A 44,681-nucleotide genomic window follows, 5' to 3' on the forward strand; every position below is an offset into this window, starting at 1 on the left:
TTGAGCCATATTGGAAAAATGCCATCTACCAAGCCCAAATTTTTAATGGTGTTGTAAGCTGAAACAACCCCACTCATAATGCCTGATAATAATAACGGCATTAACCAATGGATGCTGCTTGCAGGTAATTTTGGCAATAAGCCAAAAAAGAAATGCGTATGTTTCTTCATAGTAAATATGAGTTAAAAATTAATTAAACGGATAATGCGTAGGCCGACTATGCCTATGAACGATCATAGGATAATGACAAATTTTTAGTTGTCGCACACCGCTCTATACTAGGTATTTTAATCCTTGTTAGTGAGAATTTCAGTTATTTATTAGACTTGACTAATGTTGATAGGCTTACATTGCTAAACTATAGGGAATTTAAACAGTGAATCACAGGGGTAGCATGACTAAAAGCTTAGTAAGACCAATGTTGATAGCTTTATTCTTAGCTGCGATGGCTTATTCTTTTTCGCAAAGTGAGCCATGGTTAGTATTGAGCTATGGCTTAGCCCTGTTTATTTTTGGCTTGCAATGCATCAAAGAGGGTTTACAAAATAGTGTGGGTGGCGCTTTTGAACGGTTTTTGGTCTATAGTACAGCGACTAAATTAAAAGGCTTTGCTTTCGGCGTTGTATCCACTTTTTTCTTGCAATCCAGTACGCTCGTCTCCTTGCTGACCATGGCATTTTTAAGTACCGGCATGATTGGCTTGGTGAGTGGTATTGCTATTAACTTAGGGACTAATATCGGGGCCACGAGTGGAATTTGGTTGTTGGCCTTGATTGGCCACAATGTGAGTCTAGGTGCCGTGGCGGTGCCCATGCTTGTGTTTGGGGTTTTCTTTAGTTTGCTTGAGGGTAAGTATAAGTTTTTCGGTCGTGTTTTAGTTGGTATTGCCCTGATTTTTTTTGGGATTGATGCCATCAAGTTGAGTTTTGATAATATCGACAATCAGTTGTTAATGCAATCGATTACGGTGAGCGGTATTGCGCAAATTATGTTGTTTAGTGGGGTGGGTTTGCTTGTCACGATGGCTTTGCAATCCTCTCATGCGACCTTAATTTTAACCTTGGCCTTATTAGGCAGTGAGCAAATTGCTTTGATGCAAGCCTTTGCGATTGCCCTTGGCTCCAACTTAGGGAGTAGTGTGACAACCAGCTTGGTTGGCATGTTGGGTAACGATCGCAAGGGGCGGCGGCTAGCCCTGGCACATTTGATTTTTAATATCGTCACGGTGATGCTAGGACTGTTATTATGGGTGCCGATAGTTAGTGTAGTAAGCTATATCAGCGAGAAAACGGGGATGAATCATTTGCTGCAATTGGCGTTTTTTCATACCTTAGTTAACTTTGTAGGGCTATTAGTGTTTTGGCCGTGGCAGGATCATTTTGCGCATTTTCTCTACCGACTGTTACCGGATAAGACTGAGCCGATTTTAGCTGACAATGAATTTAAAACGGTGGGCGCAATTTACCTTCAAGCGAATATGTTACGTTCAGGTGAGACGGCTTATCGTGCTGTGTTCCAAGAGCTACAACATTTTAGCTCCTTATGCTTAGAGGTGATTTGTCATGTGTTATTTATTCCGCCAGCCGATCTGCGCCGTAACGCTGGCAAGGGTGCGGTATGTGCTCATACGGTGAGTGAGCCAGTCGGTCCATTTAAGTTAAATGCCCGAGCACTCTATGAAGCTCAAATCAAGCCTATTTATAGTGATTTGCTGGACTTTATGAGCAAAATGGATATTGATAGTGAGCTTCATCAAGAGCGATTAAAAGAAGCTAACATCGTGATGTTGCGCATGGTCGATATCATCAAAGATGCAAAGCATCTACAAAAAAACATGCAAATCTATTTACAAAACCACGACGCTGCTCCCCATCATGAGTACCTCAAATTAAGACAATACCTGTTCAAGGTTTTATGCTTAGCTCAGCACATGATTATGACTAAAGCAGATACAGAGGCCTGGCCTAATATGATGAATGAGTTACAGCGGCAGATTCAAAAACTTGACGAATTTCGCGCACGTGCCATGCAAAAATTGCGTCACAATGAATTAGATGGTTGGCAAACTTCTTCCTTGATGAATGATAGTCGCTATGCCAGAGACATTGGCAATGGTTTGATGGAAATTCTGCAAATGCCCTTAAATGCACCACCAGCTGTCGCTGAGGAGGAAATGACACTTAACGCGCGCAAGGAGCAGGGCAGGAAAGCCGAGCTGATGAATAGCGTTAATCACGATGATTAAAAAATAGGGTGAGCTTATCTACGAGGGACTGATAGTGTGGTAGGTGGGTGATAGCGTGTATATGCTTGCCTAGTCAGTCAAAGTGGCTGCTAGCTATGTTAAGCTTAGTTTGTATTGTTTTACTCAGCCATAAGTTAAATTCCTTATGAAAAAAATCCTTAGTCTTTTCTTTGCTATGATTGCACTCATTAGTCTGACGGCTTGTACGAGTAATTCGGGCAAGCCTAGGGTGTCTGCGGGGGCGAGCCATTCAGTGCCGTTTACTGTGGGTTCTGATACGCCCGCTTGGATCACTAACGCAATCAGGTTTTATCCATGGTCTAGCGGGCGTAAGATCCGAGTGTCAACAGGTGTGTCTGTCAAACCCACGAAAAATACCAATGCGGGTGTGGGCATTGATTGGTAGTTTCCGCGTGTGCAGGAATGAAGTCAGCTTGACAGTAAAAAAATAGCGTGTTAAATTACTTATAACTACATTAGCTATTACTAATGTTATTCACTTTAACTGAGTTATTCTAGTTTGATTTTACTAACAATGCTTCAAGGAGTGCAGTATGAGTTATAAGGAATTAACCCAGGTCGTTTCTGGTAATTTACGCGATTTAAAGCAGGGCAATCCTGAGCTTATGAAAGGCTTTGCTGCCCTATCATCTGCCGCGACCAAAGCAGGTGCACTAGATGAGAAAACCAAGGAGTTATTAGCCTTAGCCATTGCTATTGCGATTCGTTGCGATGACTGTATCGCTTTCCATACGCAAGCTTGTATTCGCTTAGGTATGAGTAAAGAAGAGTTAGAGGAGTTGGTTGGGGTAGCTGTCATGATGGGTGGTGGCCCATCGCTCATGTACGGCAGCCATGCAATTGCTGCTTTTAAGGAGTTCTCCGCAGCGTAATCAGCAATGAGTTGTTACGGGCTTTGTACCTACCACAGACACTAAAAAGGGTGAGGTTTAGACCTCACCCGATTCAAAACACTTCCTAGCACCAGAAACTACTGGGCACCGAGTAACTCAGGTAAACCGAGTGAAACGATCGGCACATAGGTAATGACCATTAGGAATGTCAATAAAATCAGCAACCATGGCATGGCAGCCTTGATTGTTTTAGTTACTGGCATACCGGTGACGGCAGAGCTGACAAATAAGTTCAGACCGACCGGTGGGGTAATGAGACCGATTTCCATATTGACGACCATGATGATACCGAAGTGAATCGGATCAATGCCTAGTTCCACTGCAATAGGGAAGAAAATCGGCGCCATAATTAAAATAATCGCTGATGGCTCCATAAAGTTACCAGCAACCAAGAGCACCAAGTTCACGACAATCAAGAACATCCAGGGCTCTAAGCCAAGTCCTAATACCCATTGCGAGATGAGTTGAGGGATTTGCTCAGTGGTCAGTACATGGGCAAAAAGCATGGCGTTAGCGATGATGAACATCAGCATCACGGTCATTTTGCCTGAGTCTAGCATCACGCGTGGTAAGTCTTTAAAGCCCATATCCTTGTACACAAAGAGAGCAATAAAGGCTGAATAAACTGCCGCCACAGCTGCTGCCTCAGTCGGGGTATACATACCGGAGTAAATACCGCCCAGAATAATCACAATCAGCAACAAGCCCCACAGGGATTTTCTTAAGGCCACGAGCCATTCGCGGAGGCTGGCACGAGGTTGTGCTGGGAGGTTTTTAACGCGCGCTACGATATAAATGGCTACCATCAGTGCAGCCCCCAGTAACAGTCCTGGTACCACACCCGCAATAAACATTTTACCCACGGATTGCTCAGTAGCAGCCGCATAGACCACCATCACGATGGAGGGTGGAATCAAAATACCTAGTGTACCGGCGTTACAAATAATCCCTGCACCGAACTCAATTGGATAGCCGGAGCGTACCATACCGGCGATCGCAATAGAACCCACGGCAGCTACCGTGGCTGGGCTGGAGCCTGATAGCGCAGCAAAAAGCATACATGCGAGCACCGAACCGATGGCTAAACCACCGCGCACATGACCTACACATGCATTAGCAAAGTCAATTAAGCGTCGAGCCACCCCACCGGTCGTCATAAAGGCGCCCGCAATTAAAAAGAAGGGAATCGCCAGTAGGGTATAGTGTTCAGAGGTTTCAAACATCTTGATCACTAATCCACGCACGGTGTCAGGACTAAAGAACATGATGGTAATGGCACTAGACAGACCTAGTGAAATAGCAATGGGCACACCGATTAGCATCAAGCCGAAAAGCAAAGCGAATAAAACTAGTACTGTCATTACTTCTTCTCCATGACGACATCCGTGTTGTTCGCGTGACGCTGTGTGGAGAGTTCCTCGACCGCGTCTCTAGCTTCATCCGCCAGCCCCAGATCATCTTGCTGACCGGTAATTAAGCGGTAGCCGATTTCTAAATAGCGGATAATAAATAGTAAAAAACCAATCGGCACAATGATCGTGACATGCCAACGAGCGACGCCGAAGCGGTCAAGACCATTGGTTAGGGTGCCATATTTATAAAAGGTATAAACCCACTCTAAGCTGGCTTCAAACATGATGCCGCCATAGAGTAAGCAGGCGCTTAAGCCAATAAAGGCCAGAATACGTCGTGTGCGTGTATCGAATAATTTAATCAGTGCATCTACGCCCAAGTGACCACCGACGCGAACGCCATAGGACATGCAGAAAAAGATGAGCCAGGCAAAGCAGATGGCAGTGAACTCATTGGCCCAGTTAAAAAATGTGGCGGTATCCATAATGAAGTCGCCAATCGTATCAAAAAAATCACCTGCAGCCGTGTCTACAAACCAACCGCCTAGCCCATACAAAGGTACGTAGAGGTTATTAAACATGGTGTAGAAAAAAGTCACAAGTGTCATCGCAGAAAGAATAAATACGATCAGAAATTTTTCAGTTTTCTGCCATAATAAATCCATTTTGCGGTAGGTATGACTAAACATAAAGTTTTCCTTTACCTAATAGCTAGAAATTTGTGATGCTGCTGTTGCAGCGATTGATATGCGTTATGAGTTGTATAAAAAATGCCCCCTGAGTTGTTTGATAGCTTAGGGGGCATTCATTCACCACGTGATCGAGTGCTTATTTTTTGTTAGCGTCTACGGCTGCTTGAATTAAATCAGCGCCGATTTCACCCTCGAACTTCTTCCATACCGGTTGTACAGCTTCACGCCATTGCTCACGCTCTTCAGGCGTTAGCGTGATGATTTCGGTTGTGCCTGCATTAAGGATATTTTGCTTATCACCGTCGTTTAGCTCTTTAGCCATTTTGTTAACCTCAACAGTGACTTCCTTTAATACATCTTCAAGGGCAGTACGAACATCGCTGTCTAAGCCGTTCCAGAACTTAGTATTGGTGATAACCATATAGTCAATCAAACCGTGATTTGACTCAGTAATGTACTTCTGCACCTCATGCATTTTTTGAGAATAGATATTGGAATAGGGATTCTCAGCGCCGTTAACTACACCTGTTTGTAGTGATTGATAAACCTCAGCGAAAGCGATTTTACGAGGGTTAGCGCGCAATGCTTTAAACTGCTCTTCAAGGACATTAGAAGCCTGTACACGGAAGCGTAGACCACGCGCATCACGCGGTACACGTAGCGGCTGGTTAGCAGATAACTGCTTCATACCATTGTGCCAGTAGGTTAAACCGGTGATGTTCTTATCTTCCATGCTTTTTAAGAGGCTTTGACCAGCTTCACTTTGTTGGAAACGGTCAAGGGCATCAATATCTTCAAATAAGAAGGGTAAATCGAAAATCTGGATTTTCTTCTGGAAATGCTCAAACTTAGCTAAAGAAGGTGCTAATAACTGTACGTCACCAGAGAGTAGGGCATCCATCTCCTGACCGTCACCATATAAGGAAGAGTTAGAGTAAACCTCCACTTTGACCTTATCGCCTAGGCGCTCCTCTGCTTTTTGCTTAAATAATAAGGCGCCTTTACCCTTAGGGGTTGAGTCGGCTACAACGTGAGCGAATTTAATCACAACGGGTGATTGTGCTTGTGCTGTCCCCATAAAGCCTGCCATTGATAATGCAACAGGCAACACGAGCGCTTTAAAAATTTTTTTCATGTGTTTAATACTCCATCCTTAGTGTAAATAAAAGTCGCAAACTCAATGCAACATTGCAAGATGTACATTTGATTACGACTTGAAACCTTAATCATAACTGATTCTAGCTGTAGTTTTCAAAATTTTCTTAATCTGCTGATCTTGCTCAAGGATTCAGGGCAAATCAAGAATATACACGCTAAAATTTTCCCTGAGTTTTGTATTATCAAAGTCGGTCTTGCAGTTTTTTGTAGTAATATCCAATAAAGTGTGTGTTTTATAGCTAAGAAATTCTTAATTGTTAAATTAGTCTGATTGAGGCTTGACATCTTGTTTTATTGATAATATAATCTTTTTCTTAGGTTGTTAGAGGCTCTTTAGCTCAGTTGGTTAGAGCGACGGAATCATAATCCGCAGGTCCCCCGTTCGAGTCGGGGAAGAGCCACCAAACACCTCATATGCGCCCGTAGCTCAGTTGGATTAGAGTGCTTGGCTACGAACCAAGAGGTCGTGGGTTCAATTCCTGCCGGGCGCGCCAGATTATAAGCCCTCATAGCATTTGTTATGAGGGTTTTTTCATTATGTTTTAGGATAATAAGCGCTTATCCGCTTTTAGAAACGATTAACGATTAACGGTCCCAGTATTTACTCAGGACCGTTACTCTTTGTGCTATCTTAATCTAGTTTGATGGCTGCAGATTTAATCATTTCTTGGTATTTTGCTAATTCCTCTTTAGCATAATTAGTGAAATCTTGGGCGCTACCAGGTTCTAAATCAGAGGCCATATTGCGCATCTGCTGTTGTACACGCTCATCTTTCATACCTTCTGCGTAGGCTTGGTTGAGTTTTTCGATAATAGCTTCCGGTGTGCCGGCCGGCGCAACCACACCAAACCAGGTGGAGATATCGAAATTCGCAATGCCACTTTCTTCAAGTGTCGGTACCTCACTTAAAAAACTACTGCGTTCGGTGGTCGTAACGGCCAAGGCGACGACTTCATCTGCTTTAATTTGTGGGAGTGACGATGCTAGATTATCAAACATGAGTTGCGTTTGATTAGCTAATAGCGCCATTTTGGCGGGGTTTGCACCTTGGTAGGGGATATGCAGCATATCCACCGCCGCACGCTGTTTAAATAATTCGCCAGCCAAATGACCAGCACTGCCATTACCACCCGAAGCGTAGTTAACTTTATCACCATGTTGTTTTAGATAATCAACTAAGGTCTGGACATCGTTGATGCCATTTTCAGTAGCAAACTTTTTATTTAGAATGAGCACATTTGGCACATTGGATAAAAGTATCACCGGCGCAAAGTCTTTGCTCGGGTCAAAGGGCATTTTTTGATAGAGCCAAGGATTAATCGCCATGGTTGCAACCGCTCCCATGCCTAGGGTATAGCCATCGGCTTTGGCTTGAGGAACACTTGCTAAACCCACATTGCCACCGGCGCCGGCTTTATTTTCAACGATCACATTTTGGCCAAGCGTTTCTTGGACTCGCTCACCTAATTGACGGGCGGCTGCATCCAATGGGCCACCCGCTGCGTAGGGCACCACAAAATGAATGACTTTATTAGGATAATTGCTAGCTTCATCGGCTAGGGCAGGGGCATTTGTTAGGCATAAACCTACGCCAAGCGCTGTGAGTGTTAAGCGTTTTAAGAAATTACGTTTGTGATTGTTCATATCGAGTTTCCTAGATTCTGTCTGATTAGTTTTTACCGGTGCTACCAAAGCCGCCGCTGCCGCGATCGCTTTGATTGAATTCATCGACCACACGGAATTGTACTTGATGCACTGGCACCACCACCAATTGTGCTAAACGTTCCATCGGTTCAAGCCTAAAGCTTTGCTGACTGCGATTCCACACGGAGACCATCAGCTCACCCTGGTAGTCAGAGTCGATTAAACCGACCAAATTACCTAAAACAATCCCATGCTTATGACCTAAACCGGAGCGCGGTAAAATCATGGCTGCATAGCCAGGATTATCCAAATGGATGGCTAAGCCAGTGGGGATAAGCTCGGTTTGGCCTGGTGCTAGGACTATGGCTTCATCAATACAAGCTCGTAAATCGAGACCGGCAGAGCCAGCGGTGGCATATTGAGGCAGTTGCTGCTCCATGCGTTTATCGAGAATCTTCAGATTGACTAACATGCTTTAATACCTATGTTAAGTTTAACGAATTGCTTTATATTTAAAAAATCGCTATACCTGGCAGCATATACAGTGGCGGCCAAATCACAGCAGAGCAAAAATTAGCGAGTTGAAATTTGTAAAATGGTACCCGTAATACGCCCGCTACTGTGGGTACACTTGAACGTAAGGGACCTAAAAAGCGTCCAAAAAAAACCGCATAAATACCGAATTTACGAAATAGTAGATGAGAACGTAAAATCACATTGCGGTAACGTTGATAAATCCGGGCATGAAGCAGCCCAGGACGCACTTTACGACCAATGGTGTAGGAGATGTTATCACCCAAAAAGCAGCCGATGGAGGCAGCCACACTAATTGGCCAAAAGGGTAGCGCATCCGCCCCGATGAGGGCACCGGTCGCTACGAGGATGACCGTTGCAGGCATCAGCAGACCAATCACAAAAATGGATTCTAGCAAAGCCACCATGCCAATAAGGGGTGGTGCCCAGGCCTTATTTTGAGCAATAAAATTCAAGAATAAATCAACATATGCTTGCATTAGTTACCTTGAGCGATAGCGCCGGGCGATTTCTGCAACCAAGGCAGCGGCAGCAGCTGGTTTTGACGCTGGCTGCATCTCGCTGACGCCACTATCAGCAAACAGCACAAAGCGAGTGCTATCCCTATCCATGACGTCTTGCGCTAGATTACCGACCACCAGAGGTAGCTTTTTACGTTGACGCTTGGCTTCGGCGTATTCGTATAAATTATCCGTTTCGGCAGCAAAGCCGATGGGCCATGGGCCGTTTTCCATCGTGGCAACGCTAGCGATAATGTCTGGATTAGGGGCAAACTCCAGTGCTGGAAAACCACCATCTGCTGTTTTTTTAATTTTGCTAGTGGTGCTATTTTTAATATACCAATCAGCCACGGCGGCGACGGAGATAAAAATATCGTGTGCCGCTGCCACTGTCATCACGGCTTCATACATCTCACGCGCCGAGCGCACACTTATAAAATCAACACCATAAGGACGGGGCAGGGCTGTGGGACCAGAAATTAAGGTGACCTTGGCGCCTGCGCGACGTGCTGCCGTGGCAATGGCATAACCCGTTTTACCGGAGGAGCGGTTGGTGATAACTCGCACTGGGTCAATGGCTTCTTCGGTGGGGCCAGCAGTCATTAAGATTTTTATGCCTTGCAGTAGTTTAGGACTGAAGAAGCTAATCATCTCTTCAACTAAGTCTGGCACCTCCAACATGCGTCCTGAACCAATCTCGCCACAAGCCTGCTCACCTGCGGCAGGCCCCCACACGCTAATACCATCATCAATTAAGCGTTGAATATTACGTTGTGTGGCGGGGTTAGCCCACATCTCTCGATTCATGGCGGGTGCAAGGATTAATGGGCAAGCTCCACGGGCTAAACAAAGGGTTGATAGTAAATCATCAGCCAAGCCATGGGCTAATTTTGCAATAAAATCAGCGCTGCATGGGGCAATCAAGATCGCATCGGCCTCACGACTTAAATTGATATGCGCCATGCTATTAGCCATGGTGGGATCGAGGGTTTCGCTATATACATGCTTACCGGATAGGGCTTGCATGGTGGTTGGTGTAATAAAGGCGCAGGCGGCATCCGTCATCACGACCTGAATGCTGGCCCCCTGATCCTGCAAACGTCGGCATAACTCTGCACTTTTATAGCAAGCAATACCGCCGGTTAGTCCGAGCACGATACGCTTTTCACTAAGCAGCTGGCTCATGATGCATTCTCCTCTGTCGTTTAGACTTGCTTCTGTCGTCGAATTCTAAGTAATTCGTCCAGTATTAATAAGCCAGCGCCCACGGTAATAAAGCAATCGGCTAAGTTAAAGGCGGGGAAGTAACGATCGCCCCAGTAAAACAGTAAAAAATCAATCACATGACCGAGTAGCAAACGATCGATCAAATTGCCTAAAGCCCCCGCTAGAATTAAGGTCAGCGCCAAATTAAATAATGATTTAGCAGGATTGCGTCGCAGCAAATAAATAATCACGGCGCTAGCAATGAGACTGAGGGCAGCAAAAAACCAACGCTGCCAACCTCCGTGATTGGCTAGAAAACTAAAGGCCGCCCCGGTGTTATAGACCAAAATAAAATCAAAAAATGGCAGTATATTCAGGCGCTCAGCAAACTGGAAATTTAGTTCAAAATACCATTTACTGAGTTGATCTAACACAATCAAGACGGCTGCAATCACTAACCATCGACTCAGGGGCCAGTGGCTCTGAGCAAGCGTTGCTGTCGGCTTTTTATGAGCCGACAAGGTTTGCGCTTGAGACTCTGCCGGCTTAGGCATAGTGACGTTCCTCGCCGTGCGTGGTCAGATTTTCAATGCAGCGACCGCAAATGCCTGGGTGCGCAGGATCCTCATTAACATCCTCACGATAATGCCAACAACGTTCACATTTCTCATGGTTAGAGGCTGTAATTTCAAAGCGCGGCTCGGTACTGTCGGCAGCGGCTTGATGAAGTGTGGCGCGCGATACGATAAAGACAAAGCGTAAATCATCCGCTAAGCTCTTAAGCAACTCATAATCCTCGCCAGTCGCATAAATATCGACCTCAGCCTGTAGGGCAGAACCGATTTTACCTGCGCTGCGCACCTCCTCTAAGTCTTTATTGAGTCGTGCACGAATTTCAAGTATGCGTGCCCATTTCGCCAGTAATACGTCAGCATCCTCAATCGCAGGTAGGGTTTCAAAGACCTCGGTAAAAATAGTTAAGCCATCTGCTAGTGCCGTGTTTTTAAGGAAAGTGCGGCGCATCTCAGTCCACGCCTCCTCACATGTAAATGAGAGGATGGGGGCCATCAGTTTGACCAAGGTCATGGTGATGTAATAAAGGGCTGTTTGCGCTGAACGACGCGCAAGGCTTTCCTTAGCCGTGGTGTAGAGGCGGTCCTTTAAAATATCCAAATAGAAAGCGCCTAAGTCCTCTGAGCAATAGATCTGCAAGCGATGCACTGCTGGGTGGAACTCATACTTGTCATAGAGTTTTTGGATATAGTCCTGCATCGTGGCCGCTGAGGCAATGGCAAAACGATCCACTTCCAGTAGCTCATCAAGGGCAACTAAATCCTTAGTCACATCAAAATCGCTGAGATTACCTAGGAGGAAGCACAGGGTATTACGAATCCGGCGATAGCTCTCAACCACACGTTTTAAGATCTGATCGGAAATCGATAACTCACCCGAGTAGTCGGTAGCCGCCGTCCATAGACGAATAATCTCTGCGCCGAGGGTATCAGACACCTGCTGGGGCGCAATGACATTACCCAGGGACTTACTCATTTTGCGACCATTGCCGTCCACCACAAAGCCGTGTGTCAATAAACCGTTGTAGGGTGGACGACCATAGAGCATGGACGAGGTCAAGAGAGAAGAGTGGAACCAGCCGCGATGCTGATCCGAGCCCTCTAAGTAAAGATCGGCAGGCCAGCGTAAATCATCGGCATGGGAACCCTTGAATTCGTGGTTTTGACCGCCCATCACATGCACATGCGTGGTGCCTGAATCAAACCAGACATCTAAGGTGTCTTGGTTTTTCTCATACTGATCGGCCTCATCACCGAGGAAATCCGAAACCCTAACCGACTGCCAGATCTCGATACCTTCTTTTTCGACGAGTTTAGCAATGTCCTCTAACAGCTCAATGGTGCGAGGGTGTAATTCTCCTGTTTCCTTATGCACAAAGAATGCCATCGGTACACCCCACTGACGTTGACGCGAGAGGGTCCAGTCTGGGCGGTTGGCAATCATATTGTGCAAGCGGGCACGACCCCAGGTAGGATAGAAGTTAGTATTTTCCACGCCCTCTAAGGCGATTTCACGTAAGCTGCGAGTGTCGTCATGGGCCGTTCTGTCCATGCCAGCGAACCATTGGCTAGTAGCACGATAAATCACTGGTGTCTTATGACGCCAGCAGTGCATGTAGCTGTGGTTAAGCTTTTCGAACTTAAGCAAATTGCCAGCAGCCTTTAAGGCCTCAACAATTTTAGGATTGGCATCCCAGATTTTCATGCCGCCAAACAGGGCTAAGCTATCGGCGTAAACACCATTACCCATAACCGGGTTTAGGATCTCATCATCCTGCATACCGTATTGCTTACAACTAATAAAGTCCTCCACACCATACGCTGGTGAGGAGTGCACAATACCGGTACCAGCATCAACCGTGACATAATCGGCTAAATTAATCTTTGATAAGCGGTTGTAGCCCGGATCCATTTTTGCTAATGGATGGTAAAAGCCAATACCTTCAAGCGCTGCGCCTGTACACGTTGCTATCACTTCGCCGCTTAAACCATAAGCTGCAAGACAATCTTCATAGCGATCCTTGGCCAAGATTAATAGCTCACCACTGGCAGGGCGCGGGCTGACCTTGACTAACACATAGTCTAACTCAGGGTGTACGTTAAGCGCTTGGTTAGCAACCAGGGTCCAGGGGGTGGTGGTCCAGATAGCCACGGCGCCATCGGCAATGCTGTCAAGTCCAAAGGCCTTGGCCACTTTGTCTTTTTCAGCAAAGGGGAAGGCCACATCAACTGCCGGATCCATGCGATCCTGATACTCTACCTCGGCTTCAGCCAGGGCTGAACCGCAATCAAAACACCAATTGACCGGTTTTAAGCCACGGAAGACGTAGCCCTTTTCGATCATTTTAGCGAGGGCACGAATCTCATCGGCTTCGTTTTGATAGTTCAGGGTGAGATAAGGATTATCCCACTGACCTAAGACACCAAGGCGAATAAAGTCCTCGCGTTGGTTAGCGATTTGCTCCATAGCATAGGCACGTGCTTTAGCCATCATCTCTTTCGTGGCTAGGTTTTTGCCGTACTGCTTTTCGATTTGAATTTCAATCGGCATACCGTGACAGTCCCAGCCTGGCACAAACGGTGCATCAAAGCCTGACATATTGCGGCTTTTGAGAATAATATCCTTGAGAATTTTATTAACAGCGTGACCGATGTGGATACTACCATTAGCATAGGGAGGGCCATCATGCAAAATAAACTTAGGTCGACCTTTTGAGGCTTCACGAATTGCTTCGTAGACCTTTTTTTCTTGCCATTCTTTAACCCAAACGGGTTCGCGCTTTGCTAAATTACCTCGCATGGGGAATTGGGTTCCCGGGAGGTTTAATGTATCTTTATAGTCCATGCTGATTAAAATATTCACGAGCAGTGTCCAAGTCTTGATTCATGGCACTGACTAGGGTTTCTAAATTAGGAAATTTTTCTTCGTCCCGTACATGCTGTAGGAACTCGACTGTTACTAGTTTACCGTAAGCATCGATGTTTGTATCTATCAGGTGCACTTCAAGTAGCACTTCGCCATTGGCAGTGACCGTCGGTCTGACGCCTAAACTGGCAATGCCAGCCATGGCAGGGTAATGAGCGCTTAATTGGTGCAGCGGTGACTCATGCGCTGAGGTGCTGGACGGCGCCTGAATTGTCGTAGGCGGAATCAGACCTCTGACTTTGACCACATACACCCCAGAACGAATAGCACAGTGGGGCATCAGCTTAATATTCAAGGTCGGATAGCCCAAGGTACGCCCCAGTTTTTTGCCGTGCGTGACACGACCGCTGATACTGTAAGGACGTCCTAAAAAACGATTGGCCGCTGCGATATCGCCAAAGGATAAGGCATTACGTAACTCGGTACTGGAATAGCGGATACCGTGAGAGTCATTTACATCCTCAATGGTTTCCACTTCAAAGCCATGGCGCTGACCGTAAGTGCGGAGTAAGGCGAGATCGCCCTCACGTTTATGACCGAAACGAAAATCTTGCCCCACGAGTAAATAGCGTAGTTTAAGCTGCTTGACGAGAATTTCTTCAATATAAGCAGTCGGTGAGGTATGTGCTAGTGCTTCATTAAAATGACTGAGCGAAACAAAGTCAGCGCCCAAAAGGCGTAAGCTGCAGATTTTATCTCTGAGGGTACTAATGCGTGTCGGTATTAATTCGGGACGCTTATTCAGAAGCGCAAAATACTCTCGCGGATGTGGTGTAAAGGTCATCACCCCCATCGCCAAGCCTCGTTGAGTCGCTGCTTTTTTAAGACGATAGAGGAGGCTGGCGTGGCCGCAATGGACGCCGTCAAAATTGCCAATGGTCAGGGCGGTGCCGGGATAGTCCACCGCATCTAGGCTAAATGAGTCGGGAATAATGGTATTTTTCACGGGCATCAGTTTAACATGAACCGCCCCACTGGCTTGCTATAATGAAGGTTTTTCCGCACAACATTACTAGTGATTATTTATGAGTTCAAGCATTGAGATGACGCTTTCTACCCGTTCGCAAGCAGCAGCGACTAAAACGCAACGCATCGTGATTTTAATTTCTGGTCGCGGTTCTAATATGCAGTCAATCGTGCGGATGGCCCAAGCGCGCCAGGATATGGAGGTGGTGGCCGTGATCGCTAATCGTGCTGATAGCGCTGGTTTACTGTGGGCCAAGGAGCAGGGGATTAGCACGCAGTTAGTTGCGCACCGTGACTACCCCGATCGTTTGGCTTTTGATCGCGCCTTGATGGCGTGTATTGATAGCTATCAGCCAGATTGGGTGATTTTGGCCGGATTTATGCGTATTCTAACGGATGTTTTTGTCAGCCACTACATGGCTAAACTCATTAATATTCATCCTTCATTATTACCCTTATTTCCCGGTTTGGATACACATCAGCGAGCGTTGGAGGCCGGTTGTACCGTACATGGTAGCACGGTGCATTTTGTGACCCCCGAGTTAGATGCAGGTCCTACCATTGCGCAGTCATTGGTGCCCGTGTTGCCGAGTGATGATGAAGCGAGTTTGACGTCGCGCGTACTAGCGATCGAGCATCAGTTGTACCCGGCGGTTATTGATTATTTAGTCAGTGGTGTTTGTTATTTAGATGAGCAAGAACAGGTGCAGTGGACTAAGCCAGCGCAGCGATTATTTGCTCACCCTGGGTTAAAGGATTTTTTGAGTAATTAAGATGGTCAAACAGAGAAAAAAGCCCACCTCAGGCCGTGTTCGTCATATTGCCGGTGGCACTAAAGGCAGCGTTACAGCGCACCATAAAGCGCGAAGTCCGGCCGATTTTGCAACGGTACGCCTCCAGCAATTACAGCGGGTGCTGACTGAGATTTTGAAGTTTAAGCATCCTGCTGATGCGGTTTTATCCCAGTGGTTTCGAGAGCATCGTTCACTGGGTTTGCGTGACCGTGCTGAGATTGCAGAGACGGTGTTTGATATTTTGCGACACTTGCGCCTTTATCGTCATTTTGCTCAAAGCGGTGAGGGCAGTGAGTATCGTCGTTTGGCTATCTTGGGGCTCGCTGCAACCAATGGTGAGGACTATGTTGCTGGGCTGTTGACACCCTTCGAGGCCGAGTGGTTGGCGCATGTTAAGGCCTTGCCCTTAGAGGGGATGGCGTGGGAGGTGCGTCATAGCCTGCCTGACTGGTTGGCTGCAAAGTTTCGTGATTTACCGGCTGCAGACCGTTTAGTAGAGGCTTTAAACAACAAGGCGCCTTTGGATTTGCGCGTTAATCCCTTAAAAATTCAGCGTGATGAGGCACTTCAGTTGATGCAAGCGGCGCCCTATGCGGCAGCGGAGCCGGAGCCAAGTAAATTTTCCCCTTGGGGTATTCGTCTGGCAAATAAACCGGCGATTAACCACTGGCCTTTATTTAAGAATGGCAGTTTGGAGGTGCAGGACGAGGGTAGCCAAATTCTCTGTGCCTTGGTGGGGCCGCGGCGTAGCGATATGGTGATTGATTTTTGTGCCGGTGCCGGTGGCAAGACTTTATTACTCGGGGCGATGATGCGTTCAGCCGGTCGATTATACGCCTTTGATGTGTCCGAGGCGCGTTTAGCCAGAGCACGTCCGCGTCTGTCACGCAGTGGTTTGTCTAATGTCACCCCAGTGGTGATTGCGAATGAAAATGATCCACGGGTTAAGCGCTTAGCAGGCAAAGCTGAACGGGTCTTGGTGGATGCGCCTTGTAGCGGCTTTGGTACCTTACGCCGTAATCCAGATATGAAGTGGCGTCAAAGTCCGGCGGCACTCGCCGAGTTATGTGACTTGCAACAGCGCATCTTGCAGAGTGCAGCGCGTTGCGTTGCACCAGGCGGGCGTTTGGTTTACTCGACCTGCAGTGTTTTGCCCGAGGAAAATGAAGCGCAAATCCAGCAGTTTTTGGCGAAGCACTCTGACTTTCGTTTGTTAAATGCTGTGACTACCTTAGGTGATCGCATTCAGGGTCTGACTAGCGAGGATGATTATTTGCGCTTAAGACCAGATGTGCACGGCACCGATGGTTTTTTTGCTGCCGTACTAGAACGGCGCTCAGCCTAATCGACGACACGGTGATTTGATATGGTCGCATGTTTTTAATTAAAGGAACTCGAATTCAAAGATGCTTGAGCAATTAAACCCTGAGCAACGTAGTGCAGTGACCACCGATCAACAGCATGTGCTGGTGTTAGCGGGGGCCGGCAGTGGCAAGACTAAGGTCTTAACCAGTCGTATGGCGTGGTTAATTCAGCAGGGCTTAAGTCCTGCTTCTTTATTAGCAGTGACTTTTACGAATAAGGCTGCTAAAGAGATGCTGTCACGCTTGGCCTCGATTACCCCTCTCAATACCCGCAGTATGTGGATTGGTACCTTCCACGGGCTATGTAATCGAATGTTGCGCGCGCATTATCGTGATGCTGGCTTAGCGCAGCAGTTTCATATTCTTGATAGCTCGGATCAGCAATCGGCGATTAAGCGTCTTTTAAAAACGCATTCAATTGATGTTGAAAAGTTTCCTGTGCGTGATGTGCAACGCTTTATTAATGCTCATAAGGAAAAGGGCGAGCGTGCGAGTGATTTGCAGGCTTGGGATCCACACAGCGCGAAATTAATTGAGTTATTTCAGCTTTATGATGAGCAATGTCAGCGCGAGGGGGTGGTGGACTTTACCGAGCTGTTGCTACGCTGCTATGAGTTGCTAAGCCGTAATCAATTGATCCGAGAGCATTATCAGCGGCGCTTTCAGCATATTTTGATTGATGAATTCCAAGATACGAACGATTTGCAATATCGTTGGTTATGTCTGTTAGCGGGTGGCGGCGCCAGCTTATTTGCTGTGGGTGATGATGATCAGTCGATTTACGCCTTTAGAGGGGCAAATGTCGATAATATGATGGCGTTTGAACGTGACTATGCGCGCGGCAGTATCATCCGCTTGGAGCAGAATTATCGATCTTACGGTCATATCTTAAATAGTGCTAATGCACTTATTAAGCATAATCCTAAGCGCTTAGGTAAGGCCTTATGGACGGAGCGTGGTGAGGGCGAACCGGTGCGTATTATGGAGCTTGATAATGAGCAGGAGGAAGCACGCTGGGTGGTGGATGAGATTCGTTCACTGTGTCGCGAGGGTACAGCACGTCAGGAAATCGCAATTCTGTATCGTAGTAATGCACAATCGCGCGCCCTTGAACATGCCTTATTTAGCGCTGCGATACCGTATCGAGTGTATGGTGGTACCCGTTTCTATGAGCGTCAGGAGATTAAGCATGTGATGGCTTATTTACGCTTAATCCAGAGTTTGAACGATGATACGGCTTTTTTGCGCGTAGTCAATTTTCCGGCCCGTGGTATTGGTGCACGCACCTTGGAGACCTTGGGTGATCATGCGCGCGCCATCGGTTGTAGTTTAGCGATGGCCGTGGGGGCCGTCAGCGGTCGTGGTGGCACGGCCTTAAGCGCCTTTATTGAGCTGATTCAGGCGATGCGTCGTGTTGCTGAAACAGTGAGTTTAGCTGAATTAATCCAACATGTGATAGTGCATGCCGGCCTGAAGACCTATTATGAAAATGAGCGCGAGGGACAGGAGCGTTTAGATAACTTAGAGGAACTTGTTAACGCTGCTCAGGTCTTTAGCTATGAAGAAAACTTCGAGGGCAAAAAGGCCGTAGAGTTAGTTAAGCAGGTGGCGACTGATGTGGAGTTTGCGGTTGAGGAAAGTAGTGCCTTAGCCGAGTTTTTATCGCATGCTTCATTAGAGTCTGGTGATAATCAGGCCGAGCGGGGTGAGGATGCGGTTCAGCTGATGACGATTCATGCGGCCAAGGGTTTGGAGTTTCAGGTGGTCTTCTTAACCGGCTTGGAGGAGGGGTTATTTCCTCATGAAAATAGTCTGCTCGAAGAGGGCGGTCTGGAGGAGGAGCGCCGCTTAATGTATGTGGCCATCACGCGGGCACGGGAGCGGCTGTATATCACGATGGCACGTAGTCGTATGTTATATGGGCAGTCACGATATGCCTTGCGTTCCAGTTTTCTGGATGAAATGCCTGAAGCAGCGCAGAAGTGGCTCTCGCCTAAGGACGTGAGCTATTATGCTGCAGCACGAGGGCAGAGTGCGTGGAGCGGTTCTTCTTTTGGTGGTCGTGCGAACACGGGCGGAGCTGCTTTTCCAGGTGGGACGATTGGGGCAGGCCGCGCCACACAAGCGCAAGCGCCGATGAGCTCAGGTGTACGCGTCGGTGAGCAGCTGTTTAAAATAGGTTTAAGCGTGCGTCATTCACGATTTGGCGAGGGTGTGATTATGCAGTTGCAAGGACAAGGTTCGGATGCCACTGCTAGAATTTATTTCTCCGAACACGGGGAAAAGAATTTAGCCCTCGGTATTGCGAAGCTTGAAATAGTGAAGGCTTAAATCAGTCAGCGAGATAGGAGTTTATGGTGAGTCAAAAATCTTTCTTAAGATTATCCTTAAGCGGTATGGGCATGCTGCTTTGTGTCAGCCTCATATCGGCTTGTAGCTCCTCACAGGAGCTACAGCGTCCGGTCAGTAACCTAGATGGCAAGCAAAGCGCTCAGTCTCGTAGTAGTCAGGGGGCGTGGCGTAGTGGTTCTGGCGTGCAGATTTACGGCACGATTGATGCTGGTTACGGCTATTCTTCAAGCAAAACAACGGTCACACGTCCCGATGGCAGTCGCAGCACCATGCGTTCTAGTCATAGCGGCTTACAGAGTGTTGGGCGCTAGTGGCTTCTTTTGCTGTGCCGATGGTCGCGATGGCTCAGTCTGCGCAAGATTTAATTTAAGCTTTAAAAGTATAAAAGCTGCTTGAGTTTACAAGCAGCTTTTAACTTTATATTGGCTATCAAACGAGGCGCTTTATTGGCTTGGAGGTACGAAGCCATGGGCTTCAACATCCTGATCCTCGAATAAATAGCTTTCCATTTGCCCGGTGAGGTATTTACGCGCACGCGCATCGGCTAGATTTAGGCGATTTTCGTTAACTAAGCGCGTTTGAATATTGATCCAATCCTGCCACGCTTGCTTAGAAATATTTTCCCAAATCTTTTTGCCCAACTCACCTGGGTAGGGAGGGAAGTCTAGACCCTCTTTCTCTTCTTTGTATTTAGCACAGTAAACTAAACGACTCATACTAGATTCCTGATTTAAAATTTTTGAAAAAAATCAAACTGTTGCGATTACGATTGTAATTCAATTGCTTTGACTTGGGCAAATCGCTGACGGAGCCCTGAATAAAGCCACGTTTAATAAACCAATGGGAGGTCCGTGTGGTGAGAACGAACATGCGCTTATAGCCTAAGGCCTTGACGCGTTGTTCAGCGTGGCGCAATAAGGTCTCGCCATCACCGGCATTTTGCCAATCGGGATGGACAATCAAACAAGCCATCTCAGCCATTTTCTCCTCTGGGTAGGGGAAGATGGCAACACAACCGTAAATAACCCCGTCATGCTCTAGCACGGAGAACTTTTCTACATCACGTTCAATGATGCCACGGTCACGCGGCACTAAGGTGCCATCGGCTTCTAGTGGTTGAATTAAGCTTAAAATCGCCCCAATATCATCCACGGTAGCGGGGCGTAGGTCATCCAGTGAGTCTTCCACCACCATCGTACCGACCCCATCGTGGGTAAAATACTCAAGTAACAAGGAGCCGTCAATTTCAAAAGGTATTAAGTGTGCGCGCTTGACCCCGCGACGTACTGCTTCGGTGGCCCATTTAAGATAGGACTGCGTCTGTGGTTCTAGCAGCTTTGAGGCAATTAAGCGCTCGGCTTCGGCACGAGCTAACTCGGTAATCAAGGTGCCTTCTGCATCTCGCACACGATTGTCCTGCGTGACAAAAAGCAGCTTGTCCGCCTGCAAGGCACCTGCAATGCTGGTCGCTAATTCCTCCATGGCCAGATTAAAAGCCTCACCTGTCGGTGAAAAGCCGATGGGAGAGAGGAGCACAATGGCATTGAGTGCGAGTGCTTTGCGGATTGAGTCTAAGTCAAATTTACGCACCTTGCCCGTGTGCTTATAATCAACCCCATCAACCACACCGACGGGTTGTGCAATCACAAAGTTACCGGAAATGATATGGATTTGTGAATTGGACATGGGGGTGTTAGGCAGCCCCTGACTAAAGGCGGCCTCAATATCTAAACGAATTTCACCGGCTACCTCTTTACAGCATTCGAGTACATCCACCGCGGTGGGCTCAATCACGCCACGTTGTAGCTGAGTGTCAATGCCTTTAAGTTTAAGCTGCTGATTTACTTGAGGGTGAGACCCATACACCACCACCAGTTGCACGCCGAGCGCACTGAGGAGGGAGAGATCGATAACCAAGTTATTCAGCTTGGATTCCTCAATTAACTCACCCCCAAAGGCAATCACAAAGATTTTACCTCGTACCTCACGCACATAAGGCGCAACCTCCCTAAACCATCGCACGAATTGGGTCGGTGCAAATTCAGCGGCTTCAAGCGCTGAAACGGTCTCAATTTCCTGTGGGTTTGACATGGCTGCTTAAACCTCTTTGCTAATAATATAATGAGTAAACCTTTGATTTTAGCCTAAATCGCAGTCTTGTATAATCCTAATCAGGCACAATCTACTAAGCCTTAAAAAATTTATAAAATTATTACTACTACAATTAGCTATGCAAAAATCACAAGATCGAGACAGCTCAGATCTTTCATCTAAAGTAGCCCTATCGCAGGCTAAACAACTGCCACCGTTTATCGACTTTCCTGAAGATTTACCGGTGAGCGAGTGCAGAGCGGAAATTCAAAACGCACTAGCGCAACATCAAGTGATTATTGTGGCGGGTGAAACCGGTTCGGGTAAAACGACGCAATTGCCGAAAATTTGCTTAGCCATGGGGCGCGGTCAAGATAAAATGATTGCCCATACGCAACCACGGCGCATTGCTGCTGTGTCTGTCGCCAAGCGTATTGCGCAAGAACTAAAGACTGAGGTTGGGCAGTTAGTGGCTTATCAGGTGCGCTTTAATGAGCGTAGCGGACCTCGTTCGCAGATTAAGCTGATGACGGATGGTATTTTATTGGCCGAAACCCAACGTGATCCGCTTTTAAAACGTTATGACACCATTATTATCGATGAGGCGCATGAACGCAGTTTAAATATTGATTTTCTGTTGGGCTTTTTAAAAAATCTACTCCCTAAGCGACCTGATTTGAAAGTGATCATTACCTCGGCCACCATTGATGCTGAGCGCTTTGCCGATCATTTTAAAGATGCCGAGGGTCGCCCCGCGCAATTGATCGAGGTGAGTGGGCGCATGTATCCAGTGGAAGTTCGTTATCAACGTGAGGATAGTTATGGCGCGGTGAGCGACGATGGGGATGAGGATAATGAGCAGCCTGACTTGAGTGAGATGATTAGCGATGCGGTCAGTGAATGTATACGCTCTGGTCCAGGTGATATTCTGGTGTTTTTGCCTGGAGAGCGAGAAATTCGCGAGGCGGCGGAGGTGTTGCGCCAAGTTAATCAGCAAGGTTTGGAGGTGTTACCACTGTTTGCGCGCATGTCGCAAGCTGATCAGGAGCGTATTTTCAAGCCGAGCACCAATCTTCGTCGAGTCATTCTCGCCACCAACGTTGCCGAAACGTCTTTGACGGTACCAGGGATTCGTTTTGTGGTGGATAGCGGTTTGGCACGGGTTAAGCGCTATTCGTGGCGTAATAAGGTGGAGCAGTTGCAGATTGAGCCGATCTCCAAGGCGGCAGCCAATCAGCGTGCTGGTCGTTGTGGTCGCTTGGGGCCGGGTATCTGTATTCGTCTATACTCCGAAGAGGATTTTAAGCGCCGTCCGGATTATACTGATCCCGAGGTGCTGCGTTCCTCATTAGCCTCTGTGATTTTGCGTATGAAGGCGTTGCGCTTGCATGATATTGAGGCGTTTCCCTTTGTCGATAAACCAAGCGGCCGAGCGATTGCCGATGGCTATCATTTACTGCAGGAATTGGGTGCCTTAAATGAGCATAATCGCTTGACCTCGACTGGTCGTATGCTGTCGCGGCTACCCTTAGATCCCAAAATTGCGCGCATGATTTTGGCTGCAAAAGAGCATCATTGTTTGACTGAAATGTGCATTATCGCTGCGGCCTTATCCATTCAGGATCCACGAGAACGACCCTTTGAAGCGCAGGAAGCCAGTACCCAAGCACATGCGAAGTTTCGTGATAAAGAGTCGGAGTTTATTTCTTATTTAAAGCTCTGGAGCTGGTATCAAGAGCAATATGAGAGTCGTGAGTCGAATCGTAAATTGCAACGCCAGTTACGTAAGGAGTTTTTATCCCCGCTACGCCTAAGAGAGTGGCAAGATATTCATCAGCAAATTAGGCAGTTGGTAGAGGAGCAACAATGGCGTTTTAATCAGGTTGACGCTACCTATGAGGAATTGCATCGAGCCTTATTAAGCGGCTTATTGGGTAATATCGGTTTACGCAGTGAAAGCGTGCGTGAATATGAGGGCGCCCGCGGTATTCGCTTTGTGGTGCACCCGAGCTCCTATTTACAGCGACGGGCGGCAAAGTGGATTATGGCAGCCGAGTTAGTAGAAACCACACGCCTCTTTGCACGCACCGTAGCCCGGGTGGAGCCGCAATGGATAGAGCAAGCAGGTCGCCATTTATTAAAAAAGCTCTATTCTGAACCACATTTTGACCCGCGTCGCGGTCAGGTGATGGTGTATGAGCGGGCGACCCTCTATGGTTTACAGCTTTATCAGGGGCGCAAGATTAGTTATGCACGACTGGATCCTGCCCATGCACGTGAGTTATTTATTCGTGAGGCCTTGGTGGCGGGCGCAATACGGCAAAACTTGCCTTTTTTGACGCATAATTTGCGCTTGATTGAGGAAATTGAGCATTTAGAACATAAGTCACGTCGCCAAGACATCTTGGTGGATGATGAGTTAATTTATCGCTTCTATGATCAATATATTCCTCAGGATATGCACCAAGTGGCGACGTTGGAGCATTGGTATAAAAATCTCTCAAGCGCAGAGCAGGCACAACTAAAACTGAATAAAGATGAGTTAATGCGGCATGAGGCTGCCGGTATCAGTACCGAGCAGTTTCCTAAGTATTTAGAGTTGGATGGTTTAAGCTTAAAATTATCTTATCATTTTGAGCCTGGTTCACCTAAAGACGGGGTGACCATGGAGGTGCCGGTGTATGCTTTAAAGCAGATCAATCCAATCCATACGCAATGGTTAGTGCCGGGCATGCTTAAGGAAAAGGTCGCCCTGTTGTTACGCTCATTGCCGCAGCGCTTACGGCGCCATTGTGTGCCGATTCCAGACTATGCCGAACAATTTGTCGAGGCCGTGTCCGCTGCACCGGCCTTAAAAGAAAAGCCGCTCTTATCCGTCTTGATTGATGATATTTGGCAGCAAACAAGGGTGCGGGTACAGAGCACAGATTTTAAAGAGGAAACGATTCCGCCGCATCTCTCGATGATTTATAAAGTGGTCGATGAGCATGGGCGGATGTTGAGTTCTAGTCGTAATTTGGCTTTATTAAAGGCTGAGCATGCACCAGCCGCTGAACAAAGCTTTAAAGAATTGCTGGGAGAGGATAGGGGTACGCAAGCCACTTTAGAAGACCATCAGCATATTAGCAGCTGGGATTTTGGTGAATTACCAGAATTACTGGAGCTTAAGCGTGGACGACAAACCGTGGTCGGTTACCCCGCTCTCGTGGATCAGGGTAATGATTGTCGCATTGATGTATTTGATGAGCTGCATGAGGCGACCGCAGCGCATCGCCAGGGTTTGATCCGCCTCTTTAAAATCGCCCTAAAGGAGCAAATTCGCTACCTTTCAAAAAATCTCAAGGCGCTGCCACAGTTAGGCATGCTCTATCTGAGTCTAGGGACGCAAGAGGAGTTACAAGAAGAAATTATTGATTGTGCGCTGATTCAATCGTGTTTAGCTACGCCATGGCCGAGTGATGAAGCAAGCTTTAATGAACGGGTGAGGGATGCCAAAGGGCGCTTTGGTCTGTTATTGCAGGAAGTCATCCGCTTATTGCAACAAATTATGAATGAATGGGCCACGGCTTTAAAAAAATTGAACCTCATTAAAGCGCATAAAAAGGCCTATGAAGATATTTCACAGCAGCTTAATACGCTGATTTATAAGGGCTTTGTAAGTCGTGTTGACTATAATATCCTACAGCATTACCCACGTTACCTAAGAGCGGTACAATTGCGTATTGATAAATTAAAAAATGACCCTAGCCGCGATCAGCATTTGATGCATGATGTGCAGCTGTTGCAATCGAAGTATCAGCGTCGCTTATCCCAGCTTAAGGGAGTACCTGATCCGCAGATGGATGAGTTTGCTTATTTATTGCAAGAATTACGGGTGGCTTTATTTGCGCAGGAGTTGCGTACGCCCATGCCGGTTTCCGTCAAGCGTTTGGAAAAAGCGTGGCATAGTATGTCACACTAACATAGTAGTATTAGAGAGTAGATTATGAGTGATACCTTGCTCGCCACCGCTGAGTCTGGTGCGGCTGAGCTGTCAGCCACCCCAGCGTTTGTGCATTTACGTACCCATTCCGAGTATTCGGTGGTGGACGGTACCATCCGTATCGGCGATATGATTAAGCAGGCCAAGGCATTTAATCAACCGGCCTTGGCTTTGTCCGATTTGGGTAATTTATTTGGTTATATCAAGTTTTATAAGGCAGCTCGTCAAGCCGGTATTAAGCCGATAGCCGCTTGTGATTTTTGGATTGATAATCCGCAGGATGAAAAAAAGCCTTATCGTTGCTTGTTAATCGCTCGTAACCATGCCGGTTATTTACAACTATGCCGCTTGATTTCCCGCTCCTGGATTGATAATCCACAAATTGATCGGGGTCAGTTAAAGCCAGAATGGTTGGCAGATCCTGCTGAAACCGATGGTTTGATTTTATTATCGGGGGCGCGCGCAGGCGATATCGGTCAAGCGCTTGAGGTCGGTCGTTTTGAGCAGGCGCTGAGTTTGGCAGAGCATTGGGCTAAGTTATTTCCTAATCGCTTTTATATTGAATTGCAAAGAGCGGGATTTGAGGGCGATGAGCGCTATGTGCAAGAAGCTTTAAAGCTAGCTCAAGAGGCTCACTTACCGGTGGTAGCCACCCATCCCATCCAGTTTTTAAAAGCCGATGATTTTGATGTGCATGAGGTGCGGGTGTGTATTGCTGAGGGTGAGGTATTAGCCAATGCCAATAGAAGCAAACGCTTTAATTCGCAGCAATATTTTCCTAGTTCAGAGGAAATGCTGGATAAGTTCAGCGATATTCCTTCAGCCACGATGAATGCCGTGGAAATCGCCAAGCGCTGTAATCTCACGATTCAACTCGGCAAGCCGAATTTACCAGATTTTGAGACCCCTGAGGGGATGACGCTGGACGAGTATTTAATCAGCCTATCACATCAAGGTCTGGATAAGCGACTGGAGTTTTTATTTCCCGATGCTGAGGAACGGGCTAAGCAAGAACCGGCCTATCGAGAACGCTTGGCGCTAGAGTGTAAAATCATCATTGATATGGGCTTTCCAGGCTATTTCCTGATCGTACAGGACTTTATTAACTGGGGTAAGTCCAATGGCGTGCCGGTAGGTCCCGGTCGAGGTTCGGGGGCGGGCTCACTGGTCGCTTATTCACTGGGCATTACCGATTTAGACCCGATTCGTTATGACTTACTATTTGAGCGCTTCCTTAATCCGGAACGGGTTTCCATGCCTGACTTTGATATTGACTTCTGTCAGGATCAGCGTGAAAAAGTCATTGATTATGTTAAGGAAAAGTACGGGCGTGATGCGGTTAGTCAGATTGCTACTTTTGGTACCCTGGGAGCCAAGGCGGTAGTGCGAGATGTTGGTCGCGTATTGGAAATGCCATATTCCCTATGTGATGGACTGTCTAAATTAATTCCGTTTAACCCAGCAAAGCCATGGAGTCTTAGTGATGCCATGGAGGGTGAGCCGGAGTTTAGGCGACGTTATGAGCAAGACGAGGAGGTTAAGTCCATTGTTGATGCCTCGTTGCCACTTGAGGGCCTGGTGCGTAACGTCGGTATGCACGCTGGGGGTGTGTTAATTGCACCGGGTAAGCTGACCGATTTCTGTCCTCTCTATTGCCAGCCGGGACATAGTGGGAGTGTGGTCTCGCAATATGATAAAGACGATGTGGAGCAGGCCGGGCTGGTAAAGTTTGACTTCCTGGGCTTACGCAACCTGACCATTCTTGATTGGGCGGTGCGTTATGTGCAACGCTTTAATCAGGGCCAAGAGGCCTTTGATATTATGGCGGTGCCCTTAGATGATCCGGCAACGTACCAACTACTGTCCGAGGGCAATACCACCGCCGTCTTCCAATTAGAGTCTCGCGGCATGAAGGAGCTGTTACGCAAGCTCGTGCCTTCCACCTTTGAGGATGTGATTGCGGTACTGGCCTTATTCCGTCCGGGACCGCTTGACTCTGGGATGGTAGATGATTTCGTTAATCGTAAGCATGGTCGAGCCGAGGTGGATTATTTCCATCCTGACTTAACTTCTACCCTTGAAAGTACCTACGGCGTCATTGTGTATCAGGAACAGGTGATGCTGATTTCGCAGATTATTGGTGGCTATAGCTTGGGTGGTGCGGACTTGTTGCGCCGTGCCATGGGTAAAAAGAAGCCTGAAGAAATGGCACGACATCGCAAAATCTTCGAAGAAGGGGCGATTCAAAAAGGCTATGACGGCGAGATGGCCAAAAACCTCTTCGACCTGATGGAAAAATTTGCGGGTTATGGTTTTAACAAATCACACTCTGCCGCTTATGCCTTAATTTCCTATCAAACGGCTTGGTTAAAGCATTACTATCCAGCAGAATTTATGGCCGCCACCTTATCTTCAGATATGGATGATACGGCAAAAATCGAAATTTTCTGGCGCGATGCCTTGGATAATGGCTTAAGCATTTTGCCGGTAGATATTAATCACTCACAGTACCGTTTTGAGCCAGTGCCTGATCAACATCAAAAGGAATCAGGCACTATTCGTACCATTCGCTACGGCATGGGCGGTGTGAAGGGCGTGGGTGAGAGTGCCATTGAGAATATTCTCAAGGCCCGCGAGCTTGGGGGCGAGTTTAAGGATTTATATGATTTTTGCTCGCGCATCGATCGTCATACGGTGAATAAACGTGCGATTGAAGCCTTAATTCGTGCCGGTGCCTTTGATGCCTTGGAGCCTAATCGTCGTGCCTTATTAGGTAGTCTCGCTAAAGCGATTGAGGCAGCTGAACAAAAGGCGCTCAATGCCGATCAGGTGTCTTTATTCGGTGATGATAGCGGTGATATCGTCGCCCACGAGATTCAAGGCATTAAGCCCTGGAGCCTTTACGAGGCCTTATTGGAGGAAAAAAGGGCCTTGGGCTTTTACTTTAGTCATCATTTATTTGATGTGTGGCGCGATGAGGTGCGACGCTTTGCGCCTACACCCTTGGCAAGCTTAAAGGAATCACGTTCCTCACAATGGGTGGCAGGCGTATTAACCGCTAGCCGCGCCTTTCAATTAAAGGATAAGGATGAGCGTTTATACTTTTTATTAATTGATGATGGCAGTGCCCAAATTGAGGTCACCTGTGATGCTCATTTATATGAAAGTTGTAGGCATTTAATAAATACGGATGATTTATTGCTGGTGCAGGCACGCGTATCACGTAGCAGCTTTAATAATACGATTCGTATTAATGCGACTGCTTTATATAATTTACAATCGGCTAGAGAGTCAGTGGCAACGGATCTCACCTTGGTGTTAAATGAAGCCATTAGTCCGAAGCAATTGCATGTATTAATGAATCCTTTTAGAGCTGAGCCTGAAAACGGCTTTCCCGGTGTGGCGGTAAAAATCCAATATCAACCCGATCCGGCTACACAATGTGAGATTATGCTTGGTGAGGAATGGCGTGTGCGATTAAATCCGCAATTGTTGGAGGGATTGTCGGCGCGTGAAGAAATTTCAAGCATTGAGGTTAATTATTAGTCAGTTCTACCGTGCCATTGATGGTTATCCGATGATATTTTTTAAGCAGAGCAGCCCCAGAACATGAGCGAAGTCACCAGTCAAATCAGCAGTTTTCTTGTTTTAATGATAGTTCCGCTAAACCTTGCCTTATTTTTGTTGGGTCTAGGGATTGTTTTTTATCTGATACGTATAAGACGTTTTGCGCTTTTATTGGTCCTCACAGGGGCGCTTTGGCTGGGCGCATGGTCTTTGCCCATCACCTCAATCAAGGTCGGTTCTTTTTTAGAAGAACAGTATGCGGTGAGGAGCATGGATGATTTGCCCATGACGGATGCCATTGTGGTGCTAGGTGGTAATACCGGTGGTAATCGACAGAATTGGTTTGAACCCGAGTTAGATGGCAGTTCCACCCATCGTCGCGTGGATACGGCCGAGGCCCTATATCAGCTGGGTAAAGCGCCTAAAATTATCGTTTCCGGCGGGGCTAATGAGGGCGATATTAGCGAGGCGCGTGGCATGGAGTCCGCCCTACGTTATTTAGGCGTACCGGCGGATGCGATTATTCGTGAGGATTTTAGCCGTACCACCCGTGAAAATGCCTTATTTACCCAGCGCACCATGGCTAAGCACCACATTAATTCACTGTTGGTGGTAACCTCCGCCTTACATATGCCGCGGGCAATGGCCGTATTTCATCATTTGGGCATTGAGTCCTATGCAGCGCCTAATCCACCGCAAATCGTCTTACCTAAGGATGAACCGGACTTTAATCCCTATTTACCTAATATGCGTGCCCTTGTTGCTAGTCGCTCAATTATTAAAGAATGTCTTGGTTATTGGGTTTATCGCTTTAGAGGGTGGGTTTAAGTAGCACTGGCAAGGCTGCTCTGCTAACTTGCTTTAAGGTATTGTAGGGCGGCATCTAGCACTTCTTGCTGTTCAGGCCAGCGACCGTTTTCGCCTAAAATTAGGGCCTGGGGTGACCAAGGTGCGGTATTGCGCATATCCGTGACGCCGATTAAGGTCATTTGGCGTGCATTGACCGCAGCCGCAAGATGTGAGACCCCAGAGTCGTTACAGATAACCAGGGCAGCATCTTTTAGTAAGGCGGCAAAGGCACCCAGACCCAAGGCTGGTAGTAGGGTGGCAGAAGGCGCGTTAGCTGTTGCTTGCTTAACTTCATTTGGTGGTGGGCACATCAGCACTTGATAGCCCTGCGCTTGTAAACTGCGGGTTAATTGCTCATAGCCTTGCCAAACCTTATTTTTACCCTTATGCAGACCGACGGCGGTGGGGGCAATAAGAATAAACTCGCCTTTTTCTAAGCCATGCTGGGATTGATACATTGCCTTTTCTGCTAATTGCTCATCGGTGAGTGGCAGTAAAACCGTCTCTTTAGGCTCTGCTAGGCAACTAAAGCCCCATTCAGTGAGCGCACTACGAGTTAAGTAAAACCAAGATTCAACCGCATGTGGTTTGGGTGTAGGCTTTTTGATTGGCCAATTTAATAATAATGAGCGTCCGTCATCTTTATAACCGGCGCTACTTAAACCGGCAAATTTAAAGCAAAGTGCGCTAGTTAGTGAGTCGGGCAGTAATAAACCGACCTCCCCATCCGCCACTGGATGTGCTTTACGAAATTGTTTAATGGTGCGAGCATCCTCGCGCCACTTACCACTCATCGCTAAAAAGCTTACTTGGGTGCTTTGTAAATAACCAGCCAATAAATCTTGAGCCCATGGTTTGGCGCAGATAACGACTTTATCAGCACTAGCAATTACGGCATTCAGTGAGGAGAGGCTCATACAGACATCGCCAATCCAATTCGGTAGACGGATAAAAATTCGTGAGATTTTTTTCATAGCTAAAGCGCATGTAGTTCAATCAACTATTGAAACTTTACACTTTTTTAGCCGTAACCGTTAAAATCACAGTGAATTATTAATAATAAGGTTCATGAGTGAGTGATATTGAGCATTTGAGTAAAGCGCAGCAAAAGGCGGTTCGGCGCAATTTATGGCGTCGAATTTTTGAACGTGTCGGTTCGTTCTGGAAGTTCTTAGCCATTTCCGTGCTATGTACTATGATCGCCTCTGCTACGCAGCCGGCCTTGGCCTATTTGATGAAGCCTTTGTTAGACGAGGGTTTTGCCGGCACACGCCCCGACTTTGTTTGGTTGATTCCCTTGGCCATTATTGGGCTGATGTTTATTCGTGGCGTCTTTAACTTTTTTGGCGAATACTTGATGGCTTGGGTGGCCAACAAGGTGCTCTTTAGGATGCGTAAGGAGATGTTTGACAGCCTGCTACATATGCCAGATACCGAGTTTCAAAAGGGCGATAGTGGGCGCTTATTAAATCGCTTTACCGTTGATGCGGGTAATGTCACTCAGCATGCGGCTGAGGTGGTGACGAATTTAGTGCGCGAAGTCTTTGTGGTGCTCGCAATGCTAGCTTTGTTACTCTACCTATCGTGGGAATTAACCTTAATTATTCTAGTCATCTTTCCCTTTTCTGTGTTGGTGGGTGGCTATTTTGCAAAGCGTCTACGTACTATTAATCGTCGTACCTTAGATATGAATGCTGTCTTAACCTCTACGGTCAAGGAGGGGATTGAGGCGCAACGTGTGATTAAGCTGTTTGACGGGTTTGAGCGTGAAACAACACGCTTCGAAAGGGTGAATCAAGGCTTAAGAGCTTTTGCGATGCGTGCCGCCACAGCGGATGCGGCAATGTCACCGCTGACCCAGTGGGTGATTTCTTTTTCGGTGGCAGCGGTGGTGAGTGTCGCCTTGCATCAGGCGGAACGTGGTTTAACGCCGGGTGATTTTATTGCCTTTATCACCGCCTTAGGGCAGATTTTTGACCCGGTGCGTCGCTTAACCAATCTAGCCAGTAAATCTCAAAAAATGATGGCTGCCGCTGAAAGTGTTTTCAAACTGATTGATACGCCGCAAGAACGAGATGAGGGCACGCAAATTTGCACAGTGCATGCAGATTCCTTAATTGAGTTTCAGGACATTACCTTTCAATTTAATGAGGAAAGTGCTGAGGTTCTTAAGCATCTGTCCTTTCGTGTTAAGGCAGGTCAAACCATTGCTTTAGTTGGTCGTTCAGGTAGTGGTAAGACGACCTTGGTTAATATGTTGCCGCGTTTTGTGGAGCCTAGTGCTGGGCAAATTGTGATTGATGGTACGCCAATCCATGAATTTACTTTAGCTTCTTTGCGTCATAATTTATCGCTGGTGAGTCAGCATGTGGTTTTATTTGAAGGTAGCATTGCTGATAATATTCGCTACGGTTCTAATCACGCCGCGAGTGATGAGCAATTGCGAGTGGTGCTGGAAGCAGCGAATTTATGGGATTTTGTACAAACGTTGCCGGAGGGGTTGAATACCCAAATCGGCGAAAGTGGTTCGTGGTTATCCGGCGGTCAGCGTCAGCGCTTAGCCATTGCCCGAGCTTTATTAAAAGATGCACCAATATTGATTTTGGATGAGGCGACATCGGCTTTGGACAATGAATCTGAAAAGTTGGTGCAGGATTCCTTAGAGCGTTTGATGAAGGGACGCACCACCTTTGTGATTGCACATCGCCTGTCGACAGTTAAAAATGCAGATCGTATTTTAGTGTTGGATGGTGGGGTGATTATTGAGGATGGTAGTCATGAAGCGCTCTTGAAAAATAGCGGATTGTACCAATCTCTATACGAAATGCAGTTTAAAGAGGCATAATTCAGCACTTAGCCTTGCTACAGCACACCTCATAAGCCCTATTGCTATGCTAAAGGCAATAGGGTAATTTATTCGGAGAAATATTATGAATCAAGTGAAGAACCACACCATTGAAAATTGGGGCTATGAGCATCCGGACGTCAAAGGTCCCAATGCACTCATGTTTTTTACTTGGGATCTATCCAAGACTATTGAAAATGCCTTTCAAGATGCCGATGAAAGCAATCTTGAGGCCTACGTGCAGCAAGCACAGGCCTCGGTTGATCGCTTATTAAGTCGTTATGTTGAAATCGGTGCCGATCCCCAAGTGTTTGAGGGGCAGTATATTAATCTGACGATTGAGCAAAGACCGGACTCTAACAGCGCCTTAATTGCGCTAGAGACCTCACCGGAGCTTGAAGCAAAAATTATTGCAATGCAGGCTCGGATTCAACCCGGTCACAGTTAATTGATTTGAATCGAGTGAAATGACGCCGTTGTGAGCTTTAGTTTCCAACGGTGTTGTGATCTTACATCAGTACGATATCGTACATTTCCTGCGTGTAGTTATTATCAACTTCCAGACTAATGGGTTTACCAATAAACTCATCTAGCATGCTGAGAAAGCTGCTTTCCTCATCTAAAAACAAATCAATCACATGTGGCGACACAATCAGTCTAAATTCTTTAGGGTTAAACTGCTTTGCTTCACGTAAAATCTCACGCATGATGTTGTAGCAGACTGTTCGTGCCGTCAGGATTTGGCCACGAGTTTCACAAGTGGGGCAAGGCTCACAGAGTAAGCTTAAAAGCGAGTCGCGGGTACGTTTACGCGTCATTTCCACTAAGCCCAAGCTGGAAAAGCCATTGACCGTGGTGTGAGTACGATCATGGGCCAGTGCTTTTCTCAGTTCATCTAGGACCGCTTCTTGGTGTTCGACATTATCCATATCAATAAAGTCGATAATAATGATCCCGCCAGTATTGCGCAGGCGCAATTGACGGGCAATGGCAAGACTAGCTTCTAAATTGGTTTTAAAAATGGTGTCATGGAAATTTCTAAACCCTATGTAACCACCGGTATTTACATCAATACTGGTTAAGGCCTCATTGTGGTCAAAAATTAAGTAGCCGCCAGATTTTAAATCGACGCGACGCGAGAGGGCAGTCTTAATCTCTTCGTCCACATTGGCCAAATCAAATAAGGGGCGTGGTCCAGTATAGTGACGAATTTTATCTGCTATCGCTGGGGTATAAACCTGTGCCCATGCTTGTAGTTGTTGACTGATGGTGCGTGAATCGATTTCAATACTTTCTGTATCGGCGGTTGCAAAATCACGTAACACACGTTGTGCCAGACTTAAGTCTTCATAGAGTAGGGCAGGTGCCCCCTTTTTTTTCATCTCATCAATGGTTTTTTGCCAGCGTAGTCGCAAATACTCCTGATCGTTTTTTAGCTCCTCGTCAGTCGCCCAACTTGCTTGGGTGCGAATGATATAACCGCCTTTTTCCTGGGGATCCATCAGCTTTTGTACACGCGCTTTAAGCGCTTCACGTTCCTCTTCAGATTCGATTTTTTGGGAAATACCGATATGGGGATCGTGAGGCAAATAAACGAGGGCGCGTCCCGCAATACTGATTTGATTAGAAACGCGCGCACCTTTGGTGCCGACTGGATCCTTGATGACCTGCACTAATAATGTTTGTCCCTCAAACAAGACCTTTTCTATGTGTACCTGTACATTGTCATTGAGTCGACTCTCTCGATTCTCTCTGAGATCGGCAATATGCATAAAGGCCGCTCGCTCTAAGCCAATATCAATAAAGGCGCTCTGCATGCCTGGCAAGACCCGAGTGACCTTGCCCAAGTAGATATTACCCACCTTGCCGCGCTGATTGCTACGCTCAAGTTGAATCTCTTGCACCGTGCCTTGCTCAACAATCGCCACGCGCGTTTCAAACGGCGTGACATTAATTAAAATCTGCTCATTCATTAAAAATAAAAAATATGTAAGTTTTTCTATCACATTATCTTAGCGTATGTCGCAGCGCTTTGCTGTACAGCGACTTTTTAAGCACGTATCAAATTGAAACAAGAACCTGCCTTATGCCTTTGGACCATTTTATCAGTGGCTCAGCAAGCCTATGCGGTTAATAAAAAATTACAAAATGTCCAGAAAGCTAATTATCTCATTAGCTACACTGCCGCTGATAAGGCTATTAATCAAGGAGTTATTATGAAGTTCAAAAAGTGCGTAATTCAAATGCTCACTGTGGTGGGTATCTGTTCACTGAGTGTCAGTAGCGCAATGGCAGAAAAAAGAAGTGTTAATACGAACAAAACGATCAGTGAGGGGATTAAAGATAATCCAATTATGGCTTATGTGGTCCCAGTATACGAGGACATCTGGGTTTCAGAATTGAATAGTAATCCGGACGATGGTTCGGTCAGTCTTCGCTATAACAATAATGAGAAGACTCGCACGAGTTTGGTGTCAGCGAAAAAGCTGCCAGACAATATGAAAGCGGAAGATGCGATGGAGCATCTTGATAAGGGGGTGAGGCAGGCCCTTGGCGATGGCAAAGAAAGCTTGGTTGAGAGGCAGTTTAAGACGGATAAGGGACATGAGGTCGAGTGCCTCGGATTCATTAATGAGAATGAAAAGCGCAGTCAATCAATGTGCGTCTCGGTGTTTGATCATTATTATGTGCAAACAAGTTTAGCTTGGGCTTTAGATGATGAAGAGCGAGGTGAAGAAGTGTTCTCACGATCCGATGACTTTGTGAAGGCTGTGTTCGATAGGTTTTCTGAGTATGAAGGGATTTAATTAGTTTTTACTTTTCAACGAGCCGGCGATTTTGCTGATGCAAGGAGTGTAGGAGCTTGCAGCGCAGTGGCCGGCTTGTTGATATGTTGATTAATGGGGCCGTGGCTTTTTATCTAGGAGATATTATGAAGTTCAAAAAGTGCTTAATTCAAATGCTTACTGTGGTGGGTATCTGTTCACTGAGTGTTAGTAGTGCGATGGCTGAAAAAAGCAGTGCTAACACGGTTCAATCGATCAGTGAAGATATTAAAGAAAATCCAATTTTGGCTTATATTGTACCGGAATATGAGGACCTCTGGATTACAGAAATGACTAGTAGACCAGACGTTGGTTCGGTAAGCCTTCGGTATAACAATGATGAGAAAACTCGCTCGACTTTGGTGTCAGCGAAAAGGCTCCGGGCTAATGCAACGCATGAAAAAGCGACGAGCAATCTGCTGAGAGGTGCGCGGGCAGCGCTCGGTGATGGTAAAGAAAGCTTGGTTGATCGACAGTTTAAGACGGATAAGGGGCATGAGGTGCAGTGTCTCGGATACATTAATGAAAAAGAAGAGCGCAGTGAATCATTGTGCATCTTGGTGTTTGATCACTATTATGTGCAAGCAAGTTTGCCTTGGGCTTTAGATGATGAAGAGCGAGGTGAAGCGGTGTTCTCAAGATCCGATGGTTTTGTGAAGACTGTGTTCGATAGGTTTTCTGAGTATGAAGGGATTTAATTAGTTTTTACTTTTCAACGAGCCGGCGATTTTGCTGATGCAAGGAGTGTAGGAGCTTGCAGCGCAGTGGCCGGCTCGTTGGGTTATTTGTTCAGGCAGTAAAGCTGCTTAGATAGGCTTTACTCTACGGTCACACTTTTTGCTAAATTGCGTGGTTTATCTACGTCGGTGCCACGTGCTACTGCTGTGTGATAAGACAGTAACTGCAAGGTCACCGTATGTAGGATAGGTGATAATTTGCCATAATGCTCCGGCATACGAATGACGTGCATACCAGGGCTACTGCTAATATTTGTATCCGCATCAACGAACACATAAAGCTCACCGCCACGCGCACGTACTTCTTGCATATTAGACTTGAGCTTTTCAAGTAATTCGTCATTAGGTGCGATCACCACCACAGGCATCGCTTCCGTTACTAAGGCTAGGGGGCCATGTTTGAGCTCACCCGCTGGGTAGGCTTCAGCATGGATATAACTAATTTCTTTTAGTTTTAATGCGCCCTCTAAGGCGATAGGATAGTGTAAGCCGCGGCCTAGAAATAAGGCATTTTCCTTGCTAGCAAAGCGATCAGCCCATGCCATTACTTGAGGTTCTAGTGCAAGGATCGAGCTAAGTGCAACTGGTAAGTGGCGCAGCTGTTTTAAATAGCTTGCCTCCAGTTCTGGAGCCATCCTACCTTTGGCTTTGGCTAAGGCAACGGTTAATAAGAACAGCGCAACTAATTGGGTAGTAAATGCTTTGGTAGAAGCTACACCGATCTCGACCCCTGCACGGGTAATGTAATTTAGCTTACACTCACGAACCATGGCGCTGCTAGCGACATTACAAATGGTTAATGTGTTGTCCATGCCTAAAGCGCGTGCGTGTTTGAGTGCTGCTAGCGTATCTGCTGTTTCACCTGATTGGGAAATCGTCACAACTAAGGTGTTAGGGTTGGGCACGCTTTCACGATAGCGATATTCGCTAGCGATTTCTACATTGACCGGGACTTTAGCAATCGCTTCAATCCAATAACGAGCAGTCATACCAGCATAATAAGAAGTACCGCAGCCTAGGATGAGAATATTATCAATGCGCTTAAAGATAGCTTCAGCCTCCTCACCAAATAACGGAGGATCAATGCTTTCAATATCTTGTAAAGTATCGGCTACCGCACGTGGTTGTTCAAAAATTTCTTTTTGCATGTAATGACGGTATGGGCCTAAGTCAGCCGCTGCCGTATACGCTGACACCGTATGTACTTTGTGCTCAACAGGGGCTAAGTTCGCATCTACTATCCATATGTTTGAAATTTGAAGATCGGCCATATCACCGTCTTCTAAGTAGATAATTTGATCCGTGGTGCCGGCGAGTGCTAAGGCATCAGAGGCAAGAAAGTGTTCATTATCACCTAGCCCAATGACAAGCGGAGAACCTTGGCGAGCAGCCACAATACGATGCGGTTCATCACGACAAAAGACGGCAATAGCATAGGCACCGCTCAAACGAGCGACAGTTTGTTGGAGTGTTTCAAATAAATCGCCGTGATACAGGTGATCCATCAAATGCGCAATCACCTCAGTATCTGTTTGGCTTTCAAAGGTGTAGCCCTGGGCGATCAGCTCTTCACGTAATTCCTCGTAGTTTTCAATAATTCCGTTATGCACTAGCGCAATGCGGGGTGAACCCTTGTCTTGACCAGAAAAATGGGGATGCGCATTATGAGTTGCGGGTGCGCCATGGGTTGCCCAGCGCGTATGCGCAATGCCTGTAAAACCTTGGATGCCATCGGCTTTGATTTGCTGCGCTAACTCTGCTACCCGTTGTGTACTGCGAGCGCGGTTTAATTCACCATTCATATAAACGGCAACACCGCAAGAGTCATAACCGCGATACTCAAGACGTTTAAGACCTTCTACCAAAATAGGGGTAATATCGCGTTGCGCTACAGCACCTACAATTCCACACATGAGCTTATCTCCAAAAAAGTAATTTCGCTATTTTGCTATAAAATGCTTGAAATTAAAAATCAAAATTGTATGAAAATATGTATAATTATTTTATTGAATAGTTTTGTTTAAAGTATAATAAATTATTAGGTAATTTTTGAAATTAAATTTCAAATCCTGTGTTTGATTGTTCATATTTACTGAGAGAAAGCGGGGTGAGGATGGTGTTATTAGATGATTTAGATAAACGGATTTTGAACGTCTTACAAGAGGATGCCTCTATCAGTAATCAAGCCTTGGCTGAAAAAGTCTTTTCCTCGCCTCCTACCTGCTTACGCCGTGTTAAGCGATTGGAAAAAACGGGGATTATTCAAAAACGCGTCACCTTGTTAGATGCCCAAGCACTAGGAAGCGATTTAACTGCGATTGTTGAGATCAATCTAACCCAACAATCGGCCGAAGTGTTTGATGCCTTTGAAGCCTTAGTTGTGTCAGAAAGCTCTGTAAAACAATGCTACCGTGTCACGAGTGGGCCTGACTTTATTGTGATTTTACAAGTACCAGATATGAATGCTTATCATGAATTAGTGGGTAAGTTATTTACGGCAACGAACCACGTCAGAAATGTACGGACCTTTTTCTCTACGTATCGTAGTAAGTTTGATACCACAGTCACGCTAGCGTAGGTGGCTGTGGTTAATCGCTGTTAGTCTAGGGGAGCCACAGTGCTCAGTCGGCGTTGCAGTACAGAGCGGGCTGTGCGAAGGCTCAGACGTTTCAACACCAGTTTGTAAAACGTTTTGCAGGCATCAAGCATTGACTCGGCCTTGGTGCTGCAACCCATGCGCAATTACGCTGTTTCTTAGGCAGAGGTGGGCGAAGGCTTTGCAGGGCTTTGTTTGCGTGTGTGTGCGGGCAGTGTGATGCATACTAGGCACACGAAAATAAGGGCAACGCTGATCCAACCCATCTTGGGGAGTCGCTCGCCCACAATGACGGCTGCAAGTGCGGCTGCGACAACTGGCTCCAGTAAGGTGATGGTGGTCGCTGTGCTGGCCTGGATCCGTGCCAGACCATAACCAAAACAGAGGTAGCCTAGGAACATCGGCACCAGCGCCATGTAGATGCCTACCGTGGCGTTGTTCCAAGAGTAATGATAAAAAAGAAATATATAGAGTACAGAAAATTAATGGGGCACAAAAAAGTATAACCTTAACACGTCATTATGATGCAAATGCTGATGACCGCTATAGGCGAATGCTGAAAGCCCAAAAAGCGGAGAAGGCGGGGGAGAATTTTGATAGTGAAGTTCTTTGCGATGATTTGGTGTTTTCAAGCTTCGGAGCCAGCTCCTTATATTCAAATAAAGCTCGAAAAGTCACCATTAGCCCTATGGGGGTGCTAAGAGATCCTGGTTTTAAAGGTTAAATATTGTTTGCTTTATATATGCATTGAATCAGAGCTGATAGACCATAAACCAAAGCCCCGATAAATAATTAACTCATGATGATCGGGGCTCATTAAGCGTTACATATTTAAATCATCTAATATACCAGCAGCAAGAAATTTGTTTAGATTAAAAGAAAAAGCGCCTAGCTTAGGCGCTTTAAATTTAATTGACTGAGAAGCCCAAATATTCAGGCAGCCATAGCGCAATAGACGGGAAGAACATCACGAGCAATAGGGCGCAGAACATCGTCAACATAAAGAGCATGGCCCAACCAAAGGTGTGTTCTAAGCGAATATTTGAGATCTTGGTAGTGACCATTAAGTTCACTGCTACAGGCGGCGTGAACTGCCCAATCGCAATATTCATCGCTAGCAAAATCCCGAACCAGACAGGATTCCATTCAAAATGATTGATTAATGGGATTAAGATTGGGGTCAGAATTAGGTAAATCGAAATCGCATCAAGTAGCATCCCGGCAAAGAGCACTAAAATCATAATGAGGAATAATAGTACTAAGCCATTATCAGACAAGCTCAAGATGATATCCGCTAGGTGTGTAAAAGTCCCAAGCGTGGTGCCTGACCAGGCAAAAATGCCTGCTAAGGCGATGATTAACAGCACGATACCAGAGAGTTTTGCCGCTTCGTTAAACATCTCAAGTAAGCCATGCCAGGTGAGTTGTCGATACACAAACGCACCTAAAAACAAGCCATAACTTACCGCTACAACGGCTGCCTCAGTCGGTGTAAAGAGCCCTGAGCGCAAACCACCTAAGATAATGACGGGCGCAAATAATGCGGGTAAGGCCTTGATAAAGCTTTGTTTAAAAGGTGGTCTTTCTTCGGTTTTGCTACTCTCCCAACCGCGAAGTCGAGCTAAAATATAACTCGGCACCAACAGCGCAACACCTGCTAATACACCTGGAATCAAACCAGCGGCAAACAGTGCACGTAAGTCTAGCCCTGGCATCATCACCGAATACAAAATTAAAGCAATGGATGGTGGGATTAAAATAGCCGTAGAAGCCGCAGCCGCAATCATTGATGCGGAGAAAGGGCGCGGATAGCCCGCTTTGGTCATGCTAGGTAACATCACCATTGCGACAGCCGCTGCATCCGCAGGGCCCGAGCCGCTCATGCCACCCATAATTAAGCAAACGATGACTGCTACCAAGGTTAGGCCGCCAGGACGTTGTCCAATGATCGATTGAGCAAAGGTAACTAAGCTAGCCGCCACCCCTGCGCGCTCAAAAATTAAGCCCGTTAAAATAAAAAGTGGAATAGCAATTAAAGGGTATTTAGCGATACTATTATAGGTATTGGTGCCGAGTGTTGCTAGCATATCGGGTGATAAGCCCATCACAATACCTATCGCACCACCTATACCAAGTGCATAGGCAACTGGCATACCGATTAGCATCGCTAGCAAAAAGGAAAGTAACATCCATAAGTCAGCACTCATGATACATTCTCCTCTGTGCCAAGCCGCATTCTAGCCATCCAATTTTGGGTGGTTCTCAGCATAATCACTGCTGATAAAATTGGCATCCAAATCAAATATATCCAGGTGGGATAGCCAAGGCCAGGTGAAAGGGAATCATAAATGTATTCTTCCCATGTTAAGACGCCACTATACCAAGCAACTAAACCCAGGACGACGACAGTGCCAAGCCATTGTAGGGTGTATAAAAGGCGTCTACCGCTAGCGCCTAGACGCTGTTCTAGGAAAGTGATACGGATATGGTCATTAGAACGAGCTGCTACAGCAGCTCCAGCAAAGGCCAGTACCACCATTAGGAATACCGAATACTCTTCGGTAAAGGCAAAAGAAATATCCGTGGCATAGCGGACTAAGACATTGGCTAAACTGATGATACAAATCGCAGCCAGTGCAATGATTGCTATCCACGATTCAATACGTATTTTTTTCGCTTTTGACATAATAGCTAGTAAACAATGTAAAACAAAAGGCGCAGCTAATAATAGACTGCGCCATCATCAGTTAAAACAAGATTAACGTTCTGAAATTGCTTTTTGAGCCGTTTCAACTAGTTCTGCGCCAATGCGCTTGGTCCATTTGTCGTACACGCTTTGTGTCGCTTCAACAAAGGATTGATGCTGCTCTTGGCTAAGCTCAGTCACTTCAACACCACGCTCGCGAATGTCATTTAAGGTAGCTTCTAGTTCAGTGCGGGACTTCTCGATACCCCATTGGCCAGCATCATAGGCTGCTTGCTTGAGCAGGGCCTGAGCTTCTTCGGCGATGGTCTTCCATACACGCTCACTCACGCCAAAAATTAATGGGTCATTCATGTAATGCCAGAGTGTAAGGTATTTCTGACTGGCTCTATCGGCACGAGCTGCTGAAAATACGGATAAGGGGTTTTCTTGACCATCGACTGCTCCGGTCGTTAGGGCAGGTAAGGCATCTGCCCAACTCATTTGCGTAGGATTAGCACCGAGGGCGTTAAACGTATCTAAGAAGAGGGGTGAACCCACAACCCGAATCTTTAATCCGCGTAAATCCTCAGGAGCGGTGATAGTATGCTTTGAGTTAGAGATTTCACGGAAGCCATTTTCACCCCAGGCTAAAGGAACAACCCCACGCTTGGCGATGGCGTCAAAGACCATTTTACCTGCTTCACCCTGTGTAATCGCATCAACCGCTGCATTGTCAGGCATTAAAAATGGCAGTGAAAATAAGTTAACTTCGGGCACCTGTGGTGACCAGTTAATGGTGGAGCCTAAAGCCATATCAATCAAACCACTACGCAAGGCGGAGAATTCTTTGGTCTGGTCACCCGAAACTAATTGAGCATTTGGGTAGACCTTAAGCTTAATACGTCCCTCTGAACGCTCTTCGACTAGCTCCGCCCATTTCTCAGCTGTTTGACCCATGGATAGGCATTGCCCAGCACGGTTGATACTGAGTATTCCTTTACTTCTTGCGCAAAGGCGCTTGCACAGAGCATCGAGGACATGGCAAGCGATGCGAGACTGATTGATAGACGTTGTTTAAAATTCATGAGCTCCTCCAAAAATAAGAATTTAAATTTACTTTTTATTTTGACCTAAAAGCAAATGAAGATGTGATAAAAGTGCCCATTTAGAATTAATTTATAAAATTGCTTGATTAGGAATGCGTTATGTATTAAAACAACTTTCCAAAAGCAAAACTCCTTGTCGAACCATCTCAACAAGGGGGTAAAATTCTAAATCGTCTTCTTTTTATGGAGTGAAATGACTTATGTCTTCTTTAAGTTAGGGCATTGACGCTAAGACCAGTCGAATGTCTTTGTTCACAGACTCCCAAACAATCGCTTGATCGATATTGTAGTATGCATGGACGTCAGTGCCTAATAATTCTGATAGCTCGTTTTTTAATCTTGACATCATGAAGAGAGTGACTCCTCTCTCTGCTTAGATCAAAATGTCAATATCACACTATCTTTAGTATCTTCATTTCGAGAAGCAGATTGCTTGGAGCGTGAAACTGCATTGCTGTTTTTTTTGTTTAGCAGTAAGCGCATTTATTACGGTATAAATTAACAATAAAAGCTTTAATGCGAAATATACCGTGATTTATATCGTTCGGTTAATTGTTTTCTGCGCATGACAAATTCTTTTAAATTTAACAAATACCGAGGCTTATAAAGATTGTGGATGAAATTTAAAATGTAACGCCCTGAAAACCTTAAAAACAGTTTCCCATTGAGGCTTACTCTTTCCATTGATTACTTTATATAAACTCTCTCGATTTAAGCCAGATTCTCTTGCTATTTCGCTAACTCCATGTTTTTTAATGAGAAAGCCAAGGGCTTCGATAAATGTATTTGGATCGTCATCAGACAAGCATTCTTCTAAAAACAGTTGAATGTCTTCTTGGGTTTCCATGTAATCAAAGGGGTTGAAATCTTTTAATTTTTCGCTCATTTCAATTTTCCAAAGATTTTAAAATTTGTTTAGCATTTTCAATATCTTTTCTTTGTGTTCCTTTATGACCACCACAAAGTAAAATAATTACTTGTTGCTGATGTATCGTGTAATAGACCCTATAGCCTTTACCAATAAATATTCGCATTTCATATAGACGTTCAGACAGTTGTTTTGAGTCTCCAAAATTCCCATTAATAAAACGAATAATACGTATATTAATTGCTTTGACTGCTTGTTTATCTTTCAAGGTGCTTAGCCATTTGTCAAAAACATCAGTTCTTTTAATTTGATATTTCATTACGAACATTGTAGCCTATAGGCTACATAAAGAAAACAAAATTTAATCCATTTATCCACAATTTTTGTGAATAAAAGCACATTTAACTAAATTTAAATCTAATATATTGAACCTACCCCATTCTTAACACAGCCCTTCAAAAAGCACCCGATAAGCATCCGCTTTTTTCTCCAAAGCCAATGGATAGGCACGGGAGGAGGAGGGTAAGCGGTATAAATTTAGTTCTCTGTTCTCAAATAATGTTCTGCTCGGTTCACCAATTTTCGGTTTGTCCGTGCTTGGTGGCAGTAATGACATTAGCGTCGTCGTGGCTAAGTCACCGGTTGTCATGATGGTGTGGCATTGAGGCAGTTGCGCTAGTAATTTACTTAGATTAAGCGGTTCAACAATCTGTAATGACTTATCAGCAGCATTGCCAGCCAATCGGATGACTTGATGGGCGGTATCACTGATGGCAATGCCTTTATTATATAGAAAGTCTCGGAGTAGCTCTTCATTAAAAGACTTGCCATCCGCTTCAAGAAAATAGTTCTTATCCTCAAAAAATATCAACCCAAAAATTCGCCACATTTCATTTTGCAAATTCGGATAATAAAAATCCATTTTCCGGCGATGACGTGGTGGTGGAAAGGAACCCAACATCAATAAGGCGGCATGTGGTGGTGCAAAAGGTGGTAGGGGATGAGTTTCTATGGGTTGCATAGGGGGTAAATCATTACATTTGATTGAAGCAAATGTCATTGTAAAGAAATGAGGACTTTTTGTAGGTGTTTGGTGTGATGTTTAGTTATATCGTGACTACATATACTAAGAGCTTAACTTTAAGTTGCTGTGTGGTGAGTTAGGGAAAAAGCCGGATGTACCATTTAAAGGTACTTTTAATGTTCGAATTAGTCCAGTGCTTCATCGGCAGGCCGCCATAGCTGTCAACGGCAATTTAAAATTGACCCCTTTTGGGGATAATCGGCAATCTAAATTTGACCCCCTAGA

The 44,681-nt window shown here is 46.1% G+C and carries 39 protein-coding genes, 2 tRNA genes and 1 pseudogene (1 of these 42 only partly in view); 18 read left to right on the forward strand and 24 right to left on the reverse strand.

All coding sequences use genetic code 11. The annotated features are described in order from the left end of the window. Positions 1-170, reverse strand: the 5' portion of a protein-coding gene (locus tag HMPREF3144_RS10790; protein WP_070477859.1) for a DUF2798 domain-containing protein. 109 nt of this gene lie to the left of the window's left edge; only the first 170 of its 279 coding nucleotides appear in the window; the start codon lies at positions 168-170; its stop codon lies beyond the left edge, outside the window. Between the two features lie 224 nt (positions 171-394). Between HMPREF3144_RS10790 and HMPREF3144_RS10795 the strand changes: the two genes are divergently transcribed. From HMPREF3144_RS10795 to HMPREF3144_RS10800, 3 genes are all read left to right on the forward strand, one after another. Then, positions 395-2,245: a Na/Pi cotransporter family protein gene (locus tag HMPREF3144_RS10795; protein ID WP_018025727.1), complete on the forward strand. Its 1,851-nt coding sequence runs from the start codon at positions 395-397 to the stop codon at positions 2,243-2,245. 145 nt (positions 2,246-2,390) lie between these two features. Then, positions 2,391-2,651 (forward strand): hypothetical protein, encoded by a 261-nt coding sequence (locus HMPREF3144_RS11625; protein WP_141742780.1) that lies wholly within the window; start codon positions 2,391-2,393, stop codon positions 2,649-2,651. Positions 2,652-2,799: 148 nt separating this feature from the next. Next, on the forward strand, positions 2,800-3,138 hold the full coding sequence (locus tag HMPREF3144_RS10800; RefSeq protein WP_018025728.1) for a carboxymuconolactone decarboxylase family protein: 339 nt from the start codon (positions 2,800-2,802) through the stop codon (positions 3,136-3,138). 98 nt (positions 3,139-3,236) lie between these two features. Here HMPREF3144_RS10800 and dctM read toward each other — a convergent pair whose 3' ends face one another. The 3 genes from dctM to HMPREF3144_RS10815 all read right to left on the reverse strand — a co-directional run bounded on the left by dctM (position 3,237) and on the right by HMPREF3144_RS10815 (position 6,338). Next, complete coding sequence (gene dctM / locus HMPREF3144_RS10805; RefSeq protein WP_018025729.1) at positions 3,237-4,520, reverse strand: C4-dicarboxylate TRAP transporter large permease protein DctM; 1,284 nt, start codon at positions 4,518-4,520, stop codon at positions 3,237-3,239. Further along, on the reverse strand, positions 4,520-5,200 hold the full coding sequence (locus HMPREF3144_RS10810) for a TRAP transporter small permease (RefSeq protein WP_018025730.1): 681 nt from the start codon (positions 5,198-5,200) through the stop codon (positions 4,520-4,522). Before HMPREF3144_RS10810 ends, dctM begins: the two co-directional genes overlap by 1 nt. A gap of 139 nt (positions 5,201-5,339) precedes the next feature. Beyond that, complete coding sequence (locus tag HMPREF3144_RS10815; protein WP_018025731.1) at positions 5,340-6,338, reverse strand: TRAP transporter substrate-binding protein; 999 nt, start codon at positions 6,336-6,338, stop codon at positions 5,340-5,342. A gap of 350 nt (positions 6,339-6,688) precedes the next feature. Here HMPREF3144_RS10815 and HMPREF3144_RS10820 point away from each other — a divergent pair. Further along, a tRNA-Met gene (locus HMPREF3144_RS10820) sits at positions 6,689-6,765 on the forward strand. 12 nt (positions 6,766-6,777) lie between these two features. After that, positions 6,778-6,855: transfer RNA gene (locus HMPREF3144_RS10825), tRNA-Arg, on the forward strand. Positions 6,856-6,992: 137 nt separating this feature from the next. Here HMPREF3144_RS10825 and HMPREF3144_RS10830 read toward each other — a convergent pair. Genes HMPREF3144_RS10830 through ribF form a run of 7 tightly spaced genes read right to left on the reverse strand, consistent with a single transcriptional unit; the run spans position 6,993 to position 14,696 of the window. Beyond that, positions 6,993-8,006 (reverse strand): Bug family tripartite tricarboxylate transporter substrate binding protein, encoded by a 1,014-nt coding sequence (locus tag HMPREF3144_RS10830; RefSeq protein ID WP_070477861.1) that lies wholly within the window; start codon positions 8,004-8,006, stop codon positions 6,993-6,995. Positions 8,007-8,031: 25 nt separating this feature from the next. After that, entirely contained in the window at positions 8,032-8,478 is a 447-nt protein-coding gene (gene dut, locus HMPREF3144_RS10835; protein ID WP_018025733.1) for a dUTP diphosphatase, read from the reverse strand. 40 nt (positions 8,479-8,518) lie between these two features. After that, positions 8,519-9,019, reverse strand: coding sequence for a DedA family protein (locus tag HMPREF3144_RS10840; RefSeq protein ID WP_018025734.1), 501 nt, complete (start codon positions 9,017-9,019; stop codon positions 8,519-8,521). A gap of 3 nt (positions 9,020-9,022) precedes the next feature. After that, positions 9,023-10,225 (reverse strand): bifunctional phosphopantothenoylcysteine decarboxylase/phosphopantothenate--cysteine ligase CoaBC, encoded by a 1,203-nt coding sequence (coaBC, locus tag HMPREF3144_RS10845; protein WP_018025735.1) that lies wholly within the window; start codon positions 10,223-10,225, stop codon positions 9,023-9,025. A 20-nt stretch (positions 10,226-10,245) separates the two neighbouring features. Then, on the reverse strand, positions 10,246-10,800 hold the full coding sequence (gene lspA, locus HMPREF3144_RS10850; RefSeq protein ID WP_018025736.1) for a signal peptidase II: 555 nt from the start codon (positions 10,798-10,800) through the stop codon (positions 10,246-10,248). After that, a complete protein-coding gene (gene ileS, locus HMPREF3144_RS10855; RefSeq protein ID WP_070477887.1) occupies positions 10,793-13,663 on the reverse strand; it encodes an isoleucine--tRNA ligase in 2,871 nt (956 codons plus the stop codon). The genes lspA and ileS overlap by 8 nt, the downstream gene beginning before the upstream one ends. Continuing rightward, on the reverse strand, positions 13,653-14,696 hold the full coding sequence (gene ribF, locus HMPREF3144_RS10860; protein ID WP_018025738.1) for a riboflavin biosynthesis protein RibF: 1,044 nt from the start codon (positions 14,694-14,696) through the stop codon (positions 13,653-13,655). Before ribF ends, ileS begins: the two co-directional genes overlap by 11 nt. A gap of 73 nt (positions 14,697-14,769) precedes the next feature. On the opposite strand from ribF, the gene purN reads away from it, so the two are divergent. The 4 genes from purN (at position 14,770) to HMPREF3144_RS10880 (ending at position 19,531) form a co-directional block, all read left to right on the forward strand. After that, entirely contained in the window at positions 14,770-15,483 is a 714-nt protein-coding gene (gene purN, locus HMPREF3144_RS10865; RefSeq protein ID WP_018025739.1) for a phosphoribosylglycinamide formyltransferase, read from the forward strand. A 1-nt stretch (position 15,484) separates the two neighbouring features. Next, positions 15,485-16,849, forward strand: a complete 1,365-nt coding sequence (locus HMPREF3144_RS10870; RefSeq protein WP_018025740.1) for an RsmB/NOP family class I SAM-dependent RNA methyltransferase — start codon at positions 15,485-15,487, stop codon at positions 16,847-16,849. 61 nt (positions 16,850-16,910) lie between these two features. Further along, on the forward strand, positions 16,911-19,199 hold the full coding sequence (locus HMPREF3144_RS10875; protein WP_070477863.1) for a UvrD-helicase domain-containing protein: 2,289 nt from the start codon (positions 16,911-16,913) through the stop codon (positions 19,197-19,199). Positions 19,200-19,225: 26 nt separating this feature from the next. Beyond that, a complete protein-coding gene (locus tag HMPREF3144_RS10880; protein WP_147278630.1) occupies positions 19,226-19,531 on the forward strand; it encodes a hypothetical protein in 306 nt (101 codons plus the stop codon). A gap of 132 nt (positions 19,532-19,663) precedes the next feature. On the opposite strand, the gene HMPREF3144_RS10885 is transcribed toward HMPREF3144_RS10880, so the two are convergent. Both HMPREF3144_RS10885 and argA read right to left on the reverse strand, forming a co-directional pair. Then, positions 19,664-19,936 (reverse strand): oxidative damage protection protein, encoded by a 273-nt coding sequence (locus tag HMPREF3144_RS10885; protein ID WP_018025743.1) that lies wholly within the window; start codon positions 19,934-19,936, stop codon positions 19,664-19,666. Between the two features lies 1 nt (position 19,937). Further along, positions 19,938-21,311, reverse strand: coding sequence for an amino-acid N-acetyltransferase (argA, locus tag HMPREF3144_RS10890; protein ID WP_070477864.1), 1,374 nt, complete (start codon positions 21,309-21,311; stop codon positions 19,938-19,940). A 139-nt stretch (positions 21,312-21,450) separates the two neighbouring features. Here argA and hrpA point away from each other — a divergent pair, with 139 nt between their 5' ends. From hrpA to HMPREF3144_RS10905, 3 genes are all read left to right on the forward strand, one after another. Further along, positions 21,451-25,272, forward strand: a complete 3,822-nt coding sequence (hrpA, locus tag HMPREF3144_RS10895; RefSeq protein WP_083290451.1) for an ATP-dependent RNA helicase HrpA — start codon at positions 21,451-21,453, stop codon at positions 25,270-25,272. 24 nt (positions 25,273-25,296) lie between these two features. Continuing rightward, on the forward strand, positions 25,297-28,839 hold the full coding sequence (gene dnaE, locus HMPREF3144_RS10900; RefSeq protein ID WP_018025746.1) for a DNA polymerase III subunit alpha: 3,543 nt from the start codon (positions 25,297-25,299) through the stop codon (positions 28,837-28,839). 63 nt (positions 28,840-28,902) lie between these two features. Further along, on the forward strand, positions 28,903-29,688 hold the full coding sequence (locus HMPREF3144_RS10905; RefSeq protein WP_070477866.1) for a YdcF family protein: 786 nt from the start codon (positions 28,903-28,905) through the stop codon (positions 29,686-29,688). 23 nt (positions 29,689-29,711) lie between these two features. Here the strand turns inward: HMPREF3144_RS10905 and HMPREF3144_RS10910 are convergent, their stop codons facing one another. Further along, a complete protein-coding gene (locus tag HMPREF3144_RS10910) occupies positions 29,712-30,683 on the reverse strand; it encodes a glycosyltransferase family 9 protein (protein WP_168163066.1) in 972 nt (323 codons plus the stop codon). A gap of 98 nt (positions 30,684-30,781) precedes the next feature. Between HMPREF3144_RS10910 and msbA the strand changes: the two genes are divergently transcribed. Together msbA and HMPREF3144_RS10920 are read left to right on the forward strand one after the other, a co-directional pair. Further along, positions 30,782-32,554 (forward strand): lipid A export permease/ATP-binding protein MsbA, encoded by a 1,773-nt coding sequence (gene msbA / locus HMPREF3144_RS10915; RefSeq protein ID WP_070477870.1) that lies wholly within the window; start codon positions 30,782-30,784, stop codon positions 32,552-32,554. A gap of 85 nt (positions 32,555-32,639) precedes the next feature. Further along, positions 32,640-33,002, forward strand: a complete 363-nt coding sequence (locus tag HMPREF3144_RS10920; protein WP_018025750.1) for a hypothetical protein — start codon at positions 32,640-32,642, stop codon at positions 33,000-33,002. Between the two features lie 61 nt (positions 33,003-33,063). Here HMPREF3144_RS10920 and rng read toward each other — a convergent pair whose 3' ends face one another. Continuing rightward, positions 33,064-34,527: a ribonuclease G gene (rng, locus tag HMPREF3144_RS10925; protein WP_018025751.1), complete on the reverse strand. Its 1,464-nt coding sequence runs from the start codon at positions 34,525-34,527 to the stop codon at positions 33,064-33,066. Between the two features lie 243 nt (positions 34,528-34,770). Here rng and HMPREF3144_RS10930 point away from each other — a divergent pair, with 243 nt between their 5' ends. Beyond that, positions 34,771-35,361, forward strand: a complete 591-nt coding sequence (locus tag HMPREF3144_RS10930) for a hypothetical protein (protein WP_141742781.1) — start codon at positions 34,771-34,773, stop codon at positions 35,359-35,361. A gap of 125 nt (positions 35,362-35,486) precedes the next feature. Beyond that, positions 35,487-36,077, forward strand: coding sequence for a hypothetical protein (locus HMPREF3144_RS10935; protein ID WP_141742782.1), 591 nt, complete (start codon positions 35,487-35,489; stop codon positions 36,075-36,077). 119 nt (positions 36,078-36,196) lie between these two features. On the opposite strand, the gene glmS is transcribed toward HMPREF3144_RS10935, so the two are convergent. After that, the gene (gene glmS, locus HMPREF3144_RS10940; protein WP_036558583.1) at positions 36,197-38,029 is read right to left on the reverse strand and encodes a glutamine--fructose-6-phosphate transaminase (isomerizing); all 1,833 of its coding nucleotides are present in this window, start codon (positions 38,027-38,029) and stop codon (positions 36,197-36,199) included. Positions 38,030-38,229: 200 nt separating this feature from the next. Here glmS and HMPREF3144_RS10945 point away from each other — a divergent pair, with 200 nt between their 5' ends. After that, positions 38,230-38,694, forward strand: a complete 465-nt coding sequence (locus tag HMPREF3144_RS10945) for an Lrp/AsnC family transcriptional regulator (protein WP_018025754.1) — start codon at positions 38,230-38,232, stop codon at positions 38,692-38,694. 176 nt (positions 38,695-38,870) lie between these two features. On the opposite strand, the gene HMPREF3144_RS10950 is transcribed toward HMPREF3144_RS10945, so the two are convergent. The 8 genes and pseudogenes from HMPREF3144_RS10950 to HMPREF3144_RS10980 form a co-directional block, all read right to left on the reverse strand. Continuing rightward, positions 38,871-39,128 (reverse strand): EamA family transporter, encoded by a 258-nt coding sequence (locus tag HMPREF3144_RS10950; protein ID WP_210394317.1) that lies wholly within the window; start codon positions 39,126-39,128, stop codon positions 38,871-38,873. 492 nt (positions 39,129-39,620) lie between these two features. Next, positions 39,621-40,919, reverse strand: a complete 1,299-nt coding sequence (locus HMPREF3144_RS10955; protein ID WP_070477876.1) for a TRAP transporter large permease — start codon at positions 40,917-40,919, stop codon at positions 39,621-39,623. Beyond that, positions 40,916-41,398, reverse strand: a complete 483-nt coding sequence (locus tag HMPREF3144_RS10960; protein ID WP_083290452.1) for a TRAP transporter small permease — start codon at positions 41,396-41,398, stop codon at positions 40,916-40,918. Before HMPREF3144_RS10960 ends, HMPREF3144_RS10955 begins: the two co-directional genes overlap by 4 nt. 72 nt (positions 41,399-41,470) lie before the next feature. Beyond that, positions 41,471-42,483: pseudogene (locus tag HMPREF3144_RS10965) on the reverse strand (DctP family TRAP transporter solute-binding subunit). A gap of 235 nt (positions 42,484-42,718) precedes the next feature. Next, positions 42,719-42,853 (reverse strand): hypothetical protein, encoded by a 135-nt coding sequence (locus HMPREF3144_RS11970; RefSeq protein ID WP_256388368.1) that lies wholly within the window; start codon positions 42,851-42,853, stop codon positions 42,719-42,721. A 252-nt stretch (positions 42,854-43,105) separates the two neighbouring features. Beyond that, the gene (locus tag HMPREF3144_RS10970) at positions 43,106-43,390 is read right to left on the reverse strand and encodes an addiction module antidote protein (RefSeq protein ID WP_070469292.1); all 285 of its coding nucleotides are present in this window, start codon (positions 43,388-43,390) and stop codon (positions 43,106-43,108) included. 1 nt (position 43,391) lies between these two features. Further along, positions 43,392-43,691, reverse strand: coding sequence for a type II toxin-antitoxin system RelE/ParE family toxin (locus HMPREF3144_RS10975; RefSeq protein WP_070469291.1), 300 nt, complete (start codon positions 43,689-43,691; stop codon positions 43,392-43,394). Between the two features lie 123 nt (positions 43,692-43,814). Beyond that, positions 43,815-44,393: a uracil-DNA glycosylase family protein gene (locus HMPREF3144_RS10980; RefSeq protein ID WP_070477877.1), complete on the reverse strand. Its 579-nt coding sequence runs from the start codon at positions 44,391-44,393 to the stop codon at positions 43,815-43,817. 124 nt (positions 44,394-44,517) lie between these two features. Here HMPREF3144_RS10980 and HMPREF3144_RS12050 point away from each other — a divergent pair. Then, positions 44,518-44,681: toxin-antitoxin system HicB family antitoxin (locus HMPREF3144_RS12050; RefSeq protein ID WP_141742783.1), on the forward strand; the 164-nt coding region annotated here is incomplete at its 3' end.

The organism is Oligella sp. HMSC05A10, assembly GCF_001808335.1.
Taxonomy (GTDB): Bacteria; Pseudomonadota; Gammaproteobacteria; order Burkholderiales; family Burkholderiaceae_B; genus Oligella; species Oligella urethralis.

Excerpts from the sequence above, each read along its gene's own strand:
- HMPREF3144_RS10920 (WP_018025750.1), top strand. The coding sequence starts at position 32,640 with ATGAATCAAGTGAAGAACCACACCATTGAAAATTGGGGCTATGAGCAT.
- hrpA (WP_083290451.1), top strand. The coding sequence starts at position 21,451 with ATGCAAAAATCACAAGATCGAGACAGCTCAGATCTTTCATCTAAAGTA.
- glmS (WP_036558583.1), bottom strand. The coding sequence starts at position 38,029 with ATGTGTGGAATTGTAGGTGCTGTAGCGCAACGCGATATTACCCCTATT.
- HMPREF3144_RS10830 (WP_070477861.1), bottom strand. The coding sequence starts at position 8,006 with ATGAACAATCACAAACGTAATTTCTTAAAACGCTTAACACTCACAGCG.
- HMPREF3144_RS10980 (WP_070477877.1), bottom strand. The coding sequence starts at position 44,393 with ATGCAACCCATAGAAACTCATCCCCTACCACCTTTTGCACCACCACAT.
- HMPREF3144_RS10935 (WP_141742782.1), top strand. The coding sequence starts at position 35,487 with ATGAAGTTCAAAAAGTGCTTAATTCAAATGCTTACTGTGGTGGGTATC.
- HMPREF3144_RS10875 (WP_070477863.1), top strand. The coding sequence starts at position 16,911 with ATGCTTGAGCAATTAAACCCTGAGCAACGTAGTGCAGTGACCACCGAT.
- purN (WP_018025739.1), top strand. The coding sequence starts at position 14,770 with ATGAGTTCAAGCATTGAGATGACGCTTTCTACCCGTTCGCAAGCAGCA.
- rng (WP_018025751.1), bottom strand. The coding sequence starts at position 34,527 with ATGAATGAGCAGATTTTAATTAATGTCACGCCGTTTGAAACGCGCGTG.
- HMPREF3144_RS10800 (WP_018025728.1), top strand. The coding sequence starts at position 2,800 with ATGAGTTATAAGGAATTAACCCAGGTCGTTTCTGGTAATTTACGCGAT.
- dctM (WP_018025729.1), bottom strand. The coding sequence starts at position 4,520 with ATGACAGTACTAGTTTTATTCGCTTTGCTTTTCGGCTTGATGCTAATC.
- lspA (WP_018025736.1), bottom strand. The coding sequence starts at position 10,800 with ATGCCTAAGCCGGCAGAGTCTCAAGCGCAAACCTTGTCGGCTCATAAA.
- HMPREF3144_RS10840 (WP_018025734.1), bottom strand. The coding sequence starts at position 9,019 with ATGCAAGCATATGTTGATTTATTCTTGAATTTTATTGCTCAAAATAAG.
- HMPREF3144_RS10930 (WP_141742781.1), top strand. The coding sequence starts at position 34,771 with ATGAAGTTCAAAAAGTGCGTAATTCAAATGCTCACTGTGGTGGGTATC.
- ileS (WP_070477887.1), bottom strand. The coding sequence starts at position 13,663 with ATGGACTATAAAGATACATTAAACCTCCCGGGAACCCAATTCCCCATG.
- HMPREF3144_RS10960 (WP_083290452.1), bottom strand. The coding sequence starts at position 41,398 with ATGTCAAAAGCGAAAAAAATACGTATTGAATCGTGGATAGCAATCATT.
- HMPREF3144_RS10955 (WP_070477876.1), bottom strand. The coding sequence starts at position 40,919 with ATGAGTGCTGACTTATGGATGTTACTTTCCTTTTTGCTAGCGATGCTA.
- HMPREF3144_RS10905 (WP_070477866.1), top strand. The coding sequence starts at position 28,903 with ATGAGCGAAGTCACCAGTCAAATCAGCAGTTTTCTTGTTTTAATGATA.
- HMPREF3144_RS10885 (WP_018025743.1), bottom strand. The coding sequence starts at position 19,936 with ATGAGTCGTTTAGTTTACTGTGCTAAATACAAAGAAGAGAAAGAGGGT.
- HMPREF3144_RS10795 (WP_018025727.1), top strand. The coding sequence starts at position 395 with ATGACTAAAAGCTTAGTAAGACCAATGTTGATAGCTTTATTCTTAGCT.
- HMPREF3144_RS10950 (WP_210394317.1), bottom strand. The coding sequence starts at position 39,128 with ATGGCGCTGGTGCCGATGTTCCTAGGCTACCTCTGTTTTGGTTATGGT.
- HMPREF3144_RS10945 (WP_018025754.1), top strand. The coding sequence starts at position 38,230 with ATGGTGTTATTAGATGATTTAGATAAACGGATTTTGAACGTCTTACAA.
- HMPREF3144_RS11970 (WP_256388368.1), bottom strand. The coding sequence starts at position 42,853 with ATGATGTCAAGATTAAAAAACGAGCTATCAGAATTATTAGGCACTGAC.
- HMPREF3144_RS10810 (WP_018025730.1), bottom strand. The coding sequence starts at position 5,200 with ATGTTTAGTCATACCTACCGCAAAATGGATTTATTATGGCAGAAAACT.
- HMPREF3144_RS10975 (WP_070469291.1), bottom strand. The coding sequence starts at position 43,691 with ATGAAATATCAAATTAAAAGAACTGATGTTTTTGACAAATGGCTAAGC.
- HMPREF3144_RS10910 (WP_168163066.1), bottom strand. The coding sequence starts at position 30,683 with ATGAAAAAAATCTCACGAATTTTTATCCGTCTACCGAATTGGATTGGC.
- HMPREF3144_RS10815 (WP_018025731.1), bottom strand. The coding sequence starts at position 6,338 with ATGAAAAAAATTTTTAAAGCGCTCGTGTTGCCTGTTGCATTATCAATG.
- HMPREF3144_RS11625 (WP_141742780.1), top strand. The coding sequence starts at position 2,391 with ATGAAAAAAATCCTTAGTCTTTTCTTTGCTATGATTGCACTCATTAGT.
- coaBC (WP_018025735.1), bottom strand. The coding sequence starts at position 10,225 with ATGAGCCAGCTGCTTAGTGAAAAGCGTATCGTGCTCGGACTAACCGGC.
- dnaE (WP_018025746.1), top strand. The coding sequence starts at position 25,297 with ATGAGTGATACCTTGCTCGCCACCGCTGAGTCTGGTGCGGCTGAGCTG.
- argA (WP_070477864.1), bottom strand. The coding sequence starts at position 21,311 with ATGTCAAACCCACAGGAAATTGAGACCGTTTCAGCGCTTGAAGCCGCT.
- dut (WP_018025733.1), bottom strand. The coding sequence starts at position 8,478 with ATGTTAGTCAATCTGAAGATTCTCGATAAACGCATGGAGCAGCAACTG.
- HMPREF3144_RS10870 (WP_018025740.1), top strand. The coding sequence starts at position 15,485 with ATGGTCAAACAGAGAAAAAAGCCCACCTCAGGCCGTGTTCGTCATATT.
- ribF (WP_018025738.1), bottom strand. The coding sequence starts at position 14,696 with ATGCCCGTGAAAAATACCATTATTCCCGACTCATTTAGCCTAGATGCG.
- HMPREF3144_RS10970 (WP_070469292.1), bottom strand. The coding sequence starts at position 43,390 with ATGAGCGAAAAATTAAAAGATTTCAACCCCTTTGATTACATGGAAACC.